At 46.3% G+C, this 57,671-nt stretch carries 50 protein-coding genes (2 of these 50 cut by a window edge); 6 read left to right on the top strand and 44 right to left on the bottom strand.

Annotated features, from left to right (window positions below; all coding sequences use genetic code 11):
* From D9Y29_RS12325 to D9Y29_RS12315, 3 genes are all read left to right on the top strand, one after another.
* Positions 1–30 carry the end of a hypothetical protein gene (locus D9Y29_RS12325; RefSeq protein WP_127128506.1) on the top strand. The gene continues 348 nt to the left of window position 1, outside the view, so 30 of the gene's 378 nt are visible here — the last part of the coding sequence; its start codon lies beyond the left edge, outside the window; it ends in the stop codon at positions 28–30.
* A gap of 111 nt (positions 31–141) precedes the next feature.
* Positions 142–2,460 (top strand): TonB-dependent receptor, encoded by a 2,319-nt coding sequence (locus D9Y29_RS12320; protein WP_127128504.1) that lies wholly within the window; start codon positions 142–144, stop codon positions 2,458–2,460.
* Position 2,461: 1 nt separating this feature from the next.
* Positions 2,462–3,988 carry a PepSY domain-containing protein gene (locus tag D9Y29_RS12315; RefSeq protein WP_127128502.1) on the top strand — a complete coding sequence of 509 codons (1,527 nt, stop codon included), beginning with the start codon at positions 2,462–2,464 and terminating at the stop codon, positions 3,986–3,988.
* Here the strand turns inward: D9Y29_RS12315 and D9Y29_RS12310 are convergent.
* From D9Y29_RS12310 to kdpF, 10 genes are all read right to left on the bottom strand, one after another.
* A complete protein-coding gene (locus D9Y29_RS12310) occupies positions 3,985–5,181 on the bottom strand; it encodes a heparan-alpha-glucosaminide N-acetyltransferase domain-containing protein (RefSeq protein WP_127128500.1) in 1,197 nt (398 codons plus the stop codon). The genes D9Y29_RS12315 and D9Y29_RS12310 overlap by 4 nt on opposite strands.
* Before the next feature lie 23 nt (positions 5,182–5,204).
* Positions 5,205–6,311, bottom strand: a complete 1,107-nt coding sequence (locus D9Y29_RS12305) for a family 20 glycosylhydrolase (protein WP_127128498.1) — start codon at positions 6,309–6,311, stop codon at positions 5,205–5,207.
* A gap of 119 nt (positions 6,312–6,430) precedes the next feature.
* A complete protein-coding gene (locus D9Y29_RS12300) occupies positions 6,431–6,895 on the bottom strand; it encodes a DUF6265 family protein (protein ID WP_127128496.1) in 465 nt (154 codons plus the stop codon).
* A 148-nt stretch (positions 6,896–7,043) separates the two neighbouring features.
* Positions 7,044–8,735: a sensor histidine kinase gene (locus tag D9Y29_RS12295; RefSeq protein ID WP_127128494.1), complete on the bottom strand. Its 1,692-nt coding sequence runs from the start codon at positions 8,733–8,735 to the stop codon at positions 7,044–7,046.
* A gap of 1 nt (position 8,736) precedes the next feature.
* Positions 8,737–9,858: a sensor protein KdpD gene (locus D9Y29_RS12290; protein ID WP_127128493.1), complete on the bottom strand. Its 1,122-nt coding sequence runs from the start codon at positions 9,856–9,858 to the stop codon at positions 8,737–8,739.
* Between the two features lie 182 nt (positions 9,859–10,040).
* The gene (locus D9Y29_RS12285) at positions 10,041–11,126 is read right to left on the bottom strand and encodes a porin (RefSeq protein WP_127128491.1); all 1,086 of its coding nucleotides are present in this window, start codon (positions 11,124–11,126) and stop codon (positions 10,041–10,043) included.
* A 13-nt stretch (positions 11,127–11,139) separates the two neighbouring features.
* The gene (locus tag D9Y29_RS12280) at positions 11,140–11,703 is read right to left on the bottom strand and encodes a K(+)-transporting ATPase subunit C (RefSeq protein ID WP_127128489.1); all 564 of its coding nucleotides are present in this window, start codon (positions 11,701–11,703) and stop codon (positions 11,140–11,142) included.
* 18 nt (positions 11,704–11,721) lie between these two features.
* Positions 11,722–13,773: a potassium-transporting ATPase subunit KdpB gene (gene kdpB, locus D9Y29_RS12275; protein WP_127128487.1), complete on the bottom strand. Its 2,052-nt coding sequence runs from the start codon at positions 13,771–13,773 to the stop codon at positions 11,722–11,724.
* Between the two features lie 29 nt (positions 13,774–13,802).
* Positions 13,803–15,518, bottom strand: a complete 1,716-nt coding sequence (gene kdpA / locus D9Y29_RS12270) for a potassium-transporting ATPase subunit KdpA (protein ID WP_127128486.1) — start codon at positions 15,516–15,518, stop codon at positions 13,803–13,805.
* 18 nt (positions 15,519–15,536) lie between these two features.
* Positions 15,537–15,614: a K(+)-transporting ATPase subunit F gene (gene kdpF / locus D9Y29_RS27055; RefSeq protein WP_225980086.1), complete on the bottom strand. Its 78-nt coding sequence runs from the start codon at positions 15,612–15,614 to the stop codon at positions 15,537–15,539.
* Between the two features lie 537 nt (positions 15,615–16,151).
* On the opposite strand from kdpF, the gene D9Y29_RS12260 reads away from it, so the two are divergent.
* The gene (locus D9Y29_RS12260) at positions 16,152–18,521 is read left to right on the top strand and encodes an ABC transporter permease (RefSeq protein WP_127128484.1); all 2,370 of its coding nucleotides are present in this window, start codon (positions 16,152–16,154) and stop codon (positions 18,519–18,521) included.
* A 1-nt stretch (position 18,522) separates the two neighbouring features.
* Here D9Y29_RS12260 and D9Y29_RS12255 read toward each other — a convergent pair whose 3' ends face one another.
* The 33 genes from D9Y29_RS12255 to D9Y29_RS12095 all read right to left on the bottom strand — a co-directional run bounded on the left by D9Y29_RS12255 (position 18,523) and on the right by D9Y29_RS12095 (position 53,877).
* Complete coding sequence (locus D9Y29_RS12255; protein WP_127128482.1) at positions 18,523–19,872, bottom strand: sigma-54-dependent transcriptional regulator; 1,350 nt, start codon at positions 19,870–19,872, stop codon at positions 18,523–18,525.
* A 24-nt stretch (positions 19,873–19,896) separates the two neighbouring features.
* Positions 19,897–21,834, bottom strand: coding sequence for a T9SS type A sorting domain-containing protein (locus D9Y29_RS12250; RefSeq protein ID WP_127128480.1), 1,938 nt, complete (start codon positions 21,832–21,834; stop codon positions 19,897–19,899).
* A gap of 97 nt (positions 21,835–21,931) precedes the next feature.
* Complete coding sequence (locus D9Y29_RS12245) at positions 21,932–23,095, bottom strand: lycopene cyclase family protein (protein ID WP_127128478.1); 1,164 nt, start codon at positions 23,093–23,095, stop codon at positions 21,932–21,934.
* Positions 23,070–23,546 carry a sterol desaturase family protein gene (locus D9Y29_RS12240; protein WP_127128476.1) on the bottom strand — a complete coding sequence of 159 codons (477 nt, stop codon included), beginning with the start codon at positions 23,544–23,546 and terminating at the stop codon, positions 23,070–23,072. Before D9Y29_RS12240 ends, D9Y29_RS12245 begins: the two co-directional genes overlap by 26 nt.
* A 4-nt stretch (positions 23,547–23,550) precedes the next feature.
* Complete coding sequence (gene idi, locus D9Y29_RS12235; protein WP_127128474.1) at positions 23,551–24,096, bottom strand: isopentenyl-diphosphate Delta-isomerase; 546 nt, start codon at positions 24,094–24,096, stop codon at positions 23,551–23,553.
* An 8-nt stretch (positions 24,097–24,104) separates the two neighbouring features.
* Positions 24,105–24,935 carry a phytoene/squalene synthase family protein gene (locus D9Y29_RS12230; protein ID WP_127128472.1) on the bottom strand — a complete coding sequence of 277 codons (831 nt, stop codon included), beginning with the start codon at positions 24,933–24,935 and terminating at the stop codon, positions 24,105–24,107.
* 101 nt (positions 24,936–25,036) lie between these two features.
* The gene (locus D9Y29_RS12225) at positions 25,037–26,533 is read right to left on the bottom strand and encodes a phytoene desaturase family protein (RefSeq protein WP_241237907.1); all 1,497 of its coding nucleotides are present in this window, start codon (positions 26,531–26,533) and stop codon (positions 25,037–25,039) included.
* A 99-nt stretch (positions 26,534–26,632) separates the two neighbouring features.
* A complete protein-coding gene (locus tag D9Y29_RS12220; protein ID WP_127128468.1) occupies positions 26,633–27,133 on the bottom strand; it encodes an RNA polymerase sigma factor in 501 nt (166 codons plus the stop codon).
* A gap of 112 nt (positions 27,134–27,245) precedes the next feature.
* Positions 27,246–28,124 carry a MerR family transcriptional regulator gene (locus D9Y29_RS12215; protein WP_127128466.1) on the bottom strand — a complete coding sequence of 293 codons (879 nt, stop codon included), beginning with the start codon at positions 28,122–28,124 and terminating at the stop codon, positions 27,246–27,248.
* Between the two features lie 171 nt (positions 28,125–28,295).
* The gene (locus D9Y29_RS12210) at positions 28,296–29,039 is read right to left on the bottom strand and encodes a tyrosine-protein phosphatase (protein ID WP_127128464.1); all 744 of its coding nucleotides are present in this window, start codon (positions 29,037–29,039) and stop codon (positions 28,296–28,298) included.
* A gap of 24 nt (positions 29,040–29,063) precedes the next feature.
* A complete protein-coding gene (gene fcl / locus D9Y29_RS12205) occupies positions 29,064–30,002 on the bottom strand; it encodes a GDP-L-fucose synthase (RefSeq protein ID WP_127128462.1) in 939 nt (312 codons plus the stop codon).
* Between the two features lie 32 nt (positions 30,003–30,034).
* Positions 30,035–31,150, bottom strand: coding sequence for a GDP-mannose 4,6-dehydratase (gene gmd / locus D9Y29_RS12200; protein ID WP_127128460.1), 1,116 nt, complete (start codon positions 31,148–31,150; stop codon positions 30,035–30,037).
* Between the two features lie 4 nt (positions 31,151–31,154).
* Complete coding sequence (locus D9Y29_RS12195) at positions 31,155–31,901, bottom strand: glycosyltransferase family 2 protein (RefSeq protein ID WP_127128458.1); 747 nt, start codon at positions 31,899–31,901, stop codon at positions 31,155–31,157.
* A 3-nt stretch (positions 31,902–31,904) separates the two neighbouring features.
* On the bottom strand, positions 31,905–33,641 hold the full coding sequence (locus D9Y29_RS12190; RefSeq protein WP_127128456.1) for a carbamoyltransferase family protein: 1,737 nt from the start codon (positions 33,639–33,641) through the stop codon (positions 31,905–31,907).
* A gap of 1 nt (position 33,642) precedes the next feature.
* Positions 33,643–34,785 (bottom strand): glycosyltransferase family 4 protein, encoded by a 1,143-nt coding sequence (locus D9Y29_RS12185; protein ID WP_127128454.1) that lies wholly within the window; start codon positions 34,783–34,785, stop codon positions 33,643–33,645.
* Between the two features lie 8 nt (positions 34,786–34,793).
* A complete protein-coding gene (locus D9Y29_RS12180; RefSeq protein WP_127128452.1) occupies positions 34,794–36,020 on the bottom strand; it encodes an O-antigen ligase family protein in 1,227 nt (408 codons plus the stop codon).
* A 2-nt stretch (positions 36,021–36,022) separates the two neighbouring features.
* Positions 36,023–37,708: a glycosyl hydrolase family 28-related protein gene (locus D9Y29_RS12175; protein ID WP_127128450.1), complete on the bottom strand. Its 1,686-nt coding sequence runs from the start codon at positions 37,706–37,708 to the stop codon at positions 36,023–36,025.
* 12 nt (positions 37,709–37,720) lie between these two features.
* On the bottom strand, positions 37,721–38,866 hold the full coding sequence (locus D9Y29_RS12170) for a glycosyltransferase family 4 protein (RefSeq protein WP_127128448.1): 1,146 nt from the start codon (positions 38,864–38,866) through the stop codon (positions 37,721–37,723).
* A 3-nt stretch (positions 38,867–38,869) separates the two neighbouring features.
* The gene (locus tag D9Y29_RS12165; protein ID WP_127128446.1) at positions 38,870–40,048 is read right to left on the bottom strand and encodes a glycosyltransferase family protein; all 1,179 of its coding nucleotides are present in this window, start codon (positions 40,046–40,048) and stop codon (positions 38,870–38,872) included.
* A gap of 22 nt (positions 40,049–40,070) precedes the next feature.
* Positions 40,071–41,198 carry a non-hydrolyzing UDP-N-acetylglucosamine 2-epimerase gene (wecB, locus tag D9Y29_RS12160; protein WP_127128444.1) on the bottom strand — a complete coding sequence of 376 codons (1,128 nt, stop codon included), beginning with the start codon at positions 41,196–41,198 and terminating at the stop codon, positions 40,071–40,073.
* A gap of 17 nt (positions 41,199–41,215) precedes the next feature.
* Positions 41,216–42,130, bottom strand: a complete 915-nt coding sequence (locus tag D9Y29_RS12155; RefSeq protein ID WP_127128442.1) for an FkbM family methyltransferase — start codon at positions 42,128–42,130, stop codon at positions 41,216–41,218.
* Positions 42,130–43,098, bottom strand: coding sequence for a glycosyltransferase (locus tag D9Y29_RS12150; protein WP_164735385.1), 969 nt, complete (start codon positions 43,096–43,098; stop codon positions 42,130–42,132). Before D9Y29_RS12150 ends, D9Y29_RS12155 begins: the two co-directional genes overlap by 1 nt.
* A gap of 17 nt (positions 43,099–43,115) precedes the next feature.
* Positions 43,116–43,841 (bottom strand): FkbM family methyltransferase, encoded by a 726-nt coding sequence (locus D9Y29_RS12145; protein ID WP_127128438.1) that lies wholly within the window; start codon positions 43,839–43,841, stop codon positions 43,116–43,118.
* Between the two features lie 69 nt (positions 43,842–43,910).
* The gene (locus D9Y29_RS12140) at positions 43,911–44,678 is read right to left on the bottom strand and encodes an acyltransferase (protein ID WP_127128436.1); all 768 of its coding nucleotides are present in this window, start codon (positions 44,676–44,678) and stop codon (positions 43,911–43,913) included.
* Between the two features lies 1 nt (position 44,679).
* Positions 44,680–45,522: a glycosyltransferase family 2 protein gene (locus D9Y29_RS12135; RefSeq protein ID WP_127128434.1), complete on the bottom strand. Its 843-nt coding sequence runs from the start codon at positions 45,520–45,522 to the stop codon at positions 44,680–44,682.
* A gap of 10 nt (positions 45,523–45,532) precedes the next feature.
* Positions 45,533–46,507: a glycosyltransferase family 2 protein gene (locus tag D9Y29_RS12130; protein ID WP_241237921.1), complete on the bottom strand. Its 975-nt coding sequence runs from the start codon at positions 46,505–46,507 to the stop codon at positions 45,533–45,535.
* A 19-nt stretch (positions 46,508–46,526) separates the two neighbouring features.
* The gene (locus D9Y29_RS12125) at positions 46,527–47,336 is read right to left on the bottom strand and encodes a class I SAM-dependent methyltransferase (protein WP_127128430.1); all 810 of its coding nucleotides are present in this window, start codon (positions 47,334–47,336) and stop codon (positions 46,527–46,529) included.
* A gap of 6 nt (positions 47,337–47,342) precedes the next feature.
* Positions 47,343–48,611: an ABC transporter ATP-binding protein gene (locus D9Y29_RS12120; RefSeq protein ID WP_127128428.1), complete on the bottom strand. Its 1,269-nt coding sequence runs from the start codon at positions 48,609–48,611 to the stop codon at positions 47,343–47,345.
* A gap of 19 nt (positions 48,612–48,630) precedes the next feature.
* Positions 48,631–49,461, bottom strand: a complete 831-nt coding sequence (locus D9Y29_RS12115) for an ABC transporter permease (RefSeq protein ID WP_127128426.1) — start codon at positions 49,459–49,461, stop codon at positions 48,631–48,633.
* Positions 49,462–49,500: 39 nt separating this feature from the next.
* Positions 49,501–51,909 (bottom strand): GumC family protein, encoded by a 2,409-nt coding sequence (locus D9Y29_RS12110; protein ID WP_127128424.1) that lies wholly within the window; start codon positions 51,907–51,909, stop codon positions 49,501–49,503.
* Positions 51,910–51,949: 40 nt separating this feature from the next.
* Positions 51,950–52,708: a polysaccharide biosynthesis/export family protein gene (locus D9Y29_RS12105; protein WP_164735384.1), complete on the bottom strand. Its 759-nt coding sequence runs from the start codon at positions 52,706–52,708 to the stop codon at positions 51,950–51,952.
* 73 nt (positions 52,709–52,781) lie between these two features.
* The gene (nusG, locus tag D9Y29_RS12100) at positions 52,782–53,297 is read right to left on the bottom strand and encodes a transcription termination/antitermination protein NusG (RefSeq protein ID WP_127128420.1); all 516 of its coding nucleotides are present in this window, start codon (positions 53,295–53,297) and stop codon (positions 52,782–52,784) included.
* A gap of 1 nt (position 53,298) precedes the next feature.
* Positions 53,299–53,877, bottom strand: a complete 579-nt coding sequence (locus D9Y29_RS12095) for an acyltransferase (RefSeq protein ID WP_127128418.1) — start codon at positions 53,875–53,877, stop codon at positions 53,299–53,301.
* A 501-nt stretch (positions 53,878–54,378) separates the two neighbouring features.
* Between D9Y29_RS12095 and D9Y29_RS12090 the strand changes: the two genes are divergently transcribed.
* Together D9Y29_RS12090 and D9Y29_RS12085 are read left to right on the top strand one after the other, a co-directional pair.
* Entirely contained in the window at positions 54,379–55,560 is a 1,182-nt protein-coding gene (locus D9Y29_RS12090) for an acyltransferase family protein (RefSeq protein ID WP_127128416.1), read from the top strand.
* 42 nt (positions 55,561–55,602) lie between these two features.
* The gene (locus D9Y29_RS12085; RefSeq protein ID WP_127128414.1) at positions 55,603–56,697 is read left to right on the top strand and encodes a metallophosphoesterase; all 1,095 of its coding nucleotides are present in this window, start codon (positions 55,603–55,605) and stop codon (positions 56,695–56,697) included.
* Here the strand turns inward: D9Y29_RS12085 and D9Y29_RS12080 are convergent, their stop codons facing one another.
* Positions 56,698–57,671, bottom strand: partial view of an RtcB family protein gene (locus D9Y29_RS12080; protein ID WP_127128412.1) — the 3' portion only. Its footprint extends 478 nt past the window's final position; only the last 974 of its 1,452 coding nucleotides appear in the window; its start codon lies beyond the right edge, outside the window — the gene reads right to left on this strand; it ends in the stop codon at positions 56,698–56,700.

The following is a 57,671-nucleotide window of genomic DNA, read 5'->3' as shown; positions in this document are numbered from 1 at the left end:
GAAGATTTCTTTCATCCTCCCGGCGCATAAGGGTCTCATATCATCATTTCTGTTCTAACAATTTTCCAGTTTCAACCTGTGCAGTACTGCTACGTCCTGCAATTACCAGGAATAGTGTGACTGCACACAATTCTCAGAACAATGAATAAATTGTTTTGCCTGTTGCTGACAACTCTGTTGACAGCAGCAACAGCTCCCTTATGCGCACAGGAGACCATTACTATCAGGATCGCAGATAAAACAACCCGTGAAGCCATTCCAGGGGCCACCATTACCACTGCTGACGGAAGAAGTTTTGTTGCCAATGAAAAAGGAGAGATCATTCTCAACAGCAATGCTGCATCCTGTACTATAAGCGGCATTGGTTATGCTTCTCAATCCGTTCAACTCAGCAGCCAGCAGCGTTTGATACTACTGGAAGCACAGGCCGCCAATATGCAGCAGGTGATCGTTACAGCCAACCGGCAGGTACAAAAAAGAAGCGTAGCGCCTGTTGCCATCAGCTCCATCAGCGCCGCCACCATTCACGAAACCAAGGCCACCACCATCGATCAGCTCATCAACAAAACACCAGGCGTTTTCATGGTTAATCTCGGCAATGAACAACATATGATGAGCATCCGTCAACCCATGAGCACGAAAGGACTTTATCTATATCTCGAAGACGGAATCCCCATCCGCACATCCGGCGTTTTCAATCATAATGCATTGCTGGAGATCAACATGACCGCAGTGAAGAATATCGAGATCATCCGTGGCCCCAGTTCCAGCATGTACGGAGCAGAAGCCATCGGAGGCGCCATCAACTTCATCACAAAAGCCGCACCTGTTGAGCCGATGGCGCGCGTTGCATTACAAGGAAACAACACAGGTTACAGTCGCGCAGATCTGAGCACCGGCGCCACTTTCGGCAAACTCGGAATTTCTTTCAATGGCTATTTTGCACAAAACAACAATGGTATTTTAGAAAGAAGTGATTTCAAAAAATGGACAGGCACCCTGCGCGCCGATTATGCCATCTCTGTAAATACAAAACTCTCCACCTCTCTCACTGCGCTCGACTATTACAGCGATATGCGAGGCAGTCTAGACAGCACTGCTTTCCGCAATAAAGATTACAGCACACCACAAACATTCACCTGGAGAAAGGTTAATGCCCTCCGCTTCAAAACACAGCTGGATCATAAATGGAATAGTGGAAGCAGCAGCAGTTTCGCACTTATTTACCGCAAAAACAGCGTAGCCCAAAATCCATCTTACCGCGTGAAAGATGATTACAGGAGAGCTGGCGCCAGCTGGACTGGAAAAAAATCCATTGCTCACGGAGAGATCAACGACAACTCCTTCAACAGCTACGCCGCGGTGATCACACACCAACAACAATGGCTGAATGGGAAGCTGAGTTCCATGAGTGGCATCAGCCTGGACTTCAGCCCTTCAACTTATGAATCTTACTATATCCGCATCAACCAGGATACGGTGACCCGGAAATATCTTTCCTTCACTGAACGGACAGACAGCCTGCTCAGTAATTATTATACCAATATCAGCAACGGCGCCGCTTTCACGCAACTGGACTATAAGCTCACAGAGAACCTGCGGCTGGTGGGCGGTCTCCGGTTTGACGTATTCAGAATGGCATTCAGGAATTATCTTCCGCCATCTGCCTTCAGCGGCTCCCCCAATACAACGGAGACCTACAAACGATTTACACCCAAAGCAGGCTTCACATGGCAACCACATAAAGCCGTCGGCTTCTATGCCAATTACAGCGAAGGATTTGTGGCACCGCAGATTACAGAACTGTTCAACGGCGTTAAGGTACCCGACCTGAAGCCCCAGACCTTCTTCAATTACGAAGCAGGCGGCTGGATCAATCTCTGGAAAGGAAAGATCTATGCAGACTGGAGCGTCTACTACCTGCAAGGAACAAACGAGATTATCAGTATCCGTTTTGATGATGGCAGCACAGGAAATGCAAATGCCGGTAAAACAAAACACCAGGGTATAGAATATGGCATCAATTTCCGTCCCACCCGGGAATGGCTGTTCCGCTTCAGTGGCGCCAATTCCACCCATCGATTTGTAAACTACTCCGATAAGGGGATTTCTTACAACGGTAAAACCATGAATGGCGCCCCCGCCTTCACAGGCAATGCAGAAATACAGTACAAACCAAAATGGTTCCCTGGCTTCCGCACCGGCATCGAGTGGCAACATAATGGCTCCTACTGGATGGACCCGCAGAATACTGTCCGTGATCCCGGGTTCAACCTGCTCAATCTCCGCGCAGGCTACGAATGGAAATGCCTTGAAATATGGTGCAATGTGATCAACCTCACAGATAATTACTATTCCATCAATACCACCAAAAGCGCTTACGGCTATGCGTATACTATAGCCAATCCGCAGAGCTTCAATATCGGCATTGCTTACACCATCACCGGCAAAAAGAAATAGGATGATCAGGAAGAATATTTATAAATGGCATCGAATCAGCAGTCTGATCATCGCCATCCCTGTACTGCTCTGGGCCATCAGTGGGCTCATGCATCCGCTAATGACCACCATCAAACCGCAGATGGCAACACAATCACTATCGCTACTCCCCATCGATTCAACTGCACTGGAAACGCCACTGCCACAAGCATTGGAACAAAACGGGATTACACATTTCCATACAATGAGGCTGGTACAGATCGATAATAACTGGTTCTACCAGGTGCAGTTGAAAAACGGAGAGCCACCAGTTTACCTCAGTACGAAGAATGGCAAGAGCCTGCGCAATGGCGACAAACTCTATGCGCAATACATCGCCAAACAATTCCTGCAGGGGCAGCCGAAACAATCGGCGGGAGATGCAGTTGAAAATACAGAGCATAGTACCAACCAGGAAACCAGTTCACACGATTGCTGCGATGCAGCCACCACCTGCGTACTTGCAGATACTACCGGCGCACTGGTGAAAAGCGTTGAACTGGTAACCGGATTCAACAAGGAATACAAATACGTGAACCGGTTACTCCCGGTTTACAAAGTGCAGTTCGACCGCGCAGATGGAATCAGGGTGTATGTTGAAACCACGCAGGATAGATTTGCGTATGCGGTTGACAACCGGCGCGCAGGATTCGACAGGTTCTTTGCGCTCTGCCATACCTGGGACTGGCTGAGCAATACCGGTCGATTCAAATACCTGCTAATGGGATTGATCACAGGTCTCGGGTTCCTAACCACCATCATGGGGCTGTACATTTTTTTCATTACAAAAACGAAAAAAGGGAATCAGCCCATTGCAAGGACCAGGAGAACACACCGCATCGTTTCACTGGTTGCCTGTGCCTTTACGCTGATGTTCACTTTCAGCGGAGGATTGCATGCACTGGAGAAATTAAGAACACCTGCTCCCATTGCAGACGATCCCAGCAACGAAATTCCGGCATCCGCCGTAACGCTCAACTACAGCGGTTTACAGGCCGCTATCCCTTCTCCTGTCTGTGATCTTTCCATCACCAGGATCGATACCGCCCTTTACTGGCGTTCAGTCACAAAATATAAAAAAGTAGAATACCTGCACGTCTCTCAATACACCGTATTGCCCAATGGAGAAGAACAGCATGCCATTTCCCTGGCTGCCACTTTCAGCGGACATCCTGCCAGGGATGTTGTGAAGATGGAACGCATCACGAAATTTGCCGGTGAGTATGGCTTCGTGAACAAAAGATTACCGGTATGGAAACTAAGCTATGCCAGTAACAACAATGAAAGATATTATGTGGAGACGAGCACGGGAAAATGCGCGGCTTATGTAACAGATAAAGACCTTTTTGAAGGATATAGCTTTGCCCTGTTGCACAAACATCATTTCATGGATTGGGCAGGTAAATCTGCAAGGGATATCAGTACCATGATCGCTGCCGGTTTGCAGGTGATCATGGTACTGGTTGGATTATTCCTTTTTTACAGATGGATAAAACGAAAAAGATCTTAGAGTTTCAATTTCACACCCAGCTTACCCAGCAGTCCGCCCAGCCCAATGATCAGCAAGGCAAAGGCTAAGGACTTGATCAGTCCAACTGCGCCGGTAAGGATCAGTTCCGGCAGGGACCAGCCTGTAGCTCTCGCTATCGCATATGCGAAATAAGGCAACAGGTAGCAAAGCAGTGTATTGGTGCCTGCCGGTTTGATGAAATTGAACCAGGATGCTTTCCCCTGTTGGTCCGCGATCCAGTTCACCAACACGAATGTGGCCACAGTAATGCCGCTGCAAATCAGGATCCAGCTTGGTGTTACCCTGATTTTGGAAATACCCCAATAAGGCCTCAATACCAAGCCCAGGGCCAGCAGCGCCGCAGTTACCAGCAGTAGGACCCCCATCATCTTAGCTTGCTGCTGCAATTTGTGATAATGGAAAAAGATATTCGTGGTAATGGTCCCACCCAATACCAATGCCACATGACCGCCAACTCCCAGCGGACCAATCACTGCACCAATGATCTCATTGTTCAGCAATCCGGCATGCGAAGCAATGCAGATCCCCAGGAATAATGCCCATACAATAGCGATCACAGCATTCTTGTTTCCTGCCAGCATCACTACAATGGCACCCACCATATAAGCCCATCCGATCAAACCGAGAATTCCCCACCAATGCACTCCAAAGCGTTGTATGTTTTCGCCCTCGCCGCTGCGACAAATGAATGCCAGCAACAACAACAAACCAACAGCTAATGTTTTCAGTATTCTTTTCACCCAGGGATTGGTAGTTTTAGGCCAGGCATTCCAAAGCGCAATGAAGGACAAACAACTCAACACATTCCATACTCCCCTGCTGATGCCGGTTGCAGTTGCGTTCAAATATTCGCCGTTCACCAGGAACAATCCCATCACCAAAAGCGCTGCACCACGTTCGAGGATATGTAAGAAGATCTTCCCATTGTCATCGCCCTTTGATCTTCTGTTGTTGATGGCGAGGGGAACAGACATGCCCACTATAAAAAGGAATGCAGGGAATACAACATCGGCCAGTCCCATACCGTCTTCCGCTGCGGCCGTATGTTCCAGCCAGCCGGGAATATCTTTGAGCGACCAGAGATCATTGACGAAGATCATCAGCGTCATGGTAAGTGCGCGCAGGATATCGATTGAAGATATTCGCAGCGTTGTAGCAGGAGCAGTGGACATGTTTATCGGGGTTTACAGGTTTTCTATTTCACATCCCTGATGGCATCGAAGAGGGCACGGAAGCAGGCCGCCTGTGTGTTAGGCCCTGCATCAGGATTTGTTCTCTTACCATAGAATTCATCCAGGAATGCCTGGGCGGGCGACCAAACTGTTTGCACCATTCCCTGGAAATATTTTCTCATTTCCGGCGTGCTGCCTTTTCTGAAACTCAGCATATCGTTCAACTGCACCAGCGCATGAGCAGGTGTTCTCCAGGGTGAGGTAGCTACACGCAAGCCTTTTGCAGCAAAGAGTACAGGTGTTTTATCAGGTCGTTCATAATGCCAGTCGCAAATGAAAACATCTTTCGGGATCATATCTATTGCGCGGTGCGTGTTGTTGAAACTTCCTTCCCACATACCGATGCCGGTGGTCTTTCCATCGATCAACCGATCACCCCAGATCCACAGTTCCCGATTATTAAGATGCAGACGGTTGCGGATGGCACTGACCTCATTGGCAAAAAGTTCAGCTTTGTCCCTGCCGCTGCAACGTGGACATTTATCATCTCCGAGGTAGAACACTTCATCCATACCTGCATGGAATGCGTCGGATTCAAAAACATCGCAGATCTCGTCCATCAGTGCGAATACAATATTGTGTACATCAGGGTGTAACGGACAATAGCTTTTACAGTAGAGCCCATCGGGATTGGGCCATACATATTTCTCAGGCATTTTCACATGCGGTGTTTCATCAAACTGCGGATAAACCCGGAGGAGGTTATGCATTTGTGCGGCCCAGGATTGATGCCCCAACAGGTTCACCTGCGGGATAAGCCGGATCTTCGACTGCCTGCAGGCAGCTACCAGCTTTTTTATATCTGCTTTGGAAAGCGCATTGCTATCGCGCAGTTCCGGGTGTGATTCATATTGATAATTGTAATCGACACGAAGGATCAATGTGTTCAACTGGCGGGGAGCCAGTTCCTTTATAATGAAATTAGTGAAGGCATCCAATCCTGCTTTTTGCGGGGCTGCGATGCAAAGCCCCCGTACAGGCAATATTGTGTCGATGCCAGATTGAGCGAAGGATCTGATACCGCAAACAATCGTTAGTAGCAGAACAGGAATAAGGTGGTGCTTTCTCATACGAACCGTCATAAAATTTGAATTTAATAAATAATTGCCAGATCATATAGCTATTCTATGTATCCCTATTGGCAATTCTGTAATCAATTATGACGGTAATATTTGATGGATGGTCAGGGCTACTTTCTTTCAAAAAGGAATGGAATTGTTCTGCCATCACCTGAAATGGAAGCCTGCAGCTGGTTTCCTCTGAGTTTGTATTCTATGCGTTTGGGAAAATCGTGTGAAGGGTTCTCACAAACGAAATGATCTTCGCTCAATGATACGAATTGAAAATACACGACATCTTTGTTGCCTTTTACATCTGCAACATAGAAAATGAGATTGTCTTTTGCGATGATGCGCAGTTTCTCTACAAAGGAAGTGTCTTTGCCCTTCATGGAAACGCCCCAGCCCTGCCATTCTGTTGGAGAGATCTTTTCCCATCTTTCGGAACCTGAGCGGTTGGGTTTCATGTCAAGCCTGTTCCAGGTGCCGGTGAGCCAGTCAAGTTTTTTGATGTTTTCGGGAGAGGCGGTAACGGTTTGCGCCTCTGTTATGAGGTAACCAGCAATGAAGGGTAAAAAGAAGATCAGCTTCTTCATGGGAAGATGTTTGATGTAAACTAAAGTTACAAATAGTTACGCTGCGGCCCGTCGCTCGCCTCTGGCGAGTGACTTTTGTTTAGTCGCCTCCGGCGACGCAGTGTTCGCCGGAGGCGAACCTCGCCAGAGGCGAGCGACTGGGCACACGCTAAGTAATAGCGGGAAAATCAAATCCGAACCTGCTTCCATCTCCGATAGTGCTTTCCACCCAGATATTCCCTCCCTGTGCTTCGATGAATTCCCTTGAAATGGCAAGCCCTAATCCTGTTCCACTTTTCTCATAATTCCCAGGCACTTTGTAATACCTGTCGAAGATCCTCGGAAGGTATTTCTCATCGATGCCGATGCCGTGGTCACGAACAGCAAAACTCACTTTATCCTTTTTGCGGGAAGCAGACACTTCAATTACAGACGCCTCAGGCGCATAACGAATAGCGTTGGTGAGAAAGTTGATCAACACCCAACTCGTCTTTTCCGTATCTGCCATCACTTCCGGCAATGATGCCACTATATCTGTTTTGATACTCACCTGCTTTTGTTGCGCCTGGAACTGCACAGCCTGAACGGCTTGCCGGATGATGCTTTCAGCGGAAGCCGTTTGGATCTTCAATTGAATATTTCCTGTTTCCACCTGGCTCATATTGAGCAGTTCACTGGTGATCTTCAGTAACCTGTCCGCATCATCCTGGATGCTGTGCAGCAATTCCTGTTGTTCCTTGTTCATTATTCCGATGCGCGCATCATCCAGCAAACGCGCACTCATCTTGATACTGGAGATCGGTGTTTTCAGCTCATGTGATACCGTGGCGATAAAATTCGTTTTCGCTTCATCCAGTTCATGAAAAGGAGTGATATTGCGGAGCACGATCACCTCTCCGATCCTTTCTTCATCGTTCCTCACTTCTATTCTTTCATTCACGAAATAACTTTTCTTACCATCTGCAAATATCTCCAGTTCTTTTCTCGGAGTATCCTGCAAAAGTGTACGCATGAGATCATTGTGCAAAGCAAGGTCCGGTGCGTATTTGCCAACAACATCCTTTTCCCGGAGTCCGGTCAGGGATTCAGCCACGAAATTCATGAACAACACCTGTTTCTTTTCGTCGAAGCCGATGATGGCATCGCGCATATTATTGATCACAGCTTCAATCCGGCTCTTTTCAAACCTGATGCGAGCGATATTGCTGTTTTCATATTCATCCAGTTTTTCTGCCATGCTATTGAAAGCATTGGCCAGATCTCCGAATTCATCCTGCTGGCCCAGATGGATCCGCTTCGAGTAATTCTTATTGGCGATTGCGCTGATACCTGCGGAGAGTTGACGGATCGGGTTGCTGATAACACCGGGAAAATTCACTACCAGTGTAAAAGCGATGAGCGCAAGTACTGTAAATATGATTGTCATCCAGGTTGCGGCGCTTTCAGCACTTTCGCGCGCATTTTGATTCTTATTAAGAATAGCTTCCTGGTTGAGATCATTGATCAGTTGGATATTCTCACGGATACCAATCAACGCAACGGTATCATTCCGGTTGATGCGCACCCTTTCAAAGTATTGCCTGACGGCAAGGGTACTTTCTTTTTCACCAGGCTCCGTTACATTTTTTTCCTGTAATACCAGGTTATTCTCAAAGAGCGTGAATGCAAGCGAATCTTCCGGAAGACGCTCCAGGGCTTTGAGCATATTATTATTGTACACCAGGGTTTCGTAATTGTTCTTCAGCACCCTGTCTGCATCGTTCCTCAACCGGTGGATGGAGATGATGCCGAAAACACCGAAGACCACAATTACCAGGAAGAGGAACCCTATGCCCAGTGTCAATTTTGTTTTTAGTCGCATCTTATGATAAAATTACAACATCGATGTCAGCAGCCGCCAGTTTGGTCAGTAATTGATTGAACACAGCAGTACTCAGGATCACGTTCCAGATACTCAGGTGTGGTTTCCCGATACAGATAGTAGTGATCTTCTTTTGCTCAGCCACTTCAATGATCCCTTTTGCGATATTGGCATGTTCCAGTTTGATCACTTCTCCGCCCAGTTCTGTAGCCAGTTTGAAATTGTTGATCAGGTGTCTTTGAGCAGCGAGACCGATGCGGTCTCCCGACTCCTTCGGCGTTTGCACGTAGAGTACGTACCAGCGGGAATTGTAATAGGCGGCCAGGCGGGCCGTTTTGCGGATCACCATTTTGGCAATGGCATGGTTGCTACTGATGCAGGCCAGGAATCGCTCTGCGCGGCCACTGCCAATGCCCGGCAATTCCCTTTCGATCTTTCCTTCCACCTGCGATGCCACTTCCTTGAGCGCCAGCTCGCGCAACTGGAGGATTTTTTCGGATTGAAAAAAATTGGTGAGTGCAGTTTGGATCTTGTCTTTGGTATAGATCTTTCCTTCCCTGAGCCGGGTGATCAGTTCATCTGCTGTAAGATCGATATTCACCACTTCATCGGCCATTTGTAAAACGCTGTCTGGAACACGTTCGGCAACATCCACCCCCGTGATCTCTTTCACCGCTTCATTCAGGCTTTCGATATGCTGAATGTTCACCGCACTCACCACGTTGATACCTGCATTGAGGATTTCCAGTACATCCTGCCAGCGTTTTTCGTTCTTGCTGCCTTCGATATTGGTATGCGCCAGCTCGTCTACGATCACCACTTCCGGACGAAGGTTCAGGATTGCCTGAACATCCATTTCCTCCAACTCTTTGCCTTTGTAAAAAATATGGCTGCGTGGTATCACGGGCAAACCTTCGAGCAGATCATGGGTCTCTTTCCGGTTATGTGTTTCGATGTAGCCGATCTTTACATCCACTCCATTACGGAGTAGTGTATGCGCTTCCTGCAGCATCCGGTAGGTTTTGCCCACACCGGCGCTCATACCGATATAGATCTTGAACTTGCCGCGCCTGCTCTGCCTGATCAGATCTAAGAAATGTTGTTGTTCATCTGTTTCAGACATGATACGGGAATTGTACTGTTATCAAATTGACTCAAAAAGGTTTTTTACTTTTTTCAAGGTGTGGCAGTCGCTCGCGTCCCCGCGAGTGACCTGTATTTGCTCGCCTCCGGCGAGTTCATTGTTCGCCGGAGGCGAACCAATAGAAGTCACTCGCGGGGACGCGAGCGACTGCCACACGCTGCTTAAAAGCTCAATGCAATGGCGGTTGCAACGATCGGACTGGATTTGGTGGTTGATAGATCTCTTTTTACAAAATATTCTTCCTTTCCGTGGAAACTGCGTACTTCCAGTCTCCAGACTGCGTTGGCAAATAACTGCCGGTCGTAGTTCACGCTCCAGCCAAAGGTTTTGAAACCTTCAGGTGTGCCGGTTGCGATGATCACGCCATTTTCATCCTGGAAGTATTCGCCACGAAGTGCAATGCTGTTTGTTTTATCCGGACTGTATTTCAGGATAATCACGCCAGTGTACCAGTTATTGAGTTTACTTTTTCCCTTTTCTTTTTGTTCCATTCCATAATCGAATCCGGCAGTGATGCCGAATTTATCGGAAACACTGAATATACCGTATACGTTGTGGTAATAGCGCATCAGCCTTACGCTGTCTGGTTTGTCGTTACCCGTAAATGTGCTGTAGTTGAGGGTTACAGAGGATGAAGGTTTAAAAGTGATCTGCGTACCGAAGGCTGGCGTTGAATTTCCATCCACTCTTTGGATGCGTTGCCATCCGTTCAGGTACAAGGCAGCGAGATACCATTTTTCATTTTTGCTGGTATAACCGAGTTTGGCCCCCGCTTCATAGTAAGGAGAATTATCCGCTACGAGGCTGCGGGTTACAGTCCAGTTGTCTTTCCCTATCGCGCTTTCCATTCCGATATGGGAAGGCATAATACCTGCGTCCAGCCAGAGATTGCTGTTCTTAGACAGTTTCACACCGGCATTGGCTTCGTAGATATTTTTCAATACACCAGGCTCTGCAGCAAGGTTGGCATTCAGGTAAGTGCCTGCCCCGATCGCAAGGTTTGCGCGCACCCGATCATTGTTGTAAGAACCTTTCAGAAAGGCCAGGTTCACATTCACCTCATTGGCGCGGTTGTGACTATACACAAATCCCGGACGGGTATTGTTCAATGGTCTGTTGGCATCATAGAGGAAATAAGCTTCAGCATAACCGCTGATTGTAAACGCACCGCTCTTTGTTGAGTCCTGGGCAACAGCCTGCAGTCCAAAGCCGCATGCAACGGCTGTTACTATCATTAACTTTTTCATTTGTTCCTGTGTTTTATTTCAATTTGTCTAATTCGATATTCAGTTCCAGCACATTCACGGTAGCAGGGCCCAGCATTCCCAGCAAGGGCTTTTTGGTATGCTCCTCTACCAATTTATGAAGTTTTTCTTCTTCGATATTGCGAACAGCTGCAATGCGCTTCACCTGGATCATTGCCGCAGCGGGTGAAAGATGCGGATCCAGGCCGCTACCGGATGCTGTTACCAGTTCAGCAGGAATGGAAGCCTTATCAATGCCGGGGTTATGCACCAGGAAAGTATCGATCCTGTCCTTCACCTGTTGCAGGTAATCAGAATTGGATGGTCCCTTGTTGGAACCTCCCGATCCTGCCGCATTGTAATCCACGGCAGAAGGACGTCCCTGGAAATATTTATCCTCAGTGAATTTTTGTCCCACATTCGCATATCCAACCACGTTACCATTCACTGCAAGTGTTTTGCCTTTCCCTCCACCGGGAGCGAGCTTGGAAGCCATCGCGATGAATACCGGGTAGATAACTGCCAGGAGCAGGACCATGATGATGGTCATCTTTACAGAAGGCAACAAATATTTTTTCATTTTTATTCTTTTATTGAATTACATAAAAAGCGCCAGTAGCATATCGATCAGTTTTATACCGATGAAGGGAACGATGATGCCACCCAGTCCATAGATGAAAAGGTTCCTGCGCAGCAGTGCATTGGCGCCTATCGGCTTGTATTGTACACCACGCAGCGCCAATGGTATCAGCATCGGAATGATGATGGCATTGAAAATCACAGCAGACAGAATAGCGCTCTGCGGGCTTTCCAGGTGCATGATATTCAGCGCCTGCAATGCAGGGATGCTGGTAATGAACAGGGCCGGCACAATGGCGAAATATTTCGCTACGTCATTGGCGATAGAGAAAGTAGTAAGGGTACCTCTTGTCATCAGCAACTGTTTACCGATCTCAACGATCTCGATGAGTTTGGTAGGATCATTATCCAGGTCCACCATATTACCCGCTTCCTTCGCGGCTTGCGTACCACTGTTCATAGCTACGCCCACATCGGCCTGAGCAAGCGCAGGCGCATCATTGGTGCCATCACCCATCATGGCAACGAGCTTACCACTGGCCTGTTCTTTCTTTATATAGTTCATCTTATCCTCGGGTTTGGCCTCGGCAATGAAATCGTCAACACCAGCTTTATGGGCAATGTATTTTGCAGTGAGCGGGTTATCACCGGTTACCATCACAGTCTTTACTCCCATTTTCCGAAGGCGCTCAAACCTTTCCTGGATGCCGGGCTTGATGATATCCTGCAACTCGATGGTGCCGGTAACTTTTCCGTTTACCGTAACTACCAGCGGTGTTCCGCCGTTCATCGCGATCTCCTGCACTTTTCTTTCTGTTTCAGCGGGCACTGAAGATCCGTTCTTTGTGGCTATTTTTTTGATGGCATCGAAAGCGCCTTTGCGGATCTTCGTTCCATCTGATTTATCGATACCACTGGTGCGGGTTTCAGCTGTGAAAGTTACAAATTTCGCATCCCCTGTTGAATGAGGAGTTTTCAGTCCTTTGGTATTTGCCAGTTCAATGATGGATTTACCTTCCGGTGTTTCATCAGCGAGTGAGCTCCATACACAGGATTCAATAAAGCTGTTCATCTCAACTCCATCAGCTGGCCAGAAATTGGTGGCCTTTCTGTTACCGATGGTGATGGTGCCGGTTTTGTCAAGCAGCAATGTATCCAGGTCGCCGGCTGTTTCAACAGCCTTGCCGCTCTTGGTGATCACATTGGCGCGCAGGGCCCTGTCCATTCCCGCAATACCGATGGCAGATAATAAGCCGCCGATAGTAGTAGGGATCAGACAAACGAAAAGAGAGATGAATGCAGCAATGGTAATGCTGGTATTGGCATAATCTGCAAATGGTTTCAGCGTTACGCACACAATGATGAAGATAATAGTGAAGCTCGCCAACAAAATGGTGAGCGCGATCTCATTCGGCGTTTTCTGACGTGAAGCGCCTTCTACCAGCGCAATCATTTTGTCCAGGAAACTTTCGCCGGGCTCTGTGGTTACGCGCACCACAATTCTGTCTGACAATACCTTTGTACCGCCGGTCACCGAAGATTTATCACCACCGGCTTCACGTATCACCGGTGCGGATTCTCCGGTTATAGCGCTTTCATCTACCGTTGCGATCCCTTCTATGATCTCACCATCCATTGGGATGATATCGCCTGTTTCGCAGACAAAAAGATCGCCTTTGCGGAGTTGAGAAGAGCGAACGGTTTTGATCTCATTGGTAAAGATCTCTCCTACCACATCGATCTTTTTCGCCAGCGTTTCTTCCCTGGTTTTACGAAGACTATCGGCCTGCGCTTTACCACGCGCTTCAGCAATGGCTTCCGCGAAATTGGCAAAGAGCAGGGTGATGAAAAGAATTGCAGTTACAACTATGTTGTAAGCCAGGCTGCCCTGGGAAGTTTCACCTGCTGCGATCCAGCAGCAGACTGCGATCATGATGGCTGTACCCACTTCCACAGTAAACATCACAGGGTTGCGGAACATCATCACCGGGTTGAGTTTGATGAAGGCCTGCTTCAATGCAGTGCCCACCAGTTCCCGGGGAAACAATTTATTTTGATTTGTATTTTTCATTTTTCATTAATTGATCAGTAGGGATTTGATTAACGCATGCTGAAGTATTCTGCCAGTGGTCCCAATGCAAGTGCAGGAAAGTAGCTTAGTGCATTGATAATGATGATCACAGCGAAAGTAACACCACCAAAAGTCAATGAATCTGTCCTGAGCGTTCCACCCGAAGCAGGGATATACTTTTTGTTCGCCAACAACCCAATGATAGCTACAGGTCCGATGATGGGGATGAACCTGCTCAACAGCAATACAAAGCCTGTTGATATGTTCCAGAAAATATTGTTATCCCCAAGCCCTTCAAAACCACTTCCGTTATTGGCATTGGCGGAAGTGAACTCATAAAGCATTTCGGAAAATCCGTGGAAGCCGGGATTATTGAGCCAGTTCTCTGGTTTCGCTGCCCAGTCCTGTCCCGCATGTGATGCTAACAGGTAAGCCGCAACAGCTGTACCTGCTTTCAAAAGGAAGGCAGAGAAGAGCGTTACAAAAGCAGCGATCTTCACTTCACGCGCTTCCACTTTATGCCCCATGAATTCAGGTGTTCGTCCTACCATCAAACCCGCGATGAAAACTGCAATGATGAGATAAATAAGGTAGTTAAGTACTCCTACACCGCAACCGCCATAAAAGGCGTTGATCATCATGCCAAGCATTTGCATCATGCCGGATAAAGGCATCGAGCTGTCGTGCATGGAATTGACGGAGCCGGTTGAGATAATGGTGGTTACAATACTCCAGTATGCTGATGAAGCAGGCCCAAAGCGGACTTCCTTACCTTCCATAGCTCCTGTTGCCTGAGCAACGCCCATCTTGGCAATTGCAGGGTTTCCATTCATTTCCCCGTTCATGGCAGGAATCAGCAAACAGAGCATACCAACTGTCATTATCCCAAAGATCACATAGGCAAATTTTTTCCTGTTGATATAAAATCCAAGTGCGAATATCAATGCAACGGGGATGATCACCTGAGCAATCAGTTCCACCATATTGGTGAAGTAATTGGGGTTTTCCAGTGGGTGTGCTGAGTTAGTTCCGAAATAACCACCGCCATTGGTGCCGAGATGCTTGATGGCAATAAAAGCTGCGGCAGGGCCGCGGCTCACCTGCATGGAATCGCCTTGCAGGGTAACGATGGAGTCCTTACCATCGTAACTGGCCGGTGTTCCGTTGAAAGCGAGTATCAGCGCCACAATCACGCAAAGCGGCAGCAATATGCGCGTAATCGTTTTTGTAAAAATGTTCCAAAAGTTACCAAGACTATTAGTGGTGCGTTCTTTCAATCCGTTGAATACGCCAATTAAAGCTGCGATACCAGTAGCTGCACTCACAAACTGAAGGAACATCAACACAAATGTTTGCGTGAGGTAAGTAACGCCTGATTCTCCTGAATAGTGTTGCAGGTTACAGTTCACCAGGAAACTGATGGCCGTATTGAAAGCCAGGTCAGGAGTTTGACCGGGGTTGCCATCCGGGTTCATCGGTAAGTTTCCCTGAAAGAGCAATAATAAGAATGCATACACCAGCCAGAGCATGTTGATGGTAAGCATAGCTTTCAGGAATTCCTTCCAGTTCATTTTCTTCCGGGGGTCGATACCACTGAAGCGGAAGATGATCCTTTCCAGCGGTGCCATAAAATCGGTGAAAGTCTTTTCTCCTTTGAATACGCGGGCGATATACTTTCCAAGCGGAAATGCCAGCAAAATGGTAAGAAGAAAAGTAACGATCACGCCGAATAATTCTGTGTTCATTGTCCGATACGTTTAGGATTAAAATTTTTCGGGTTTGAGTAAAACGTAAACGAGGTAGATGAATACTACCACCGATACAATCAGCAAGGCTGTCATCATAGTGAGTCCATTTTTATACTTTTTCAAAGAAGTCGATGCATTTGAAGAACAGCCAGAAACAAATCAGACCGGCCGCGATCAATGAAATGGTGAGCATACAAATTGATTTTAGAATAATGAACGTACCAGCACGCCGATCACCAAAATCGTCACATAGATCACTGGGATCAGAACATGAAGCCGGATGCGGAGGAACTGTCTTTTCATTTTTTGAAATTTTTATTACGACCCAATATTGGCAAAGGGGGTGCCGGGGAACATGCCAAAAAAGATGCAGGGTTATAAAGCAGCAGGAACGGGCGTTTCATCAAACAAAATAAAACGGGGGTGATATTCGCCAATATCCCAACCCTGCCATTTTGAAAAATGGTATTTTCATTTTGGCATGGCTATTCCGTACGGCTCAAAGTCGTACACAATTTGTATCAATACCGGACAGAATGATGCAAGAAACCTGACACACATAATTGATTTACACGCAATTGAGTTGTGGCATCTTTTTGGGGAAGAATGAACGAACTTAAACTGACCTGAATGCTGACTAACTATTTCAAAACTGCCTGGCGCAACCTGTTAAAGAACAGGTTCTATACCATTCTTAATATCGGTGGACTTGCAGTGGGATTATCAGTTGGGATCCTGATCCTTTTATGGGTGCAGGATGAATTCAGTTTTGACCGCTTTCACAAACAGGCAAAACATATTTACCGTGTAGAAAATATGGCCGGCACAGGCAGCAGCCGCGAGTTATGGACAAACACTGCTGCACCGATCGGTGTGATGGCGCATGCAGAAGTCCCTGGCGTGGAAGCATATGCCAGACTAACCTATAACGGTAATAACCGTTTATTCAAATATGGTGAGAAAACTTTCCAGGAACAGCTTAAGTTCTATGCAGACGCTTCTATCTTCAAAATTTTCGACTTCCCCATCATCAAGGGTGATGCGGCAAATCCTTTTCCCGATCTTCATTCCATCGTGATCACGGAAAGTACTGCCAGGAAATATTTCGATCAGGCAGACCCGATAGGAAAAACGATCAGCGCCGAAAACGGGGAACTGTTCACGGTCAGCGGTATCATCCGTGATTTCCCAAAGAACTCCAGCATCCAGGGTGATATGTTCTTTCCGATGGCCCTGATGGCGCAAAAAATGTACAGCGGCAATACCAATGGAAGAAGTATCGATAATGATTTCAGTTACTTCAACTACCATACATTCTTGTTGCTGAAACCAGGAATGTCTTTGAGCAATTTATCAACAACACTGCGTAACCTGCACCTCCGCATTAAGCCGGAGGATACCGATGTTGAATACCTGTTCCTGCCACTGGAGAAAATGCATTTATATAATGCAGACGGAACAGATGGAGGAATCGGCACTGTAAGGATCTTCATCATCATTGCCATATTCATCCTGCTGATCGCCTGTGTGAACTATGTAAACCTTTCTACTGCCCGCGCCATGTTGCGCGCCAAAGAAGTAAGCCTGCGAAAGATCATTGGCGCTGCCCGTTGGCAATTGTTCATGCAATTCATTGCAGAGACTACCTTGCTGTTCATTGCCGCCACTATTATTTCACTGATGCTGGTAGTGGTGCTCACGCCGGTTTTCAATATGATCTCGGGAAAAGAGTTATCAGTCAACTTTGGTTCCTGGCATGTATGGGCGCTGGTCCTCATTACCATTTGCGGCACATTGCTGCTTTCCGGGATCTATCCCGCCATGCTCTTATCTTCCTTCGAACCGCTGAAAGCACTGAGGGGCAAGATAGCTGCACGCATCAGCGACGTGATGTTCCGCCGCGCACTGGTAGTGGTGCAATTCACTTTCTCCGTGATGCTCATTACCGGAACTATCATTGTCGGAAAACAATTGTCATACCTCCGCTCAAAACAGGTCAGTTATAACAGGGAGCATGTGCTGTCTATGCGTATGAACAATATGGCCGGGCATTTTGACGCCGTAAAAGCATCACTGCTGAAAGACCCTGCTGTAACAGCTGTTACCTGGTCTGCCACCGAGATCATCAATAACGAACAACAAACCGGGGATAACGATTGGGATGGGAAACAAAACGGAGAGACCCTGATGCTCAGCCCTATGGCCATTAACCAGGATTTCATTCCCTTCTTTGATATGAAACTCGCTGCCGGCAAGAACTTTACAGGCTCAGTTGCTGATTCCATGCATTTCATCCTGAATGAAACAGCCGTGAAAGCGGCCCGCATCCAGGACCCGATCGGCAAGCGATTCAAACTTTGGAAAACAGAAGGAACTATCATTGGCGTAGTAAAGGATTTCCATTTTCAATCCCTTCGCCAGGCCATCAAACCTGCTATCTTCCATTTCAGTCCGGATAATGATTATTCCGTTCTTTACATCAAAACCACCGGCAAGGATGCTTCCAAAGCAGTGGCAGCCGCCGCTGCCGAATGGAAAAAATACAATCCGGAATTCCCTTTCACCTATGCCTTCCTCGATGACGCCTATCAAAAACTGTACATCACTGAAATCCGAACAGGAACATTGTACAATGTTTTCTCCGGCATCGCCATTTTCATTTCCTGCCTGGGATTACTGGGACTGGTTACCTACACGGCGCAAATACGCACCAGGGAAATCGGCGTAAGAAAAGTATTGGGCGCTAATGTGCCCACCATCATCCGCATACTCACCAGCGACCTCCTGAAGCTGGTGGCCATTGCAATAGTGATTGCCGTACCGCTCTCCTGGTATGCCATGCATTCATGGCTACAGGGATTTGCCTACAGGATCGAGATCGGCTGGACGGTATATGCCATCGCAGGAACACTGGCTTTCCTGATTGCCATACTCACAGTCAGTGTGCAATCTGTAAGGGCAGCACTGGCAAATCCCGTCAAAAGTTTAAGGATGGAATAGATCAGGAAAGATGGTATTCTTCGATCTTCCTGTAGAGTGTGGTAAGCCCGATATTAAGAAGTCTGGCAGCTTCCGTTTTATTTCCCTTCGTGTGATTGAGCACGCGCTGGATATGCAGTTTTTCAACACTGGCGAGAGAAAAGGCAGATAATGTATTGTTATCCGTACCGGATGGAATGGATTGCTGGAATTCGAGGGGGAGGCTTTCACTGGTCAACTCGTTACCATCAGAAAGGATCACGGCCCTTTCCATGATATTCTTGAGCTCCCGGATATTGCCTTTCCAGGAATGTTGCTGCAATTGAGCAAGAAAATCCTTGCTCATACCCGTTAGACGGTTATTGGTTTTAGCGGCAAAGAGGGAGAGATAATGTGCTGCAAGCGCCTGTATATCTTCCTTTCGTTCATTGAGCGATGGAAGATTGATGGTAAACACATTCAGCCGGTAAAAAAGATCTTCGCGGAACCGGCCATTATCAACCTCTAGTTGTAAACCGCGATTGGTGGCGGCAATCACCCGCACATTCACTTTGGTAGGTTTGGTATCCCCCACTTTGATGAATTCGTTGTTTTCGAGTACACGTAACAGTTTGCTCTGAAGATCGATGTGCATTTCGCCGATCTCGTCCAGGAAAAGCGTTCCATTATGCGCTTCCTCGATCAGTCCTTTCTTGTCTTTCATGGCGCCGGTAAAAGCGCCGGCTTTATGACCGAAAAGTTCGCTCTCCAAAAGCTCTTTGGTGAAAGCGCTGCAATTCAGTGGCAGAAATGCCTGGCCTGCACGTTTGCTGCCATTGTGAATGGCCTGGGCAAACACTTCTTTGCCGGTACCTGTTTCTCCCAGCAGCAATACGGTTGCATCTGTTGGCGCCACCCGCTGGGCAAGCGCAATGGCTTCTTTGATACGTGGAGAATTACCGATGATATTATCGAAGCTGTATCTTTTTCCTACCTGTTGCTCTAATTGTGCTACCCTTTTTCTGAGTTGCACCTGCTCCATGGCGCGATTGAGCAGCGGAATGATCTTATCGTTATCATCACCCTTGGTAATATAATCGAAAGCCCCGTTCTTCATGGCCTGTACGCCATCAGGGATATTGCCATAGGCAGTGAGCAGGATGATCTCGATGAAGGGATATTTAGATTTGATGCCGGCGGCATTTACTACTCCGCTGCCATCAGGAAGTTTCACATCGCTCAACACCACATCAATGGATTCCCGCTCCAGCATTTTACCGGCCGACTTCAGATCGGCAGCTTCAAAAACGGTGAAGCCTTCAAGACTGATGATGCGTTTGAGCAGACTGCGAAGTTTTTCTTCGTCGTCTATGAGAAGGATATTTCCCAACATGAGAACAAAACTACAGGATTGTGATCATCTCCCAATCACCAGTTTTTCTACCCGGTTAATGATATCGGCTTCAAAGCGGCAGATGTAAACACCTGAGCTCAGTGTGCGCGTGAGATATAACGGAACGGTATGGGTGCCTTTCTGATAGGTTATATTGGGGATGGCCATTCCAACAAATTTACCATCTGATGTGTACAGTGAAAGACGTACGCTGGTGGGCGCTTTCAGGGTAAAGCGGATACTGGTCATATCCGAAGTGGGATTTGGATAGAGGCTCAATGCGAGATCACGGCCAGGCTCCTCTTCTTCGCCGGGGCCTGTGGGTGGTGGTTTCTCTGGCAGCGGAACAACTGAAGTTTCCCCTGTCAGGAAGATGGGAGTGCCTGTAAGCGCGATACCCTGGCTGGTAATGGTGGTAGTCACATTGCTTTCTGCAAAATTCCATTCCTTTTTATACACTCTTCCTGTAAGGTTAAGTGCCGCAGGAAACGAATAGGTTGCGGTTGGGTTTTCCACCAGGTCTTTAGTGGTTTTGGCCCAGAGCACATATGTGAACAATCCCTTATCATCTTTGAAAGCAGCACCATCTATTGTGGCCGGGAGTTGTAGCGCGGCGGTACGTGTAGCATCATATACAGAACCACGCAAGAGATCAGAAGTAGTTTTGAAAGCAATGCCTTCTTTATTGTATTGCTGCCTGTAAGCTCCGCCATTGGCGAATGGTCCTGCCCCTTCAAGTTTCTGATAAAGTCCCATCGTTTGAAAACCATCAGTGGCTTCTGAAAGTGTGCGGGAATCGCCGAGAACGAAGGTGTAATATTGCCGGATCTCGTTCTTCTGACTGGCCACCAGGGTTTTGATGATGTAGTTTTTCTGTGCATCTTCAGAACCGATCATGCTGCCGAATGATTTCTTAGGGATATTGTTCTCCGTGCAGATGAATAATTTTTTCGGGTATTGTGACCCGTTATATCCGTAGGTGGCGAGCACATTGTAGAAATCCTGTTTCAGTTTTACATATTCTGCCACGGCAGCATCGGAGTGGCGTTTGTACACCCACCCTCCGCCATTGGCATCGCTCCAGGTGGCCAGGTTGAACATGGGATAGCTGTGAAAACTGAGCACATCAAAATAGGCTCCGCCTTTGAGTGGATAATCGCCTGTTACGGTGCCATTGGTTGGGTTGTCTGTATTGCGGAGGATCGCATCCAGGAAACTGATATAACCAAGTCCCCCGGTGGTAACGTAGGCGGTAGGATCAACTGTTTTCACCACTTCGTAAGCAATGCGGAGGAGGCGCACATAGTGATAGATGGGCGCTTTCATGTTGGGAAGATCACAAGGCGGCGGGTTATTGTCCCACCAGTTGCCAGCCTCTCCTTTCTTTTTCCATCCATTTCCGGCATTGTCGTAATCAGGTTCATTGATGATCTCCCAGAACTTCACCCAGCCTTTGTACCGGGTAACGGTTTTATAGATATAGAGGGCGAAGTAGTTGTTCTCATTCACAGGTGTGCCATTGGCCCCTCCGTCCCAGATTGGCTCGTACATATTCTTCCAGAGTACTGACTCATCGCCGCAACCATTGTATTTGGCATTGTCTTTATGCGCGGGAGATGCAGTATTGAGAAAGACTGTATTGTCCTTCACACCCAGCGTAGCGTAATGAGTAAATTCAGCGAGGCGGATATCATAGCCCCATGATTCGAGGAATTCTTCGGGAAGTGCTGGCCTGAAAGTTTTGGAGCCTACTCCTTTTACACTCTTTGCGGGATTGCCTGCAGCGATATCGGCGAGCGCCTTATCGTCCCAGGAATTTCCGTACCACCCGCCATTGGTGCCATACATGAATTTCCCGTTGTAAGCAGGAACAGTATTATTAGCTGTATAATTAACTTGTGCTGAGAGTTGATAGCATGCCAGCAGGCATACTGCCAGGAATACGTGTAAACGGTGTTTCATAAGACATCAACTTCACGGTTAGTGTACAGGATTACCGCGGGTTTTAGAAGCAATTACTTTGCCAAAAGCAGACCAGATAAGTCAAAAAAAAAGTTTATCAACGGAAAACCTGATTCAGTGCAGCTTTCAGAAAGGGCCATTTAGGCAACACACTGATAATGCGGAGTTCGCCGGTCAACTCGCTTTGATTGCCGAGGAACTGTAACACGCGGGAGAGTTTGTTCTTCCTGAACAAACGTGTGAAGATGGTTTCGCCGGGAAGGTATTGTTTGGCCAGCACTTCCAGCAGTACAGCATCGTAAAAATGAAAGCGGGTACGCTGATAGCTCCCGGGCCGGGGTCTCTCTCCATTTGCAAGTTGCTTAGCCAGCAAATCGGCCTGTTGCTGGATGAATTGAAAAGTATAGCCGCTGCTGGGTTTGGTTTGTCCACCAGCCGTGCCGATATTGATGAGCCTTCCTTTGGATTCCGGCCAGCGGTAATTGGTCATGGGGATCTTTCCTTCTTCTTTATTCAATATAGTGTACGCAGTTTTAATATTGGCCTGTATGTACAGTTTCAGAGCGGCTTCATATTGTTCTGCAGTCAGCAACTCAGCAGTGAACAGTGTATATTCCACCAATGCCTTCCGTTTGCTCAAAGGCATCACATAAACAAAAGCAGTTCCGTGTTCCTGCGATACGCGAAAGTCCATCAGCGTGGCTGCCGAAGGATCAAATACCAGATCTTCGGCTTCGATGAACCAACCTTTGAAATGCTGCAACAGCATATGCTCATTCTTTTTCAAAGCAGGCGGCCGGAAAATGATGCTGTTGAAAATGTAGGAAGCTGAATATAATTCTCCGTTGATCTTCACCATAGCTTCTTCTCCATCGCCATCGATGGCAGACACTTCTCCGCTGAGCCATTCCACATTCGGGTGCCGGGAAGTCTCTTCCATACAATGATTGTAAAAATCCTCTCCCCTGACCATTTTGTAATGATAAGGCAGGATACTGCTACATTGCGAATAACCATTACCGTGGTACCACAGCCGTTCATATTCCTGGTGAACGATGGATTCAAAAAAACCTGTACCCGTTTCCCAGAAGCACCAGGTTTTGTTGCGCATGCCGGAATTGTCTTTATCCACCAGCAGGACCCGTTTGTTACTGGTAGAAGGATGTTGTAACAGGCGCATCAGCAGGCTCATGGCGGCGCAGCCGGCCCCGGTGAAAATATAATCGTAATGGCGGTTATTGCCGGGCTCGTTTCTTATCATTCCGGACCTTATTCCAGTATTTACGGTGAACGTATAACATACCGAAGCTTTCGCCTTCCTGTTTATCGAGATGCTTATGGTGCATCTTATGCGCCCAGCGGATAGCACGCACGTATGTATTGTTGGAGCGGGAAAACCATTTGAAGCGTTGGTGGATGATCACATCATGCACCAGGAAATAAGCAACGCCATAGGCCATGATACCGAAACCAACAGCCTGCAGCCAGTAGATCTTATCGAGTGTACCGAAGAGGATACATAAAAAACTGGGAATGGCGAAGATCACGAAGAAAGCATCATTCTTCTCGAAGAAACCTGGTGTGGGTTGATGATGGTCTTCATGCAGGTACCAGAGGAATCCGTGCATCACAAACTTGTGTGTGCACCAGGTGATGCCCTCCATGAGGATGAATGTGCCGATCAGGATTGCGAGATAAAGTAGCCAGTGCATACCATCAGATTGTAGGCTGAACCAGTCCCTGTTGTACCGCCCATTCCTTTACTTTCGGGAAAGCGATATGGAACCAGGATGTATATTTCTGAGGATGTGTTTGCAGTGATTGCTGAATATCTTCCAGGCTTTTGTAGCAGACATCCTTCACTTCTTCCGGATTGGGTGTGATCCGCTGTTCATACTGACCTGCAAACACATGGTCAAATTCATGTTCTATCAGTCCGTTGTCAAAAGCAGTTTGATAAGTGAAATCGAAGATCTTTTCGAGACTGGTGCTGAAGCCAAGCTCTTCCTGTAATCTTCTGTGTGCAGCATCTGCCGTGGCTTCGCCGGGAGCAGGATGACTGCAGCAGGCGTTAGTCCAGAGACCTGCACTGTGATATTTATTCAGGGCTCGTTGCTGCAGCAGCATTTCTCCTTTGCTGTTAAAGATGAAAACACTGAATGCGCGGTGCAATGCCGCTTTCCTGTGTGCTTCAATTTTTTCCATCGTTCCGATGGGTTCGTCCCTTTCGTTCACCAATATTACTTCCTGCGTTCCGTTCATACCGCAATTTACTGCAAAACCCGTGAAAAGCGGGCGCCAACTAAGATCATGGCTTTGTGATAGTTAGGGATCCTGATCCTTTTTTCCATGATAGCGGCAGGAGTACTGCGCCTGATCTTCCTGAAAAGCGACCAGTAGTAACGGTAAGCCACATACACTCCAAACCTCGCTTTCAACGGGAGCAGCATAACGCCTTTGTATGCCTGCTCGAAATCCATTTTTATATCTTTCTCGATTTCCTGTTTGCTGGACTCATTCCAATTCAGGGAGCTGATACCGGGGAAGTATATACGTTGCAATTGTTGCTGGTCTGCCTTCATGTCCCGTAGGAAATTCACTTTCTGGAAAGCAGCGCCCAGCGATTGCGCATAGGGTTTCAGTTGCTGGTAAAGTTTTGTATCTCCTTCACAGAAAACGGTAAGGCACATCAGGCCCACTACTTCAGCGCTTCCGTATATGTATTCAGCATAACTCTGTTGTTCATGGCGGCTGCGTGTGAGGTCCATTCTCATGCTGTGAAAGAAAGCGCTGATCAGTTCATGATCTATCTGGTACTGGTTGACAGTCTGCTGAAAGCTGTGCAGGATGGGGTTGAGACTGATGCCTTGTTGAATGGATTTCCAGGTATCTGCTTCAAACTCCTGCAACAAGGCAGCTTTATCACAATGATGAAAGCTGTCTACGATCTCATCAGCAAACCTGACGAGGCCGTAAATGCTGTACACAGGAACGCGCAGGTCTTTATGCAGCAATCGGATGGCAGCAGCAAAAGAAGTGCTGTAGGTTTCTGCAGTAGCCTTACTGCATCGATGACTTACATGGTGAAAAAGTTGCAACATGTTTGCTGAATAGCTTCTTTGTCCAATTACGCAAAAGATCACAATTCTGCCAAAACTATCTGCTGCTGTGAGGGAGTTTGTGGAGATATTTCATGATTGCATCAGAAATATTTCAACACCTGTTTGGCTACTACTTCCCCACTGATCAGACTGGGAGGTACACCCGGGCCCGGTACCGTTAATTGACCGGCATAGAAAAGATTATTCAGTTTCTTACTTCTGCAGGAAGGTTTTAAGATCGCAGTTTGTTTCAGCGTATTGGCAAGGCCGTAAGCATTTCCTTTGAACGCATTGTATTCCTGCATGAAATCGGAAACCGCAAAGGATTTCCGGAACACAATGGCATCTGAAATGGACTGACCTATGCGCTGCTCAAAACGCTGAACGATCTGGTTGAAATATTTCTCCCGCAGTGTTTCATCATCACCGGTAAGACCAGCAGCTACCGGCACCAGGAAGAAAAGATTCTCTCCTCCTTCCGGCGCTACAGTATCATCCGTTACCGATGGAATGCTCACATAAAAGAGCGGATCATCGGGCCATTCCTTACTGCTGTAAATCTGGTTGGCATGACGATTGAAATCCGTATCGAAGAAAAGATTATGATGACTTACATTGTTCAGCTTCCTGCTAAGCCCAACATACCAAAGCAAACAACCTGGCGCCAGCACACGGGAATCCCAGTATTCACTGCTGTAACTGCGGGCAGCGGGAGGCAATAACTGTGTTTCGATAAAATGATAATCTGCTGCGCCTATTACTACATCCGGCGTATAATTCCCCTGTTCCGTGATTACCTGGTGGATATTGTTACCGTTAGTTTTAAGCGCAGTAACCGCCTCATTGAACCTGAATTCCACACCCAGTTCCAAAGCCAGGTTATACATGCCCGTTACTACGCTGTACATGCCGCCCTGCGGATACCAGGTTCCCAGTTGAATATCTGCATAATTCATCAGGCTGTACAATGCAGGTGTATTCTCCGGCAATGCACCGAGGAAGAGCACGGGAAATTCCATCAACTGCCGGAGACCTGGATGCTGGAAGAATTTACCGATATGCGATTTCATGGAAGAGAGCAAATCAAGACGGAACAATCCCAGCATCACATCAAGGTCAACATATTCCCAGAGCGACCTTCCTGGTTTGAACACCAGTTTGCGCATGCCTGTCTGGTATTTGTATTCCGCTTCGCGAAGGAATTTATCCAAACGCTTTGCAGATCCGGGTTGCAGACTTTCGAGGAAATTACGGAACGCGGCGGGATCAGCAGGAATATCGGAATGGTGTTCCGGCCAGTACACGCGGTAAGACGGATCGAGCCTTTGCAGCGTATAGTAGTCGCTCACCTTTTTGCCGAAGAGTGCAAAATACCTTTCGAAGATGTCAGGCATCCAGTACCAGCTGGGGCCCATATCAAAGGAGAAGCCTGTAGATTGTAACTGACGCGCACGGCCACCCGGACTGCATTGCTTTTCCAGCACTGTTACTTTCCAGCCCTCACGTGCAAGGCAGCTTGCGGCTGCAAGACCCGCAAATCCGCTGCCGATCACAATAGCCTGTTTGCGTGTTTTCGGATATGTTGTAATTGTTGTCAAGGGATAAAAAGAAAAAGGCGTGATAAAGCTAACCATTTTGGTCAACTGTATCGCGCCTGTAGAATTATTTGACAGCTATAATACGTTTACACGCAACAATTAAAAGCGATGGATCTGTGTTTTTAACAACTTACGGGCAAAGTGTATCCTGCTCTTGATGGTACCCAGTGGTTCATCCAGCATTTCTGCGATCTCATGGTATTTGAATCCATCGAAATACAAGAGAAAAGGATTCCTGAAGATCTCGGGCAGGTTATGAACTGCTGCCTGAATATCTTTCAATCGCAATGTACCTTCAGCGCCATTGATGGTTACCGCCTGGCTCTGATCAATCAGAAAATCGTTGGGAGTGCTATCGAAAATTACATTCTGCTTTACCTTCCTGCGATAGTTGTTAATGAAAATATTTCGCATGATGGTGTACAGCCAGGCCTTAATATTCGTCCCTACGTTATACTTATCCTTATTGGCCAAAGCTCTGTATAAAGTTTCCTGAAACAAGTCTTTAGCCGCTTCTGAGTCCCTGGTGAGAGTAATTGCAAAAGGCTTGAGAAAGTCTGCATTCTTCACCAGCATTTGGTTAAATTCTATCGTCGACATGGCTCAAGGTGTTTAAATAATTACGATACAAATTTAAACATAGATTATCAGACTTTGCGTTAAGTGTTCGGAGGAATATGTTAAAATGTCCATCGCACACATTATCAATCAATTACAGGCTGGTAATAAACTCCATAACTTCCTGTAAACTTCTCTTGAAAGAAACATTCGGATAGGTCTTACGGGGGTAACAGACAGCCAGTTGTCCTGAGATTACCAGCTTTGCTTCGGGGACAGTTGCCTGGAAATGGTTCAGGAATTTATCGATGCTGAAATTAGCAGGAACGCTGGTGAGGTGCGTGAGCAGAAAATCCGGTCTTTTGGCATTCACCAGGAACTCCATATCACGTACAGGCACATCCGAACCCAGGTAAAGTACCTGCACTCCTTTACTCTTCAGCAGATAGTAGAGATACAAAAGTCCGAGCTCATGATACTCGCCTTCGGGAAGAAAGAGCACCACAATCTTATCAGTGCTCATACTGCTGTGCACATTCTCGATACCAACGATCAGTTTCTGCCTTATGATATTGGCCACAAGATGCTCCTGCGCGGGTTGAATGAAGTTGGTCATCCAGAGTATACCGATCTTATCGAGGAACGGAAACACAAGCTGGGTAATGGTTCTCTCGATCCCTCTTGCGCGGATGAACTGGTTGAGCACTTCTTCGAAACGCTGGATATCCAGATCCACCATGTATTGAACAAGGTCGTTGATCAATCTTTCCTGTTGTGCTTCAGCGTGCGACAGTTCAATGATCTTCTGCCGCATTTCGTCTGTGCTCATTTTGTCTATATGTGAGATCTTGTAGCCGTACTTGTTGAGCAAAGCGATGTTCAAAACAGCTTTTAATTCTTCGGTGCTGTAATAGCGTATGTTCGTCTCCGTTCGTTTGGGTTTCAGAAAAGAATAGCGTTGTTCCCAGATCCGGATCGTATGCGCTTTAATGCCCGAAAGATTTTCAAGGTCTTTGATGGTGAATACGTTCACGGGTGATTGGTTTGTTACTGATTACTACAGGTAAGATATGTTAATTGTTTAAGATTTGAGATGAATTTTCTCAACTAAAAAAATAACACTGGTCAGCCGGTCTTTTACAAAAATCAGATTTACAGCGTTTTAAGAATTGATCCGATGGATCTTTTGTTTATTGGCTGAAGATCAGAAATTGATAGTAGGATTGAGCAATTTGCCGGCATCCAGCAATTGTTTGGATATTTCTGTGAGGATGGGGGAAGAGCGTAAAGCCTGGAGATGTCTTTCGTGGTGCAGGTCGGTGCCCAGGAGGTCTATATAATTTTTTTTGAGGAGATAGTTTGCCAGCTCGTGAGCCTGTTTGTTGTAATAGTTGGTGAAGGAAAGCAGGTTCACCTGGAAAAGGCAGCCAGCGTCTTTGAGTTCATCGTAGGTTTTCTTTGATGAAAGCAGGTAAGTATATCTTTCAGGATGTGCAATCACAGGTTGATAGCCTTTGATCTGAAGTGCGAACAATTTTTCCTTGAGGTCCATGGGAGGGGTAACGAAACTGAATTCTACCAGAACCCAGTTATCCCGGATGGTGAGTAATGGTACATTATTTTTCAGCAGGTCATCGATATGATCATCCAGGTAATATTCGGCTGCAGCGCGGAATGGCGCCGGCATGGTACCGTTGAAGGATAAGCGCAATTCTTCCTGGGCTGTACCGATGCTTTCCTTCGTATTCTTATACATATCCCAGAAAATATGCGGAGTTGTTACAAAGCGCTGGTAGCCCAGATCCTGCAGTCCGGCAATCAAGGTTGCGGAAACATCGGTATCGGGAGAACCGTCATCGATTCCCGGAAGCAGGTGCGAGTGCATATCCGTTACGAGCTCACTCAGGTCTACTGTTCCTTTATGTTTCTTTTTGAAGATGGAGAACATGAGGTTGGGAGATGTTGCATAAAGCTACACAACAGCAGGGGTTTGTTTTATGAATTCACTGTAAACTTTTTCTATTCCTTCGCGGAGGCCGATGCGGGCTTTCCAGCCAAGGTTATGCAGTTTTTGCACATCCATCAGCTTGCGGGGTGTGCCGTCGGGTTTGGAAAGATCGTGCTCTATGTTGCCTTCGTAACCAACGATATCTTTGATCAGAAGCGCGAGTTCTTTGATGGAAAGGTCTTCGCCGGTGCCGATGTTCACGAAGCCTTCTTCATTGTATGTCTGCATAAGGAAATAGCAAGCGTCTGCCAGGTCGTCTGCATGGAGGAATTCGCGTTTGGGTTCTCCGGTGCCCCAGATCAATACAGAGGAGGCGCTGGACTGCTTCGCTTCATGGAATTTTCTGATCAATGCAGGAAGAACGTGCGAGTTCTTGAGATCGTAATTATCATTCTGACCATACAGGTTTGTAGGCATTACTGAAATGAAATTACAACCATATTGTGCCCTGTAGGCGTCACACATTTTGATGCCTGCTATTTTAGCAATGGCGTAGGGTTCGTTTGTTGGTTCCAGTAGCCCGGTCAGAAGATATTCTTCTTTGAGGGGCTGAGGTGCCATTTTCGGATAGATGCAGGATGATCCAAGGAACATCAGTTTTTTGACCCCATTGAGATAAGCGGCGTGTATCACATTATTCTGGATCATCAAGTTCTCATAGATGAATTCAGCGCGAAAAGTATTGTTGGCAACGATACCCCCCACTTTTGCAGCAGCCAGAAAAACATAGTCTGGTTTTTCTGATGCGAAGAACTCATTTACAGCTTGCTGGTTACGAAGGTCCAGTTCTGTGGAAGTCCTTTGCAGGAGGTTATGATATCCTTCCTTTTGTAGTTTCCTCGTTATGGCAGAGCCTACCATTCCACGGTGGCCTGCTACATAAATTTTTGCCGATTGCTCCATATTTAATAATTACAGCTTTCTGATCAAAAAGTTTATTCGAACTGATTACGAACATAGTAACCGGCTTCCTGTAACATACGGTCTTTTCGGAAGAGGTCTACATCGTTTTCCATCATTTCCTTGACGAGTGCAGGAAGATCGTATTTGGGTTTCCAGTCGAGTTGGGTTTGCGCCTTTGTAGGGTCCCCGATGAGGAGATCCACTTCTGTTGGTCTGTAATATCGGGGATCAACTGCCACCACTTCTTTTCCTACTCCCAGTTGGAAGTCAGGATGGCTGCAGGATGCGATCACACCTACTTCCTTTTCACCACTGCCTTTGAATTGGAGTTCAATGCCTACTTCACCGAATGCCATTCGTACAAAATCACGCACAGGCGTAGTGATGCCTGTAGCGATCACATAATCGTCCGGTTTTTCCTGTTGAAGGATACGCCACATTGCCTCTACATAATCCTTCGCATGGCCCCAGTCGCGCTGCGCATCCAGGTTGCCAAGGAATATCTTGTCCTGCAGGCCTAGTGCGATCCTTGCTGTGCCCCTGGTGATCTTTCTGGTAACGAAAGTTTCACCGCGCAGGGGAGATTCATGGTTGAAAAGGATACCGTTCACTGCATACATGCCGTATGCTTCGCGATAGTTGACGGTGATCCAGTATGCATACAGTTTGGCAACTGCATAAGGCGACCTAGGATAGAAAGGTGTTTTCTCCGATTGCGGCACTTCCTGTACCAGTCCATAGAGTTCGGAAGTAGATGCCTGGTATACCTTGGTTTTTTTGGCAAGCCCGAGGAGTCTCACTGCCTCCAGTATACGAAGTGTACCAATACCGTCGGCATTGGCAGTATATTCAGGCGTTTCAAAACTCACATGCACATGGCTCATGGCAGCCAGGTTGTAGATCTCGTCTGGTTGTGTTTCCTGAATGATACGGATGAGGTTGGTGGAATCCGTGAGGTCTCCGTAATGCAATTTCAGCTGTACATTTTTTTCATGTGGATCCTGGTAAAGATGATCGATCCGTTCAGTGTTGAAGAGAGAGCTTCTTCTCTTCACGCCATGCACCATATATCCTTTTTTCAGCAGCAGGTCTGTGAGGTAGGCGCCATCCTGCCCGGTGATCCCTGTGATCAGCGCAACTTTTGACATACGTTTATCGAATTAGGAATTGAAATATTTTCCGCACCGGCTTCAGCCAGATGGTAAAAAAATAAGGTTTCAGTTGATTGATCTCCCATGCACGGCGGTCTTCCTTATTGGCCCGCAGTCTGTTCCGGAGGGTAGCATTGCTCACCCCTCCTGCCCGCATTTTCACCAGTACTTCCGGAAGGTAGACAGCTTTCATTTTATGCTTCACCAGTACACGCAGCATCAGTTCGTAATCAGCTGCCGAGCGCAGTGAAATATTGAAAAGCCCCGCCTGCTCATATACTTTCCTTCTTACGAAGAATGCCGGGTGAGGTGGCATCCAGCCATAGTAAAAGCTATTGGGGCTGAAGCGGCCTGCTTTCCATCTGCGTACGATCTTCTGCGTATCCTGCTGTTGAACGTAATGGAGATCACCATATGCAGCATCGATGGAAGGATCAGCAAAAGCTTTCATAACGTTGGTGAGCACCTGCGGATGGCAATAGAAATCGTCTGAGTTCAGGATGCCGATCACTTCGCCGGAAGCAAGGGAAACTCCTTTGTTCATGGCATCGTAGATGCCTTTGTCTTTTTCCGATACCACTTTTTTTACGTGTGGGAATTCGGATACGATATTCAATGTATTGTCTTTCGACAATCCATCCACAATGATATGTTCAACCTGGGCATAGTCCTGGCTGGCGATACATTCGAGTGTATCCCGCACAGTGGCTGCACTATTATAGGTTGCTGTGATAATTGAAATGGTCATGTATTATTTTTCCCGTGATACCACACAGTTCTCAAGTACAAGCATATCCATATTGGTACGCAGATAGCATTCAAGTGCATCTTCCGGTGAGTTCACGATGGGTTCGTTCTCATTGAAAGAGGTATTCAGCAGAATAGGCACTCCGGTTTTCTTTCTGAATGCTTCGATCAGGTTATAGTAGCGTGGGGTAACGGTCTTGTCTACTGTCTGGAGCCTGCCGGTGCCATCGGCATGCGTTACAGCAGGTATCACTGCATGCTTTTCCTTTTTGATCGGGAATACTTTTTCCATGAAGGGCACATCATCGTTCACCTCGAAATATTCCTCTACATAATCTTTAAGAATGGAGGGAGCAAAAGGTCTGAAGCTTTCACGGCGTTTGATCTTGGCGTTGAGCAGGTCTTTTGCATCATTCCTGCGCGGATCAGCCAGGATGGAGCGGCCACCGAGTGCACGAGGGCCGAATTCAGCCCTTCCGTTGAACCAGCCTACTACACCGGCATTCACCAATCTTTCTGCCACCCGCTCATAGAGCTCATCATCGGAATATCGTACGTAGCTGATATTGCGCGAACGGAGGTATTCTTCTATCAGTTCATTCGAGAACCTGCTGCCGGTGTATGCAGACCAGATCGGTTCTGCCCGTTTTTGCTGCAGGATATGATTATAGGTGTACAATGCAGCTCCCATGGAGATCCCGGCATCATGCCCGGCTGAAGGGATATATACATTGGTGAAAGGCGTGTTACGGGTGATCTTTCCGTTTGCCACTGAGTTCTGGGCCACACCGCCGGCAATACAAACATTCTTCAATCCCGTTCTCTTCTGCAGGTGAGTGAGGATATGGAAGATCAGTTGTTCTGTAATGCGCTGTACAGAAGCCGCCATGTCTTTATGGTATTGAGAGAGAGGCTCTTCCTTCTTTCTCGCCGGTCCGAATTTCTTCACTACTTCGTCTGAGAAAAGAGTGGCTACTACCGGTATATGGTCATCACCATAGGAAACGATCCCCTTGGTGGCTGAACGGAAATATTTAAGATTGAGGCGGAACAGTCCGTCATCTCCGAAGAGAAGCACATCTTTCAGCTGGTCAACATATTTGGCCTCGCCGTAAGGGGCCAGGCCCATTACTTTGTATTCATCACCATAGTGAGGAAAACCGAGCCATTGCGTAAAGGCCGAATAGAATATCCCAACGGAATGCGGGAAGTCCACAGAGTCCAGTACTTCGATCTGGTTACCTCTGCCGATGCCGATCATGGTGGTGGTGAAATCGCCTGAGCCGTCGATGGATAACAGGGCTGCTTCCTCAAAGGGCGACGCGAAGAAGGCTGATCCAAGATGGCTTCTATGGTGCTCTACCTGATGGATCTTGTCTTTGATGGAATGTTTGGATACGGAGGGATCGAGAAGAGCGAACTCATCTTCGAGTGAAGATACCTTGCGGGAATTCTTCAGGCGGTCCAGCACAGCACTCCAGCCATTGCCGGGATTCTTTGCCAGGAAGAGGAGTTTCTTGTGCAGTTTGGCGCCGGGATCACGGCCAATGGCAATATGATCCACTTCATTCAAAGTAATGCCTGCTTCTTTCAGGCAGAATTCAATGGCCATGGAAGGGAATCCGGCCCAGTGCTTTACTCTTCTGAAACGTTCTTCTTCTGTAGCGGCGATCATTACACCGTCCTTAAAAATTGCTGCCGATGAGTCTGCGTGGTAAGCGTTAAGTCCTAATATGAACATATTAACTAAAGAGTTTATTATATGCTGCTTTTAAATCGGTTTTCTGTACATATGAATTCACGAACTGCCAGGCACCATCCGACCATTGCCTGTATTCATCCTGATTAAGATCCACAGTTCGTTGAATAGCTTCGCTCCACTTTTTTTTATTGGCGAGTGGAATATCCCAGCCAGCCATCGCCGGAGTGAGATCCCGCCATGGGGTTTGATCACTGATCAGAACAGGTAGGCCGCCTTTCAATGCTTCAAATATGGCGTGCCCATAGTTCTCTCCTCTCGTTGGAAGTGCGAAAACATGGTGTTGGGCAATCACAGCCGGAAGCTCTTCATTAGGGACCTGCCCCAGAAAGATCACTTTTTTTTCCTGATCAAGTTGCGAGGCAAGTGCCCTGCATTGTGTTGCAAAATCCTGATCCTCTTCGTCACCAACAATGGAAAGCGTCAGTATTCCCTTTACCTGCCCGAGTGCCTCCAGCAGATAATCGAGATTCTTGATGGGGTGGATCCTGCCAGTGAACAATAGCTTCACTTCACCTGATCGTTTGGGCATCACAGGTGGGCGTTCTCCCAGAATGGCCGGGAAATTGGCAATGGTCTCCACCGCTACTTTTCTTCCGAAATGACTGAAGATATCTTTCTCTTCTGTTGTATCTGTGGCATGGAACCGGATACGGCTGTGAAGCCCCATCCATTTGAATGCCTGAATAAATATTTTTTTCTTGGCAGATTTGAATTGAAGGGCACTGTCTTTCAACATCCCTCTGGGCGATAATACAACCACGGGACCTTTACTTTTGGAAGTAAAAAGCAAAGGATAAATGGTGAAGTAAACGGAATACATGCTGTTCAGGTACACAAAATCCGGAGCCAGTTCCCTGATAAGGGCCCTGATGGTATTCCTGTTTAGCTTAACAGGGGATGCATAAAAGATCTTAGTGCCTCCATTCCCGGTTATCCATTCATCTGCCTCAATATTATTGAAAGGCGTGTCCGAATGAAGGTCTCTATCGCGGGTGAATACATAAATATCAAAATCCCCTTTCATATTCTGCACAAAATTCACTGCCGACCTGATAGGCCCGCCGGCCTTGAATCCTGGCTCATACCAATCACTGAATAATAATATTTTTGAACGGGTGCTCACTTACTCTTTCACTGTTTTTTCTTACCGGATTGTTTATAATCGATATAGTTGAATATTAGCACCATCAAAAAGAATGGCGTACCATAATCGAAATATCCTCCGAGTTTCATGGCTTTCCCAATGAAATGCGAAAGGCAGGCTATGGATACCACCCGGTGATAATCATCTGCTGTCAGCAATAATGTTTTCCATAATCCCCAGAGATAAGCTCCAAAACCAAGTAATCCGGTTTCTGAAAGTATCCGGATCAGCAGACTATGCGCTGAAGCGGCATTCACACCATACAGGTATGAGAGCCTGAAGCTGCTCTGACTGAAATAACGATGATACATCTCTTCATGACCACCAAGACCCGCTCCGAAAAGTGGATTGGCCTTTACCGAGGCAATTGCCACTTCGAAATTGGAAAGGAAGGAAACCGATGTGGCTGCCTGCACGGTCTTAAACGTCTGATTCTCCATATAATTCTTGAATCCGAGGAAGCGGAAATAGAATTTATCGTAGGAGAGCAGGAAATTATTGAAAACAAAATACAGCAAGGGTATCATGAACAACAGGTATTGTATCCTGCGGTAAAGGATAAGCAGCATGATCAGCAATACCATATAAGCGGTGGAACTGGTAGTGAGCAGCAACGCAATGATCAAAACCAGCGACTCTTTCTTATGTTTCTTGAAATAATATAATCCATAAATCACCGCCGGCAGGATGATGATTGCATAATGCGAAGGCTCCGGTGCAATTGAATCAAGGAACAAGGCTGAGTAACCAGTAAAGATCTTGATGCCTGTGAACAGTTTAAGAAAGAATTGTACCAGGCCCAATATAGCCGTGTAATAACTGATCTGAAAATATATCTGGAAGAGGCTGAAGTAATTCACCTTGGCAAAGGCATCATACGAAGCCACATAAATGACAATGATGGGAATGATCTGCTTCCACATGGGAGCCAGATTGAGGTGAAGATACAGTTTGGAAAGTACACTGGCCGACAGGATCAGGAACAACCCCGTAACAAGCTGCCGGGAAACTTTGAAATACCGGAGCTGGGTTATAAAATAAAGGATGAAGAAATTATAACTTATCAGGTCATAATCAACACCTGCAACGGTTGTAAGTCCCAGTTCCCTCGAGAAAACTGTGAATACGAAAAGCCAGGCCACCCAGGTAGGCAGCTCAAACCGTTCTCTGTAAGCCAGAGGTCTTGAATATGGGATTGCAGCGCTGATAGACATAATTAACGTGGCTTCGCTTTCAATAATTCAGCAGGAAGCGTATTAAGTTCTGAGGGCATATTTTCCTTGAATGGTGCAATCGTGGATGAACTGACAGATATCACCGGATAGGGTTTACCCGGGTAAATGAATTTATTGGTCCAGCCACGGAGCGGACCGATCTTTGAATTGCTGATGAACAGCTGGTTCATGTATTGCTGATTATAGAAATAATCGAACAGGTATACTGAATCCCTATTGTAATTTTTTACTGTCACGTTCTCAAATCTAGTCTGGCCCGTACCGGAAAAACGGAATACGTATTTGGCAGTAGGGGCAAGATTCCCATCCATCACTGTATTCTTTACTAATGTTTTCTGACCATCGATCCTGATAACTGCTGCCCGGCAATTGGTGATCACTACTTCCTGCATTATCTGCTGATCCCCGTAGAAGGCAATATTGTGGGTAGTGCAATTGTCTACAAGGAATTTCCGGCAGGTATAAGATGTAAGGCCATTAAAGTTACCAGGCTTTTTGGATACCCAGTATACATTTTTGAACTGGGTATCGTATTCTCCATACAACGCTTTGTATTCTGGTGTAAGGTTCTGAACAGACCAGTAACAATATAACTGATAGAAATCGTCTCTTACATTGAACCGGGCATCTTCAATTATAGTGCCAAGTGAGCGGCAGTTTGGAAATTCCGAAGCAAGCGTATCCACCACATCCTTATAATGAACAAGGAATGAAGGGTGCGCATCAATGGCGCTCTGACATTTGAAGCCACGCAGCTTTTCAATATATACATTATAGCATGCCTGGGCCGGAGCATAACCATGCCTGGAATATTCAACCTTTGTATCGTATGCTTTCACATTGCGGCAATAGTTCATCAGAACACCATACATGAAATTATTCAATTGGATCCTGCTGAAATTCACTCCCTCCCCGGCTACTACGGAAACACCCAGATGCCAGTAGCGAAGTTTACCTGTGTATTGGAAATTGGTATTTTCCATGTTCAGCGACATTCCTACCACGGTAAGAATAGTGATCCTTTTATTCTTCTCAGCAGCATTGGTAGGGGTAAGAATAAAATCTATATTCTTTACGGACAGGGAACATTTCTTATATACAACCACCTTAACGGTTTCGGAGGCAGGAGTATAATTGAAGAGAAGCTTGTCTTCCAACTGCATCAATCCCCGCGAGGCCGATCTGATACGGATGATATCGTTCTCCTTGTATTTCCATGCAGTTTCAAAAGGCGTATTGCTGGAAACACTTATCAGGTCGCCGGGAGCGATCTGCCATCCTTTTTCCTGCTGATAAGTGAAGGTACTGTTGTTCCGGGTAACGGGCCTGGTCATCCTGATCTCCTGGGACAATGCCTGTATCTGCGCGAAACCGCCGGTGGAGGATGAAATGATCTTTGTTCCGGGATCACCAGCCAGGGTTATATTTCCCGTGAAATTATTGAGGATCACCCTTGAGTTGATATTGTATGTACCTCCTGGTATTCTGATCACCACGGCACCGCCCTTTCCAACTGCCTCATTAAGCGCTTTCTGAAAGGCTTTGGCATCATCTTTCCCATCGTTGGGAACAGCGCCGAAAGAACGAAGACTAAGAGTTGTCTGCGCTACCGTTCCTGCGGAAAACGCCATGATGAAACCGAATAAAAGAAGTAAGCTGCTTTTCATAGTCACACTGATTTAGGATATCCTTTTATCATACAATTCGTCTATCAACAGGCCATATTTCTGAGCTGCCCTTTCAGGAGTGAACTGCAAGGCATGTTGTTTTCTGTTATTCGCATTTTCTGGTTCTTCTGTTGTCAACTCCATCATTTCGCGAAGTCCTTCCAATATCGTGGAAGTTTCAGCCGGATCTACCATCACGGCCAAACCACCGGCAATTTCCTGCAATGAACTAGTGTTTGAAGTAAGTACCGGAACACCTCTTGCAAAAGCTTCAACAACGGGCATCCCGAATCCTTCAATGAGCGATGGGAACAGAAGACCGCAGCTTCCGGAAACATTATCGATCAGCTTGTCCAAAGGCTGGCTTTTTTCCAATATCACTTTTCCGGTGAGCCCTTCTGAACTGATCAATTGCTGCAGGGATTCCGGAAAGGCCTGATTGCTGTAAACAAGCTTCAGCATTGGTACCGGACGTTCCGGCGCCGATTTGATCAGGCTAGCATAAGCAGTTACGAGACCATGAAGGTTCTTCCGGTGAGTGATCATCCCCCACCAGATCCAGTATCCGGGAGAGCTTTTGGCATCATCAACAATTGGTTGGCTGATCCATTCCTGATTGATACCATTGTAAATAACCGGGATCTTTTCGCTTTTTGTGCCAAACGTTCTTACAATGTCTTCTTTCGTGAAAGCGGAAATCGACACTACTTTTTCTGCCGAGGCTATTCCATTCCGTATCATGAACCTTCTCAACCAAAGCTGCCAGCGGGAACCATAACTGGTGAATTGCAGTGGACTGAAGGAAGATAGATCATGAATTGTTACAATCAATGGATGCGCTTTACTACCCAGGCTATTGCAATCGGGATTGAGATAAATATCCGCATCCACTTTCACCCTGCAGTAATTCCCATAACGCAGCAACCCCAAAACATTGCTAAGTTTCCGGGGCATATGATCTACCACCAGCTCCCAGTTGGTGAACTCTTTCAGTGAATCGATGAAAGCTGTGAGGATCCTGTCCTGTTCATAACCTTTTCTCACAGTCAACAGGAACCGGTCATTCTTCCGGAGACGCAGCAGTTCCCTGATCATCGCCCGCATGGGAGTTCCGGAAGTGGCTGTTCTGAGTGGCTCACAGTAAATACAGATCCTCATGAACTATTGTTGGATGGATGCGATCCGATGATGAATATCGTTTACGATCCTGTTCCAGCTATAGTTGTTCCATTGCTGATCAAATGCAGGCTGCCCATTTTTTTTGGCGGCCAGGATCTTTTCCACAATATTCTCTGCGCTGAAATCCTTCAGGATGGTCACATTGCCGAAATTCTCCTGCTCCAACCATGCAATAGGAGGAGAAAGGAACCATTTATTTACGATACCGTATTGAATGATCTTTAACGGTATCGAATTATATAGAAAATTAGATCCATTGGAATCTTTGAAAAGAATGCCTGCATCGCTTACCCAATAATAATGATAGGAATCATCTTTAGAAACTGGCCCTGTCATGGTAATATTATCTGCTTCAATGGGAGGCAGGTTACCAACGATCAGGAAATGGATATCGGGATCTGCTTTTTTTGCCAGCTCGGATACTTTCCTGATCAGTTCTTTGTCGTACCAGGCATCGGCACCAATATAGCTGACAATGAATTTTCCTTCCAATCCATATTTTTTTCGGATGCCGGCTATTGCTGTTTCATTCTTATCCAGCATGATATCGGTCTCCACACCATTGGGTTGGTATACAAAGGGCTGTGCATATACCTCGCCGAGATTTGCTGCGGCTTTTTTGGATACCACAAAGTTCAGCTTTGAAGCAGCAAGCTGACTCCTTACATATTCTGTGTTGTACTGATTATCACGAAAGTTTCCCTTGTCGAAATCATCCTGCATATCACTCACAGTGAACTGATGTGGAAGCGCGGGATAATAATCAAATCCGTCTGCATGAAAGATCACATCAGGTTTCACCTTGCTCACGATCTTCTCCAGGGATCTCCTGTTGAAAGACCTTGACATTTTCAAAGCCCTCACCATTCCGATGAACCGGTGGATGACCATATGGGACATGAACGGGATCTTCACCACCGTATATCCCCATTTCTGATGTTTATCGTACTGGGTAGAAGTGAATACCGACTTGAAAAAACAGGTCAGCGTGAATAGTTTGGACCTTTTCTTCTTTTCAAAATACGCGTTCTGAGGATCGAAGCGGGAAAGGAAATACAGATCGTATTGCTCTGAAAGGTATTTGGCAAAGAAGAACGATCTCGAAACTTCATTCGAGATCACGTCTGCAGGGATGAATAGCAATTTCTTTTTGGGGCTCATGATAAATAAAGCGTGAGTCAGTCTAATTGTTCCAACTTCTGATGGCTGCAGCTATCTTCTGAGATGCGGTGCCATCCCCATAAGGATTGGCGGCAACTCTGAATGTATCGTAATAGGATGCATCTTTCAGCAATCTGGTTATCTCCGAAGTGATTCGTTCTGGCGAGGTCCCTACCAGGAGGCTGCAACCTGCAGCGATTCCCTCGGGTCGCTCGGTATTTTCACGCATCACCAGGATTGGCTTGTGAAAACTCGGGCCTTCCTCCTGCACCCCCCCCGAATCTGTCAGGATGATGTCAGACTTCATCATCAGATATACAAACTCTACGTAAGACTGAGGAGGGATCAACAGGATATTTTCCTTATTGTTCAATAGACCGAATACCACTTCCTGCACATTGGGATTCAGGTGTACGGGATAAATGAACAAACAATCTTTATGTGTTTCTGCACTTTCCCTGATGGCCTTGCAGATATTGATGAAACCTTCTCCGAAACTCTCTCTTCTATGACCGGTGATCAATACCATTTTTGCGTATTCACCCATCTTTTTCTGTACATCGACGGAGATTGAAGGTTTTAATTGTCCTTTTTCCAGTTGACCTGTGGTATACCGTATGGCATCGATGGAAGTATTTCCGGTAACCAGGATCTTATTCCCGGGTGTACCTTCATTCACCAGGTTGGTTGATGCGGTTGGCGTAGGAGCAAAGTGGAAGAAGCTCAACTGAGTGGTAAGCCTCCTGTTCATTTCTTCCGGGAATGGGGAATACAGATCGGCCGTTCTCAGGCCGGCTTCCACATGCAATACTTTTATTTTATGATAGAAAGCGCTCATGGATGCTGCCAGCACAGTGGAAGTATCACCCTGAACGATCACATAATCCGGCTTACTCTCTTCCAGGTGTTTATTGAGAGCGGCGATGGAACGTGCCATGAAATCAGGTAGTCCCTGATTATGCACCATCAGTGCCAGATCTGTATCAGGCTTGATCTCAAAAATATCCAACACCTGTTGTAACATTTCCCTGTGTTGACCGGTAGTACAAACTTCCACATCAAATGCCTTGTCTTCTTTCAGCACCCTGATGAGCGGGGCCAGTTTGATGGCTTCTGGCCTGGTTCCAAAAATGAATGAAATTTTCTGCATGTATGCGAAGCTGCTGATTATTGATTAAGCAATAAACCTTCAAGTTTCTTTTTGTCATAGCCTGGCGGGATCAACAGCACATTGGCCGTTCTCTCTGCAGGTGTTGCCGCCTTGAACCAGGGAGATTTTCCCTGCTGCTGGTAGCATTCATAGCCATGGATGCTGAACAATTTCCAGACATCGAGGAAAGTGAATCCGAAGCGCGACATGAAGTAAGGGTTGAACTCGCCATAAACGACAGGCTTATATTTAGCCAGCAGTTCAGGTGCCCCCTGGAATAGAAAGATCTCCGCACCTTCAATATCTACTTTTATGAAATCGCAGCCCTGGATCGGGTGCGACTTAATAAAATCATCGAGCCTGTGCATCGGCGCCTGTTCACTTCTGAAAGTGCGAACGGAAGTGATATTATCGTTAGCGATATAGGCATTTGAGCTATCACCTTCTTCAGTGATATTCATGGTTATTGTACCCTCTTCATTGCCGAGGGCCATTTTGTAGGCGGAAACAATACCCTGCACATCATTGAGCTCTATATTCTGGTTAAGCGCTTTGAAATTAGTGCTGACAGGCTCAAAAGTGAGGAGCTTACCATTCAATTGTTTCAATTTCCTGGCGAATGGGACTGTATAATAACCAATATTACCACCGATATCTAGCACTGTCCAGTTCTCTTCAAACAGATTACAAAGTTTGGTAATCAGTTCTGTATCATAGTTGCCTGTCCAAAAGCTGCCGTTGTTTGTTGCAGACCTTACATCCACATGCATTTTGTATCCGGCCTTCATAGGAATAATGCATGCCGGCTTCTTCCATTTATCGGGCCCCAGCACATACCGTTCAAGTAGTTTGCCGAGTCTGTGTTTACCTCTTACAGAAGGTGTAACACGCATAATGGAAGCAATAGCTTTGATACCGTTTTCTCTTATCATCAATATTGAGTTGAAAGGATGTGTCTAAACCATTTCCTTAACCACAATGCTTTCTCGAAACCTATCAGTTTAGCCAACTGCTGAAACCTGTGCCCTCCTGCAGTTCCTAACTTTTTGTATCCCAGATCCCGCACGTATTGCTTGGCTTTGCTTATCAAATCCGGGTACTGGCCATAGTAATGATAAATGAAAGACAAGTAGTTTTTCATCAGGGCATGTTTCATTCCAGGCCTGTTTAGATATTGCGCCACATACTCTTCGTACAATTTGTAAGAATAGAGTTGTTTATCTGCTTTGGTGTATGACTTTGCGCCGGTGATGCTGTTGCTGTTGGCTGATCTGTAATAAACCACCGGACCGGAACAATGCCTGATCCCATTACTGTTCAGGAGAACGCGGCAAAAATAATCGCCGTCCTGGTTGATCGGCAATTCCTCGTTCCAGGGGCCTGCCTTTTCGGCTACAGCGCGGGATGTGAGCCAGATGGAGGTTTGCCCCATCCAGTTATTTTCCCAGGAAGCGATCAGCCATTCCAGAGGATCAGGCCAGTCTTTGTCCAGCGGCCTCACAGGCGCCTGCAGATCTGCAGGAGGAAACTCATCATAAAATCTCACCCACCTGGAACTGACAACGATATCATCACCGGATTCAGCAAAGATTTGCATCTGCTTACTGATCTTGTCAGGGGAGATCAGATCATCCCCATCCAGGAATTGAAAATAATCCCCGGATGCATTTGCCATTCCATTGTTCCTTGCAGCACAAGCCCCCTTATTAGGTTGACTGATTACTTTCACCATAGGAGCGCTGAAAGACTTTGCTATTGCCAGGCTCTGATCCGTGGAACCATCATCAACGATGATGATCTCCTTATTCGGCCATTGTTGCTCCATCGCCGATCTGATAGTACCAGACAGGAACTTTTCAGAATTATATACCGGAATTATGATAGAAACCAATGGCAACATATGGGACCAGAACATTTTTATTTTGCAAGCTGTTCTGAAATGAACAGCGCATTTACTCTTCTGAGAAATGGCTTGCGTGTGATCCATTCCTGAACCTGCTCATACACACCGAAGATGTAGTACCCGTAGCTCTCCAGATATCTTTTTACCTCTTCGATGGGAACATGATGTTTATTGGTTGGGTTCATTCCTACTTCCACTTCAATGAAGTCGATAGCCGATCTTTCCAGCATCTCACTACCCGACTTCAGCACTTCCAGATCGAACCCTTCCGTGTCTATTTTAAGATAACTGATCCTCGGGATCTTATTCTTCTGACAAAAATTGGCCAGGGTATCCATTGCCACCATTTCAGTTCTGCTATCACCTGTACCCTGATCTTCCTGCACTATCTTATTCATGTCAGAACGCTCATGATTCACCATCTTCACCTGTCCCTGACAGTTACCTAAAGCCTGTTGAAAACATTGAACATTATTCCTTTCCTTCATTGCCTCCTTTAGTTGTCCGAATGCTTCCGCCGAAGGCTCAAAGCAATAGATATTTCCTCCGGGTACATTTGCAACAAAATATCTGGCCGATTGTCCAATAATGGCCCCTACATCAAAAAGAGTAGTGAACCGGTACTCCCTGAAGATATGCCTGATATCCTCAATGGGGTCCTGACCAAAAGGCAGTTTCCTGTAAAGCTTTAAGCCTGTTACATTTTCGATACTTTTTTTTACTGAAGATCTGATACTCATAAGCGAAAGGAATTATTACTGAATGATTGGGTTCCTTTTGCAGAGTCTTAGCCATTGGGCTGGTCGGGATCAGTTGTTCTTCTGTGTATCGCTTGCCTGTTTAATGATCTTTGCCGGAATGCCTGCGCTCATTACTCCGTCGGGAATATCTTTGGTAACAACAGCTCCGGTTGCAACAATAGCTCTTTTACCAATGGTAATTCCCGGGAGGATGGTAACATTCGAACCGATCCATGCTCCGTCTCCTATTGAAATTGCACGTGCAAGGGGCTTGCCTTTCCAGGCTATATGTTCATGTTCTTTATAATCGTGATCATGTGTGTAGATGGTGCATTTGGGGCCCACGGCAACATTTGCGCCGATGATCACATCGGCACTGAGGTCTACAATGGTAAAATCGCCGATATAAGATCCGGCCCCGAGCAGGAGTTTACCATGATAACCCGGTTCCCTCGAGAAAACCTGGCAATTGGTAGCAATACCTGCGCCTTCCCCGATCTTCCATTGATTGTTCACCACACAATGAGTATTCTCTCCGATAGAAGCACGGTCTGCCATCTCAAATTCAACTGTGGGATCTACATAAACGCGCACATTCTTACTGAGCTTGCAGTTATTCCCTACACTCATCTTACTTCCTGCCTGAACCCTCAAACTTACATTCCTGAATATCTGTACATTGTTCCCGAACCTGATCTCGCCTTTACCTTCCACATTGAAAGGAAAGTCCACTTTCAATCCTGACCCCGCATTAATTCCGAAAGACCGGTAAAGCCAGTAGCAATGCCTCAGAAATGCTTTACCCTGTGATTTTACGATTGATATAAATACTCTCATATCAGGAAGCTGAATGTTGCTTTATTTTTTTAAGATCGAGCAACGCATCATTCAGACGGAGCGATGCCATATTCTTCAGTATGGATTTCCAGGTCTTTCTTTTTTCACGCTTCAGGAATTCCCTGGCTTTGGATGGAGCCAGCGGACAATCGTTTGTTGTAAGATATTCCACTTTCAGTTTTTCATAAACGTGGAAGAACTGTTTGGCATGATTCATTTCCTGCTCGCCATGTTTTCTGTACCACACCATTCCATGTGGCATAAGTACAACAGGGAATTTCTGCGCCATCCGGTGCCACATATCAAAATCACCTGCCATCCGGATGGGACGGAAACCTCCGATCTCATCGAAGGCTGATCTTTTAATGATCGCAGATAAGGGCGCTTTGAAGAAGATACTGAATCTGCTGTAATGATACTCGTAGGCTTCAGCGGGAGAAAGCAGAAAGGGATATGGGCGATCGTCTTCCTGTGGCAGAGAACAAAGGCCCCATCCTGCTTCCGGATATTGTTCCATCATCTGAACCAACAATCCAAGTCCCCAGGGGTAGATATAATCATCTGCATCTACATATTTCAGGTATTTGCCGCTTGCATATGCTGCAGCCTGGTTGCGGTTACCATAATCACCGAGATTTTTCTCGTTGATGAACACTTTCACCCTGTTATCCTTTGCAGCATAATTTCTGGCAATGGCTACAGTATCGTCCTTTGAGCCATCGTCCACAATGATAAGCTCGAGATTTGTATAGGAAGAAGCCAGCACGCTATCGATGGCCGCGCCGATATATTTCTGCCTGTTGTAGGAAGTCATCAATACACTCACCAGAGGTTGATCGGTCATAGTTACAGCTTCAGTTGAGTTTTACGGGAACAGGCGGTTTACCACAATATCGTTCATGAACAGCCGATAATTCTTTATCTCCCTTGCTCATGGCCTGGGTAAAAACAGAATATGCTTCCACGATGGTTTTTCTTCGTTCCACATTGTATTTGAACCAGCTCAGTTTTTTGCGGAAACTTACGCCGCCGGAAAACATAAGCCTGTTGATCATGCTGAGTTTTTCTTTAACGGTCATGGGGCTATAGATGGGAACGAAGCCCAGTGTAGTATAGCGGAAGTAAAGGGTTGTGAGTGTACGCTTAAAGATATATTCTCGATTTTCGAAATGATAGTGGTACACTTTTGCCTGAGGATTGTACACAATTGCATAACCTGCCAGGAGTGCTTCTTTGGACCAGATGATATCTTCCGCGAAAACTGCCGGGCGAAATGGTATCTGCAATAACACCTCCTTCCGGTACATGGCAGTTACATTATCCCAGAGGCAGGCATTTTTCTTTTCTACTGGCGACAATGCCTCAAAAGCTTCGGGGGAAGGAAACTGTACCCTTCTGATCGTGGGTGCGGAAGCTGGTCTGTACCAGTCCATTGGATTCTTATCAGGGTGATGCGGAACTGCCTGCCGGCCACATACTCCGGCTATAGCATCATCAGTGAAACAGGAGTATAATCTGTTGAGCCATTGGTCATCGGAAGGCACTGCATCCTGTACAGTGAGAGCAATGAATTTCCCTTTCGCCAATGAAACACCGAAATTGCGCGTTTCACCATGATTGAAGGATTCAGGCGGTATCTGATACAAACGAACAGGATATGCTTCAAGAGCTTCCAGCGTGCCATCCGTAGACCCGGAATCTATCACTATGATCTCACATTGGGAGAATAATGTCTGTCCCATGATCCCGCGGATACAGGCATCGATCCAGGTGTCCCCGTTCTTTACTGGTATGATCACGGAGATCAGCACATCTTTTTTATGATCCATTTGCTTCACGTGATCCGGATTATCCTTTCAACAGGCGGAAAGGTTTCAAAATCATATTACCCAGCTTGAATGCACGTGAATTCCTGACTGCATCAGCTTTCTGATTCAGTAACGATTTGAACATTTTAGTATCGTTGAACACCGTTACATCCTGGAATCCTACCTGGTGGCTGGAAGCAATAGCAATGATATAAACGTGCTCGAAAGTAGCAGACTGGTTCACTGTTTCATAATCGCCGGTAAACACACCAAATGACCCCGGATTGGACTCAGGCGTGATCAGCGAGAAGAAATCTGTACGTTGGTACAAAAAGCTGGAATATTTGAAATATTGTCTGATCAGGTCTTTGAACTCATCCTTGAAAAGTTCCTTTACGTGATGCTTATTGATGTAGTTCGTTTTGATGGTATAATTTTCCTTGTCGGGAGTAGAGATGATGAGGATCCCATCTTCTTTCAGCACCCTTTTGATTTCGGCCATCATTTCCTGGTGTTTATCGTGATGTTCGATAGTTTCAAAGCTCACCACCAGATCTACACTGCCATCTTCAAGAGGTATCTTATCAGCCGATCCTTCGATGAAACGGAGATTCGGTTTGCGGTATTTTTGTTTGGCACTCTCAACTGCTTCACGTGAGATATCCACTCCGGTTACAGACTCGGCGTCCAGTGACAGGATATTGGAGCCGTAACCTTCTCCACTAGCGATATCCAATACTTTTTTTCCTTTTGCGAAAGAGGCCGCGATAGCATAACGATGAAGATGCTCCAGCGTATTCTCGTTATAAATGGAGGTTTCAAGTCTTTCGCCTGTCCATTTTTTCTTCATGATGCGCTATTGTTTAATGATATTCCAATCCAGTAAAGGTCTTACAAGGCCGGGGAAATGGCCGGGACTGCTTCCCTTGGCAGTAACACCGTCGTAAGCCTCCATGATATTGAATACCACGGCGTCCTTTTCATGGAAATGGATGGTTCTTTTAAGGTGATTGAAAATAGCTGAGCCAACAACATATGTGCCTTCAGCAAGCAGGTTCTGGGGGATCCACACAATGGCGGAATATTTTCCTTTCTGATGAGGCTTATTATAATACTCTGATGTTACGCTATGCGTGTCGAAGATATTCAGTCCTTCTGCATTGAAGATATTATGACCGGACCAGAGTACATGCCCGTCTTCAAATACTTCATACTGCATTTCTATACCAAGGGTTTCATTCACATAGTAACTTTCCTTACTAACTCCTTCCTTGTCTATGATGCGGAGGGAATGGAGGCGCACGATATCATTACCAGGTTTACCATCCTCCCAGATACGTATGGATTTCTTTCCATAGTTGTTCGCGAGATAATAGTTGATGGTGTCGAATGGATCGCCGGTTTTCTTTACTGTTCCTTTTTCAAGGAGCACACATTTGTTACAGAGTGAGCTTACAGTATTCATATTATGGCTCACAAACAAAATAGTACGACCTTCGCCCTTACTTACATCTTCCATTTTACCGAGGCATTTCTTCTGGAACTGGGAGTCGCCCACGGCCAGCACCTCATCAACGATAAGGATCTCAGGCTCCAGATGTGCAGCTACGGAAAATGCGAGCCGTACATACATACCGCTGCTATACCTTTTTACGGGGGTATCCAGGAAACGGTCTATTTCGGCAAAGGCAACGATCTCATCGAACTTTTTCCTGATCTCAGCTCTGCTCATTCCGAGAATGGCTCCGTTCAGGAAGATATTCTCCCTCCCGGTAAGCTCAGGGTGAAAGCCGGTTCCCACTTCAAGAAGGCTGGCTACACGTCCGCGGATGGTGATACGTCCGCTGGTAGGCTCGGTGATACGGCTGAGTACTTTCAGCAAAGTACTTTTGCCGGCGCCGTTCCTTCCTATGATCCCCAGTCTGTCTCCAGGATAGAGATCAAAACTCAGGTCGCGAAGAGCATAGAAGGATTCGCTGGTACGACCATCCTTCTTATTTCCATTCAACAGTTTTTTTGCATTGTCTGCAATAGTATCTCTCAGTGTGCGATAACGCTGAGGAGCTTCATGGGCTATGATGAATTGCTTCGAAAGATTCTCAATTGAAATGATCGGCTGTGGCATATCCTTCAGTCTTCAGTGGTTAGATGGAATCGGCAAATGATCGTTCGGTGCGTCGGAAATAGGAGATCCCCCAGATAAAGAACACGAGGGTCACTCCCAATGAAACCAGCATCCCGGGAATATTCAGTGGCAATTCCCCAATTATGCACCAACGGAAGCCTTCAATAACTCCAACCATTGGATTCACATGATAGAGAAGTTGATATTGCTCGGGAACTATGGAACTGCTATATCCAACAGGTGTAATATATAAACCGATTTGTACGATAAATGGAATGACAAACCTAAAATCGCGGAATTTCACATTGAGGGCTGTGATCAATAACCCTGCGCCCATGGCTGCAACCAATGCAAACAATAAGAATACGGGCATCAGGAATATCTTCACTGAAGGCGTGAATCCGTAAAACAGGAAAATGATCAGCATCAATCCGAAAGAAATGAAGAAATCTACCAGGCTGACAATGATCGAGCTGGCTGGAATAATGATGCGGGGAAAATACACTTTCGTGATCAGGTTGGAATTCAGTACCAGGCTTTGACTGGACTCACTCAATGCGTTTGCAAAAAAGAACCAGGGGATCAGTCCTGCAAACACCATGATGGTGTAGGGTGCTGTTCCTTCAGTTGGCAGTTTGGCCATTCTTCCAAACACGAATGTAAATATCAACATGGTTAGCAACGGCCGGATTACACTCCAGGCAGCACCTATTGCTGTTTGTTTGTAGCGGACGCGGATATCACGCCAGGAAAGTATATAGAACAATTCCCGATACCGCCAGATATCCTGCCAATAGTTTTTTTCCGTTCTTCCTGCCTCAATGATAATCTCACTATTGCTGTTCGACATAAGATATGAAAAATGCTTTTAATTAATTACAAGAGAAGTTTATTTTCTGCCAAAGATCCTGCCAATAAAGCCTTTGACCCCTCTACGCTTGCTTTCGTAATATTTCTCGCTGCCATAACCATAGCCGTAGCCATAGCCATAAGATCCGCCGCCATATCCATAGTAGCCCTGGGCTCCGCCGGTTACTACATCGTTCACTAGTAAGCCCAGCCTGGGCAATTTTTTTTGCTGGTACAGGTCATCAATAAAGCCAAGCTGCTTTTTGAAGGTATAGCGCTGCCTGATCACATAAATCCCGCAGTCCGCGTAACGGCTAAGCGTAAGCGCATCACCAACAAGGCCTACAGGGGCAGTATCTATAACGATCGCTTCGAAATTTTCTCGAAGCCAGACGAAAAGCTCTTCGATCCTGGGTGTCAGGAGTATTTCAGAAGGGTTGGGAGGTACCGGTCCGCAAGGTATAACGAAGAGGTTCTCCACCTGAGGAACTGCCTGGGGAAGCTGATTGAGCTCTGCACTGCCAACCAGGTAGTTGGTAAGACCTGTGGCCTTGGGTAATCCCAGACCTTCGATGATCTTCGGTTTACGAAGGTCGAACTCGAGTATCACGGTGCGTTTTCCTGAAACGGCCAGTGTTGCGCCCAGGTTGGTAGATACGAATGATTTACCCTCTCCGCTGAACGATGATGTAACCAGCAGTACGGGAGATTCAAATTTTTCCCCCAGTACGAATCGCAGATTGGTCCTCAATATCCTGAACTGTTCAGTTACAACCGCCCGGTTCTGTTGAGGGAACAGCAGTACTTTACCGCCTTCATTATGTCCGATCTCACCGATAATGGGAGCAGCGGTCATTTTGGTAATATCAGACCTGGTGGTAACCTTATCGTTCAGCATATCCAGGATATAGATGATGGCGATAGGGATCAACAGACCTGCCAGCAGAGCGATGCCATATATCCTTAACGGAATGGGGCTAACCTGGTTGTAAACAGGCATCGCATTATCAATTACGCGTGAATTGGCAATGGTGGAGGCTTTGGCAATCGCAGACTCTTCTTTTTTTTGCAGCAGGTACAGGTACAGGTTTTGTTTGATGGCCTGTTGCCTCGCACGCTCATTATTCATCCTTTCCTTTTCCGGAATAGCAGACACTTCCTTTTTCATTCCCAGTTTCTTGTTTTCCAGCATTTCCAGATTGGCACGATACATACCGGAAATATTACGCAGACTGGCTCCCAGTTTCACCCTAGCGTTCTCGATCTCGCTATCGATACCTTGTATCACAGGGTTGTTGACTGTTGCACCGGTTTGAAGTTCCTGCTGTCTTTTCACCACTAGAGCATTGTATTCTGTTGCCAGTTCCTGAAGATTAAGATCAGGAAGCCCCAGAGTTGTAGGGACCAATGCATGTTTTTTGGTGCTGTCTTTTATATAAGACTCAAGAAGGTTGGAAACCTGCAAATACAATTGCTGCTCCTGGATTCCTTTTTCAAGTTCCCCGATATTGCCGAAGAAAAGGGTTGACTGGGCGGCCAGATCGATCACTTCTTGATTGCTCTTGAAATTCTGCAGGTCAACCTCTACGCTATCCAGTTGTTTCTCTACAATGCGAAGCCTATCATCTATGAAGGTAATGATCCTACGGTTGATCTCATTCTTGTCTTCTACACCTGCATCATTGTATTCAACCATCAGTTGATTCACAATATCTGCACCCAGCCTGGGATTATCAGTAAGGTACGTGATGCTGAGTACATTCGACTGGTCATTCGCCGGCTTGATGGCAAGACCACCACCATACAAACCTGCCGCTGCCTTTGTAGGTATCCACTGGAACAAGAAATCACGGAAGGAAAGCCTTGAATAAGTAGACTCCCTGGGAACGAGTTTGATAGTTCCCTCCGGCAGTTCTATCTGCTGTCCGAAGAAATATTCAGTGGACTTCTCTCCGATCCTGAATTTTTTGTAATCGATAATATGAACAGGCAGGGAGAAACTCCTGGAACTGTCTTTCAAATTGAGGATCAACACATCGAAAGGATGTTCCTGATAGATATTCGGAGCTTTTATCTTTCCAACAACTGAATAGGATTTTTCAAGACCCAGCGATCGAACCACCCTCTCCATCATATTGCGGGAACGCAGAATCTCTATCTCGTTTTGTTTATTGGTATTGGATTGGAATAATGCAATATCCGCAAACATATCATCACCGCTGCCACCACCGCGGTTTGCATTATCATTCCTGATCAACAAGGTTGATCCTACATTATACTTCGGAGTTGTATAGCGAAGATGCAACCATGCAGCGAATATTGCGATAGCCAATACGATCACAAATAATGGAGTATAGTGGAAATACTTGATCAATATTTCCTTCAGGTTCACTGTTTGCCCGCTCTCTCCTGACTTACTCGCTTTGATTGCTATATTTTCAGGTTCCATATGCTGTGTATACAGTTTTTCGCGTGAAGAAAAGTTCCTATCAGAATCGGGTAATGGTGGCTACGATCAGACTGACAGCTGAAACGATGCCGAGACCTATTGAAAGGGTCCTGGCATTGGTCTGATCTGCGTTTGCCATTTTGCGGCTGTTCATTTCTATATACACAACATCATTCTGGCGCAGATAATAATATGGGGATGAAAAGATGTTTCCGTCGTTCAGATTCAGTTGGCCCATTTCACGGCCCTGATTGGTTTCGCGGATCACACGTATATTGTCTCTCTTCCCAAAGGTTGTAAGATCTCCTGCCAGGCCAATGGCCTCCAGAACAGTGACCCTTTCACTGGGAATGGTAAACGACCCGGGTTTGGCAACTTCGCCCAGCACAGTGATCTTATAGTTGATCAAACGTATGGAAACGATGGCATCATTGGCGTATTCCCTTATTTTACGGGTGAGCGTATCGGTGAGCGCAGCCTTGGTAGTTCCATCTACATGAAGTTTACCGATCATGGGAAATACGATGTCACCACTTTCATCTATCAAATAGCCGGATGTGGTCCCTCCTGCGCCGGCAGTAACTGAGCTCGCATAAAAGTTAGGCAGGTTGAACAATTTGGCACTCGCATCGTTTGCTGTGCTCACACCAATATAAAGGATATCACCTTTTTGAAGCTTTGGTTCAAACTCTATAACAGTTTTCCTTAATGAACTATCATTGGCATTTTTGAAATAAACCGCTTTTGCCGTAAGCTCCTTATTGGAAACACAGGATATGAGACTACAAATAGTCAGCATAACTAAAAGAAGATTGCGGACACAACTTATTGCCATATCAGTTTTTTAAGGATGACTATACAATATTGCATGATTAATTTTTAGGTAAAAATTTCAAGTTGTCCTGAGCGCAAGACACAACAAGATTAACGCCCAGCGTTGACAATCTCACTATGATCTTTTTGTGCCGGATATCGGCGATATCGCCTACCTGATCCATAAATATACCGGATTGGATGATTACCTGTTGTCCTATTTTCATCGGGATGGGTTCAACATACACGAAGTTGTACTCATTCAGATATTTCTTAATAGCATCTACTTCATTCTCTTTCACTATTGCCGGTTTTCCCTGCCAATACACAAAATTGATAACGCCCGGGGTGAGCCGTACAGCAGACTGCTCTTCCTGCTGGATCTTTACAAATACATAAGATTTGAAAAGAGGCTCTTCAACCATCTTGTATCTATCGCTCCATTTACGCCTTACAATATTGAGCGGACAATAACTTTCAATACCCCTCTCATTCAAAAGGCGATTCACCTTCTTTTCCCATCGGGGTTTGGTATACAATGCATACCATTTATGTGTAGTGCCTGTTTTGGTCATTTTAACTGATCCGGGTTACACTTTCATCTTCCAGTTTATATTGTTGCCCGGATTCCGGGCACTCTGCCAATCCCATAATGTCGAATGCCAGCTTATGACCAAACTCACTTACCCACCCGGTTTGCCTGGCCGGATTACCCATTACCAGCGCATAAGGTTTTACATCCTTTGAAACCAAAGCTCCGGCCCCGATAAAACAATACTCGCCAAGTGTATGTCCACAGATGATGGTTGCATTGGCTCCGATACTGGCACCTTTCTTCACCAATGTAGACCTGTATTCGTTCTTCCTTGGAATAGCGCTCCTGGGATTGATCACATTGGTGAATACCATGGAGGGCCCCAGGAAAACATCATCCTCACAGATCACGCCGGTATAAACGGTAACATTATTCTGAACCTTTACATTGTTACCAAGTTTTACCCCTGATGAAACCACCACATTCTGACCTAGGCTGCAATTACTGCCAATCTCAGCACCGCTCATAATATGGCTGAAATGCCAAATCCTGGTCCCATCACCGATGGTACAACCCTCATCTATGACCGCAGTTGAATGAATATAAGGTTTGAGTTCCATACATGGCTTCGCCACCTCAGTCACATTCTCAGAATGTAACTGATTGACTTACAACACTACTGAATGCCTGTTTATGCAAACGTCAAAAGGGTATAAGCAGACTATATACTGGCTTATACCCTCAACAAAAGATATATGATCGACTAACAGACGTGATCTTCACAGGAATTCGTTCCATGATTAATGGTACTTTGCAGCAGTCAAGCATTCCAGCTTCTCCGCTACTCGCCTCACCCAGGATCGTCTTGCCGCTACAAAAACCGCAAATTGTTAATGCTGTTTGCAAATATAGGGGATTTTTAATGTGTTTGATCCGTCAACAAAAATGCTAAATCGTTATTTTTCAACTGAGAAAATCAAGTTCTCAGTCACAGATCCACCGATACTGCAAATGATTTGCCAGGATCAACAACTCTATGTTTCAAAAAATATTTCTCCTATAAGTAACACCTCGGTGGTTCCCCGAATTCCCTATCTTTAATCCCCTGAAAATCTACTCATTTGAACCAACGCTTCTATTCCCTCGACGTTTTCCGTGGCGCCACCGTAGCACTCATGATCCTGGTGAACAATCCAGGCAGTTGGAGCCATCTTTACGGCCCGCTTGCCCATGCACCCTGGCATGGCTGCACACCCACTGATCTTGTATTTCCTTTTTTCCTTTTTGCCGTTGGCAATGCCATGGCCTTTGTGTTACCCAGACTGCAGGCCGCAGGCACTCCGGTTTTCCTGAAAAAAGTGATCAAAAGAAGTATACTGATCTTTGCCATTGGGCTCTTTCTCAACTGGAGTCCATTCCTGAAATGGAGCGATGGTGAACTCGTATTCAAACATTGGGTGGATCCCAATAACCCTGAAAGCGGCATCCGCATCCTGGGTGTACTTCAACGCATTGCCATCTGTTACTTGTTCGCTTCTCTTATCGTTTACTTCATGAAAGTACGAGGCGCCATCATTATCAGCGCCATTATTTTATTGTTATACTGGATGCTCTCGCTGTTCCTCGGCGCCCCGGGCGATCCTTACAGCCTTAATGGGTACTTTGGTACCCAGATTGACAAGAACATTTTAGGCATTGCGCATATGTATAAAGGTGAGGGGGTGCCCTTCGATCCGGAAGGATTGACCAGTACACTCCCGGCCATTGTTCAGGTGATCCTCGGATTCCTGGTAGGAAATTATATCCAGCAAAAAGGCAAGACCTTTGAAATGCTATCCGGCCTGTTCGTATATGGATGCCTGCTCATTTTCGGAGGCTTTGCCTGGGACATGGCTTTTCCGATCAATAAAAAGATCTGGACCAGCTCTTACGTATTGTACACAACCGGTCTCGCCATCATGGTATTGTCTGTCTTGATCTATGCTATTGAATTCAAAGGGGCCAAAGGAGCCTGGAGCAAATTCTTCGACGTATTCGGAAAGAATGCGCTTTTCGTTTTTGCTTTGAGCGGCTTCCTTCCCAAACTGCTTCCTTTATTCCGGTGGGTGGACCATGTAGACGAAAAAGGTAACAACGTTTACACAAGCGCTTTCCCCTGGTTCTATCAACATATCTGCAAACCGCTCACAGCATTCACAGATAACCCTAAGAATGGATCATTATTGTATGCGCTCTGCATGATCGCTTTCTACTGGCTGATCGTTTACTGGTTGGACAAGAAAAAGATCTATATAAAAGTGTAGGATGGTTGAAAAGGAAAATTCCTGGCAATCAAAAAAAGTCCCATGAAGAAAATCCTGCAATGGCTGTTCCGGAAACCTGTGATCTGGATAGCGGAAAAAATATCCTCCAGCCCAAACGAGCAAGATGTATTCTCATCCCTTACAAAGCTGAAGGAAGATATCCTGGAAGGAAAAACGCCCAAAGGTATCGTTCTGCCTTTCGATCTGAACTCTGCACGTTTTATAATATTATCAGACCAGCATAAAGGAGGAAAGGACCTTGCCGATGATTTCCGGCTCGCTGAAGAAAACTATATGGCAGCTCTGCAGTATTATGATCAGCAGGGCTTCACGCTCATTAGCCTTGGCGACAGTGAAGAGCTTTGGGAAAATACGCCGAAGACCGTCATAGAAAAGAACCGGCTCAGTTTATTGGAAGAAGCCAAATTCCTGCAACAGGACCGCTATTACCGGGTTTTCGGCAACCACGACCTGGAATGGAGCTACGCCTTTCAACAAAATCTTTTCCTTAAACCAATCTTTGGCGACAAACTGAAAATCTATGAAGGTATCTTATTGCAATCAAAATATAACGGCAATGAGTACCTGATTATGCTCACCCATGGCCACCAGGGTGATAAGCGAAGTGATGGAAATCCATTCAGCAAATGGGTAGTGGCAGCCATCTGGACACCATTGCAACGTTTCCTGGATATCTCCATCAACACCACTGCCGACTCTTTCGACCTGGTGGACAGGCACAATGTGATCATGTATAACTGGAGCGCAATGCAACAAAGCCTGGCATTGATTTCCGGTCATACGCATAAACCTGTTTTTGCCTCGCTGGATCATATAGACCGCCTGACCAAACAACTGGAAAACGCAATATTCTCCGGTGATGCAGAACTGATCCAGGCAGTATCCGAACAACTTGAAAAAAGAAAACTGGAATATGCCGGTAAACGTATAACGAAAACCATGGCACATCCCAGTTATTTCAATTGCGGTTGTTGTTGCTATAGCGATGGAGATATCACCGGCATTGAAATAGCAGATGGTTTCATCCGGTTGATCAAATGGGATGTAACCCATGAAGGCTATCATCGCGTAGTGCTGGAAGAGTCTCCGCTTACTTATATTTTAGACCAGCTGTAATTATTCTCCCGCTCTTTTCATCCAGGGCTTTGGCGCGGTGCCATCCATCTTCACGATCTTCGGATAGAAAATTCCCACGGTATCCACCAGGTGTTGCTGCGCCTTCATCACTTCTTCGATATTCTTATATGCATGTGGGGCTTCATCCAATCCTCCACCTATCAGTTTAACCCCGTGCTTGGCCAGTAGTTCATTCAACGCATTTTGTGTGATGGAATTCAATGCAGCCGTACGACTCATTTTCCTTCCGGCGCCATGTGATGCCGATGCCAGCGAGCTTACCTCTCCTTTCCCTTTCACGATGAACCCGGGTGCAGTCATGGATCCGGGAATGATCCCCAGCACATCCTTACCTGCAGGTGTAGCACCTTTCCGGTGAACGATCAATTCTTGCAGCCCGCCTTCAGGTCCATACACCATTTCCTTCCATGCAAAATTGTGATGGTTCTCCACCATCGTAATTGGCTGGCGGCCCAGTTGCTTCGCTACTTTTGCGTGAATTGCATGATGGCATGCTGATGCGTAATCACCTGCAAGGTTCATGGCCAGCCAGTATTCGATCCCTTCTTCTTCATTCATATCCAGCCAGGCCAGGTTAGCAGCTTCTTTGGGAAGCAATCTTTTCTCCTTCGCCAGTTTGGTGTAATGCCCTGCAATGCTGGCTCCCAGCCCTCTTGAACCGGAATGGCTCAACAGTCCGAGATAAGTTCCTGCTTCCAGTTTCAATACTTCATCCTTCTCTTTGATGGCTACAATTCCGAACTCTACAAAATGGTTTCCGGATCCGGATGAACCCAATTGCATTGCAGCCTTGTTCTGTAATTGTTTCAGAACAGCGATCTCATCGAACAGAGGGCTGTCCAGCACTTCATGATCAGCTGATTTCAGGAATTGTTGTCCGCTTCCGAATAGCGTGTTTTCATTCAGCACTGTTGTGAAATATTGTTCGCGTTGCACGAGTGTTTTTGGGTCGA

Origin of the sequence: Pseudoflavitalea rhizosphaerae, assembly GCF_003991355.1 — a bacterium.
Taxonomy (GTDB): Bacteria; Bacteroidota; Bacteroidia; order Chitinophagales; family Chitinophagaceae; genus Pseudobacter; species Pseudobacter rhizosphaerae.
Note: the sequence above shows the minus strand (reverse complement) of the source record. Positions and strands in the feature narration are given on the sequence as shown.

What these genes read in the sequence shown, in the direction of transcription:
- D9Y29_RS12320 (WP_127128504.1), top strand. Translation starts at nt 142, where the DNA reads ATGAATAAATTGTTTTGCCTGTTGCTGACAACTCTGTTGACAGCAGCA.
- D9Y29_RS12315 (WP_127128502.1), top strand. Translation starts at nt 2,462, where the DNA reads ATGATCAGGAAGAATATTTATAAATGGCATCGAATCAGCAGTCTGATC.
- D9Y29_RS12310 (WP_127128500.1), bottom strand. Translation starts at nt 5,181, where the DNA reads ATGTCCACTGCTCCTGCTACAACGCTGCGAATATCTTCAATCGATATC.
- D9Y29_RS12305 (WP_127128498.1), bottom strand. Translation starts at nt 6,311, where the DNA reads ATGAGAAAGCACCACCTTATTCCTGTTCTGCTACTAACGATTGTTTGC.
- D9Y29_RS12300 (WP_127128496.1), bottom strand. Translation starts at nt 6,895, where the DNA reads ATGAAGAAGCTGATCTTCTTTTTACCCTTCATTGCTGGTTACCTCATA.
- D9Y29_RS12295 (WP_127128494.1), bottom strand. Translation starts at nt 8,735, where the DNA reads ATGCGACTAAAAACAAAATTGACACTGGGCATAGGGTTCCTCTTCCTG.
- D9Y29_RS12290 (WP_127128493.1), bottom strand. Translation starts at nt 9,858, where the DNA reads ATGTCTGAAACAGATGAACAACAACATTTCTTAGATCTGATCAGGCAG.
- D9Y29_RS12285 (WP_127128491.1), bottom strand. Translation starts at nt 11,126, where the DNA reads ATGAAAAAGTTAATGATAGTAACAGCCGTTGCATGCGGCTTTGGACTG.
- D9Y29_RS12280 (WP_127128489.1), bottom strand. Translation starts at nt 11,703, where the DNA reads ATGAAAAAATATTTGTTGCCTTCTGTAAAGATGACCATCATCATGGTC.
- kdpB (WP_127128487.1), bottom strand. Translation starts at nt 13,773, where the DNA reads ATGAAAAATACAAATCAAAATAAATTGTTTCCCCGGGAACTGGTGGGC.
- kdpA (WP_127128486.1), bottom strand. Translation starts at nt 15,518, where the DNA reads ATGAACACAGAATTATTCGGCGTGATCGTTACTTTTCTTCTTACCATT.
- kdpF (WP_225980086.1), bottom strand. Translation starts at nt 15,614, where the DNA reads ATGACAGCCTTGCTGATTGTATCGGTGGTAGTATTCATCTACCTCGTT.
- D9Y29_RS12260 (WP_127128484.1), top strand. Translation starts at nt 16,152, where the DNA reads ATGCTGACTAACTATTTCAAAACTGCCTGGCGCAACCTGTTAAAGAAC.
- D9Y29_RS12255 (WP_127128482.1), bottom strand. Translation starts at nt 19,872, where the DNA reads ATGTTGGGAAATATCCTTCTCATAGACGACGAAGAAAAACTTCGCAGT.
- D9Y29_RS12250 (WP_127128480.1), bottom strand. Translation starts at nt 21,834, where the DNA reads ATGAAACACCGTTTACACGTATTCCTGGCAGTATGCCTGCTGGCATGC.
- D9Y29_RS12245 (WP_127128478.1), bottom strand. Translation starts at nt 23,095, where the DNA reads ATGATAAGAAACGAGCCCGGCAATAACCGCCATTACGATTATATTTTC.
- D9Y29_RS12240 (WP_127128476.1), bottom strand. Translation starts at nt 23,546, where the DNA reads ATGCACTGGCTACTTTATCTCGCAATCCTGATCGGCACATTCATCCTC.
- idi (WP_127128474.1), bottom strand. Translation starts at nt 24,096, where the DNA reads ATGAACGGAACGCAGGAAGTAATATTGGTGAACGAAAGGGACGAACCC.
- D9Y29_RS12230 (WP_127128472.1), bottom strand. Translation starts at nt 24,935, where the DNA reads ATGTTGCAACTTTTTCACCATGTAAGTCATCGATGCAGTAAGGCTACT.
- D9Y29_RS12220 (WP_127128468.1), bottom strand. Translation starts at nt 27,133, where the DNA reads ATGTCGACGATAGAATTTAACCAAATGCTGGTGAAGAATGCAGACTTT.
- D9Y29_RS12210 (WP_127128464.1), bottom strand. Translation starts at nt 29,039, where the DNA reads ATGTTCTCCATCTTCAAAAAGAAACATAAAGGAACAGTAGACCTGAGT.
- fcl (WP_127128462.1), bottom strand. Translation starts at nt 30,002, where the DNA reads ATGGAGCAATCGGCAAAAATTTATGTAGCAGGCCACCGTGGAATGGTA.
- gmd (WP_127128460.1), bottom strand. Translation starts at nt 31,150, where the DNA reads ATGTCAAAAGTTGCGCTGATCACAGGGATCACCGGGCAGGATGGCGCC.
- D9Y29_RS12195 (WP_127128458.1), bottom strand. Translation starts at nt 31,901, where the DNA reads ATGACCATTTCAATTATCACAGCAACCTATAATAGTGCAGCCACTGTG.
- D9Y29_RS12190 (WP_127128456.1), bottom strand. Translation starts at nt 33,641, where the DNA reads ATGTTCATATTAGGACTTAACGCTTACCACGCAGACTCATCGGCAGCA.
- D9Y29_RS12180 (WP_127128452.1), bottom strand. Translation starts at nt 36,020, where the DNA reads ATGTCTATCAGCGCTGCAATCCCATATTCAAGACCTCTGGCTTACAGA.
- D9Y29_RS12175 (WP_127128450.1), bottom strand. Translation starts at nt 37,708, where the DNA reads ATGAAAAGCAGCTTACTTCTTTTATTCGGTTTCATCATGGCGTTTTCC.
- D9Y29_RS12170 (WP_127128448.1), bottom strand. Translation starts at nt 38,866, where the DNA reads ATGAGGATCTGTATTTACTGTGAGCCACTCAGAACAGCCACTTCCGGA.
- D9Y29_RS12165 (WP_127128446.1), bottom strand. Translation starts at nt 40,048, where the DNA reads ATGAGCCCCAAAAAGAAATTGCTATTCATCCCTGCAGACGTGATCTCG.
- wecB (WP_127128444.1), bottom strand. Translation starts at nt 41,198, where the DNA reads ATGCAGAAAATTTCATTCATTTTTGGAACCAGGCCAGAAGCCATCAAA.
- D9Y29_RS12155 (WP_127128442.1), bottom strand. Translation starts at nt 42,130, where the DNA reads ATGATAAGAGAAAACGGTATCAAAGCTATTGCTTCCATTATGCGTGTT.
- D9Y29_RS12150 (WP_164735385.1), bottom strand. Translation starts at nt 43,098, where the DNA reads ATGTTGCCATTGGTTTCTATCATAATTCCGGTATATAATTCTGAAAAG.
- D9Y29_RS12145 (WP_127128438.1), bottom strand. Translation starts at nt 43,841, where the DNA reads ATGAGTATCAGATCTTCAGTAAAAAAAAGTATCGAAAATGTAACAGGC.
- D9Y29_RS12140 (WP_127128436.1), bottom strand. Translation starts at nt 44,678, where the DNA reads ATGAGAGTATTTATATCAATCGTAAAATCACAGGGTAAAGCATTTCTG.
- D9Y29_RS12135 (WP_127128434.1), bottom strand. Translation starts at nt 45,522, where the DNA reads ATGACCGATCAACCTCTGGTGAGTGTATTGATGACTTCCTACAACAGG.
- D9Y29_RS12130 (WP_241237921.1), bottom strand. Translation starts at nt 46,507, where the DNA reads ATGGATCATAAAAAAGATGTGCTGATCTCCGTGATCATACCAGTAAAG.
- D9Y29_RS12125 (WP_127128430.1), bottom strand. Translation starts at nt 47,336, where the DNA reads ATGAAGAAAAAATGGACAGGCGAAAGACTTGAAACCTCCATTTATAAC.
- D9Y29_RS12120 (WP_127128428.1), bottom strand. Translation starts at nt 48,611, where the DNA reads ATGCCACAGCCGATCATTTCAATTGAGAATCTTTCGAAGCAATTCATC.
- D9Y29_RS12115 (WP_127128426.1), bottom strand. Translation starts at nt 49,461, where the DNA reads ATGTCGAACAGCAATAGTGAGATTATCATTGAGGCAGGAAGAACGGAA.
- D9Y29_RS12110 (WP_127128424.1), bottom strand. Translation starts at nt 51,909, where the DNA reads ATGGAACCTGAAAATATAGCAATCAAAGCGAGTAAGTCAGGAGAGAGC.
- D9Y29_RS12105 (WP_164735384.1), bottom strand. Translation starts at nt 52,708, where the DNA reads ATGCTGACTATTTGTAGTCTCATATCCTGTGTTTCCAATAAGGAGCTT.
- nusG (WP_127128420.1), bottom strand. Translation starts at nt 53,297, where the DNA reads ATGACCAAAACAGGCACTACACATAAATGGTATGCATTGTATACCAAA.
- D9Y29_RS12095 (WP_127128418.1), bottom strand. Translation starts at nt 53,877, where the DNA reads ATGGAACTCAAACCTTATATTCATTCAACTGCGGTCATAGATGAGGGT.
- D9Y29_RS12085 (WP_127128414.1), top strand. Translation starts at nt 55,603, where the DNA reads ATGAAGAAAATCCTGCAATGGCTGTTCCGGAAACCTGTGATCTGGATA.